The sequence below is a fragment of the Bacillus cereus group sp. MYBK30-2 genome, assembly GCF_051915945.1.
Taxonomy (GTDB): Bacteria; Bacillota; Bacilli; order Bacillales; family Bacillaceae_G; genus Bacillus_A; species Bacillus_A paramycoides.
In genome coordinates, this window is the sequence record NZ_JBQAFR010000002.1 from 346,029 (window position 1) to 403,699 (window position 57,671).

Below are 57,671 nucleotides of genomic sequence, written 5' to 3' on the forward strand. Positions count from 1 at the left end.
TATCAACGAACTCAGCTAATTGCTTCTCTTTCATTTCTGGTAATAAATCTAGCATCCATTGTAAAAATTCTTTTGATTTTCCTTTGTACTCTTTCGGAACTGCATGAGCACCTAAAAATGTTGAAACTAAATCGATTGGATGCTCTTTTTGTAATTGTGCAGTTGCCTCTAATTGTTTCCATTCCGTCTCATCATCTAATCCGTAACCACTTTTCGCTTCTACAGTTGTCACACCGAAAGATAGCATACGGTCTAAATGGAATTTAGCTTTTTGAACAAGTTCTTCTTTCGATGCCTGTTTCGTTGCATTTACAGTCGCAAGAATACCTCCGCCTTGTTCTAAAATTTCTAAGTACGGAACTCCTTGTAATTTCAGCGCAATTTCATTTTCACGAGATCCACCAAATACAAGATGCGTATGCGGATCAACAAGACCAGGAGAAACCATTTTCCCGCCGCAATCAATAACCTCTTTCGCTTGTAATCCTTTTGCTTCTTCCGCTGTTCCAACGAAAGTAATTACGCCGTTTTCAATTCCAACAGCACCGTTTTCAATAACAGGAAGCGTGTTCATCGCTTCCCGTCTTAACAAGCCATCTTCTTGATCCATTGTTAGTAATTGACCGATATTTATTAGTAAAGTGTCCAGCATGTTTCTTCCCCCTTATTTCATCATTGGAATGTTAACGCCTTTTTCTTTCGCTGTTTCAACAGCTAAGTCATATCCTGCATCAACGTGACGAACAACACCCATACCAGGGTCAGAAGTTAATACGCGTTCAATACGTTTTGCTGCTGCTTCAGTTCCATCTGCAACAATAACCATTCCAGCATGAAGTGAATAACCCATACCAACGCCACCACCGTGGTGAACAGATACCCAGCTCGCACCGTTTACACTGTTAATTAATGCATTTAAAATTGGCCAGTCTGCTACTGCATCACTACCGTCTTTCATCGCTTCTGTTTCACGGTTTGGAGATGCTACAGATCCGCAATCTAAATGGTCACGACCGATAACGATCGGTGCCGATAATTCACCATTTGCCACCATTTCATTAATGATGCGGCCAAATTTTGCACGCTCTCCATAACCAAGCCAACAAATACGTGATGGAAGACCTTGGAACTCAACTTGCTGACGAGCCATACGAATCCAATTACATAAATGCTCATTATCCGCGAACTCGCGTAAAATAACTTCGTCTGTTTTATAAATATCTTCTGGGTCACCAGAAAGAGCTACCCAGCGGAATGGTCCTTTTCCTTCACAGAATAACGGACGGATAAATGCTGGAACGAATCCTGGGAAATCGAAAGCATTTTTTAATCCTTCATCGAAAGCAACTTGGCGAATGTTATTTCCATAATCAAATGTAATCGCGCCCTTCTCTTGCATTGCAAGCATTGCTTCCACATGTTTTTTCATACTTTCTTTTGATAATTGTACGTAACGTTCTGGATCTTCTTCACGAAGTTTCGCAGCCTCTTCTAATGTATAACCTACTGGAATATAACCGTTTAATGGATCATGAGCAGATGTTTGATCCGTAACTAAATCTGGCGTAATATTGCGCTTCACTAGTTCTGGTAAAATCTCTGCTGCATTTCCTAATAATCCAATTGAAATTGGTTCTTTCTTCTCTTTATACTCGTTCGCAACAGTTAATGCCTCTTCTAAAGATTCTGTATACATATCACAATATCTCTTTTCGATACGACGATCGATGCTGCGCTTATCAACATCAATAGCAATTACAACACCGCCGTTCATCGTTACAGCAAGAGGTTGTGCACCACCCATACCACCTAAACCAGCAGTAAGTGTTAATGTACCTTTTAATGAACCATCGAAATGTTGACGTGCCGCTTCACCAAATGTTTCATATGTTCCTTGTAAAATCCCTTGTGTTCCAATGTAAATCCAGCTACCCGCTGTCATTTGTCCGTACATCATAAGGCCTTTTTTCTCTAGTTCACGGAAGTGATCCCAGTTCGCCCACTTCGGTACTAAGTTTGAGTTCGCTAAAAGAACGCGAGGTGCATCTTCATGTGATTTAAAAATTGCAACCGGCTTTCCTGATTGAACAAGTAACGTTTCATCACTTTCTAACGTTTTCAATGAATCTACAATTGCATTGTAGCTTTCCCAGTTACGAGCTGCACGGCCAATTCCGCCATATACAACTAATTCTTCTGGTTTTTCAGCTACTTCAGGGTCTAAATTGTTCATTAACATTCGAAGTGCAGCTTCTTGAACCCATCCTTTCGTTTGTAACTCAGTACCTCTTTGCGCACGAATTGTTTGTTTTACTTTTTCCATTTCAATCTCTCCCTTTTCTCGTTTTATATTGCTGCGTTTACATCTAATCTTTCTTTTATTGAATAGTTCGCTTTTAACCAATGCGCGATATTTTCAATATCCGTTGAGAATATGCGGTCATTTGTAATAGAAGGCACTTGCTGACGGCCTTGATGATAGAACGCTTTCGTCACTGTACTCATGTTTTCAATACCACGATACTCTGCTGCTTGCATCGCACAAATCATCTCAATTGAAAGAACACGTCTTACATTTTGAATAATTTGATGCGCATGACGTGAAGCGATTGTTCCCATACTTACGTGATCTTCTTGGTTAGCTGACGATGGAATTGAATCTACACTCGCCGGATGTGCTAACGTTTTATTTTCAGAAACGAGCGAAGCCGCTGCATATTGCATAATCATTGCACCAGATTGAAGTCCTGGTTCTGGACTTAAAAATGGTGGTAAGTCATTTAATTGCGGATTTACTAGGCGCTCAATTCGGCGCTCTGAAATATTTGCAAGTTCCGCCATTCCTACTTTTAAGAAATCCATCGCAAATGCAATCGGTTGTCCGTGGAAGTTACCACCTGAAATTACTTTTTCCCCACCATCAAAAATAAGTGGATTATCTGTCGCTGCATTCATTTCGATTTCTAATTTTTCTTTCACATAATTTAAAACTTGCCAAGAAGCACCGTGCACTTGCGGGATACAGCGAAGTGAATATGCATCTTGTACACGAAGTTCCCCTTGTTTTGTCACAAGTTTACTATCATGAAGAACGTCACGAATTCTACTTGCTACTTCCACTTGCTCTTTATAACCACGTGCTTTATGAACATTTTCATCAAATGCATCAATAATGCCGCGTAATCCCTCAATTGTCATAGAAGCAATTAATTCAGCTTGATAAGCCGTTGCTTCTGCTTCTATATAAGAAAGAACTCCTTGCGCTGTCATCGCTTGCGTACCATTGATTAACGCAAGACCTTCTTTCGCTTCTAATTCAATAGGTTCAAGCCCCTCTTCTGTAAGAGCAATCATCGCATGAACTCGTTTTCCCTTGTAGAACACTTCACCTTCACCTAATAAAACGAGAGCAAGATGAGATAAAGGTGCTAAATCACCGCTCGCTCCTAGTGACCCTTGTTGCGGAACGACTGGATGAATTTTGCGATTTACAAACTCAAGAAGCATATTTACAACAAGTGGTCTAACGCCAGACACTCCTTTTAACATCGTATTAGCTCGTAAAATTAACATACCGCGTGATACTTCTTCTGGGAATGGATCACCTATCCCGCACGCATGTGATTGAATTAAATTGTGCTGAAGTGCCTTTACATCATCTTTTTGAATAAGCACATCACTAAACTTTCCAAATCCAGTTGTAATACCGTAAACAACTTTTCCATCTTCTACAATTTTCTCAACTACTTCGCGGCACTCCGCTACCTTTTGCATACTATTTGGGCAAGCTGTTACACCTTCACCTTCAAGTAACAACCTCTTCATTTCTTCAACTGTCAATGTGTGTCCTGTTAACGTAATCATCATTTTTCCTCCTTAAAAAAAGCAAAAGGGGACCTTACCTTTTTAAGACAGACTTCTGTCCTAAAAAGCAAGGCCCCCTTCTAACTAATAGACTATGGGCAAATCATATGTGATTAATTCCTAAACCAATCGCCTCATGCTCAGATCCTTTTACAGGCGCACCAATCGTTCCATAAAGCGCAACAGCAACCCATTCGCCTTCTTTTTTCCCGTCGTATGGTGTACCGCGCACTATTGCAAAACGAAGTCCCACTGTACGAAGAACGTCTGCTAACTGAATTTGACCTCTCGTCACTCCGTACAAAGCTTCCATTATTGCATGATAAAGTGCATGTGTTTCTCTGTAAACGTCTGTTTCAATAACTTGGTTGCTCTTAGCCGCTGTTTCCATTGCTGCTACAACTTTTTGCGAATTCATCGAACCCACTTTCCCCGTACAATATTTCCAACCTTTTGGAATAGATAATACAGGGCTTTCATTCTCATCCGCAAGTGCCAACAGCATGGCCATCCGACCAATTCGATGTGTTCCTTGAAGAAGCATGTGACTCTCTCATTTCTTTTGAATTATTTGAATATTACTTAATTTAAGAATATATGAAAACGTTTAAATCGTCAATAGTTTAAATGATGATTCAAATAATTTTTTAATTTTCTCCAATTTGTGTACACAAATTATTTACACAAATTTTTCAAGCGTGCTATAGTCGCACTAACAGATGCAAAGGAGCGAGATTTCAGTGGCGAAGCGAAAAGATATTCATTTTCGAATTGAAGAAAAATTACTTGAAAGATTTGAAGCGGCACTCCATTACGAAGGTTTAAATAAAACAGACGTATTAACACATGCGATCCAGCAATTTTGCACGAAGGTGGAATATGAAAAAATGAATGATGTAAAACGCCAATACAACGTAAGCAACCATTTACAAACACGTATCGATACGCATAAACATTTTGAAAAGAAACGAGTGAATATAGATGAAGTCGTCATTGAACATTTACAACTCCAAGGGAAAGAAAAAATATTAGAGGTCGGGTGCGCTAACGGAAAATTTCTTTCCCTTTTGCAAACGAATGGTCATACAGGACATCTAACCGGTTTTGATCAATCGGAAACTATGCTTTCCGAAGCTGCAATAAAGAATAGCATAATTGAATGGAAACTGGGTGATGCTAGTAAACTTCCTTTCGAAGCTAATTGTTATGACTGGATAGTCGCAAGGCATATGTTATATCACATGAAAGATGTCGAAAAAACAATTCAAGGATTCCATAAAGTAATTCGTCCCGGCGGCGCCCTTTTAGCTACAACAAATTCTAAAGTTTCATTACCTCGTATAGATGAAATGTGTAACAAAATGTTAGTTGCATTTGATTTACCAAAAACATCACCATCCGCAGCTCCATTTTGTTTAGAAAATGGTAAAGAGCTATTACAATCTGTTTTTTCAACTGTTGAAGAAACAATTATTCATAATGCACTTATTTTTCATCATGCCACTCCAATCGTAAACTATATTTCTAGCATGTTTCCGTCTCTGAATATACCTGATAATATATACCTTCACGCCGAAATGAAGGACTGGTTGAAAAAAGAAATAGAAAATGAATTAACTCTTCATGACGGTATATGGAACGATCCGAAAACGTTAGCGATTTATCGATGTAAAAAGGAAAAAAGCTAGCATTTGCTAGCTTTTACACATTTTCCGCTAAAAGTTTCTCCATCGTTATATTGCCATTTCCACGATAAAAATTTGTATTATGTTCATTCGCTACCCCAAAATAAGAGGCAATCGCTATTCCAAATGGTACAAATGCATGTCCTTGTGCTGTAATAATATTTGAGTGCTGTACAACTTCTGTATACACAAAATTTCCGACTGGAAAACAATCTAATTTTTGATAATCTATCGTCACTGTATAAGAGATTTCTTTAAATAAACCTGCTTTTGCTAACGCATACGGACCAGCGCAAATTGCTGCCACTAATTTTTCTTGTTCATGAAATTGACGAATAACTGAAAAGAGCAGTTCTGCATCTTTCAAATATACTTCGTCTCCTCCTGGAATAAGAATCCCCTCAAACTCTTCTACACACACTTCATTTAATTCTATATGCGGCTGTACTTGTAAGCCTGTTTCACTTATAATCATTTCTTTCGTTAAACCCGCTGTAATAATCTCATAATTATTTTTCAGTAATGCCGTTGCTACCGTAATTTCAAACTCCGCAAATGTTGGGTATACGAATAAAAGTATTTTTTTCATATTCCTTTCTCCCTTAACCATTCCATAAAATATGCTTCTAATTCGTTCACTGATAATGTATTCGTGTCCACATAAGTTACAGGAAATTTTTTATACCATTCTTTTTCGGTTTCTACTAATTTAAATTGTTCCTCAAATGTCCTTCGATTTCTTGTTATATCATTCTTTTTTCTATCATATACATTCTCTTTTGAAACATCTAAATAAAAAATTGCATCCGAACGACATTCTCTTAATTTATACAATTCATCTTTTAATTCGGTTTCTATATCCCATTCTTCTCCTATAATCGTCGAATAAAATAGTGTATAAAATTCAATGTCTTCCGGCCCACGATCAAAAATCATGACCGAACCTTTCACATTTTGAAATTCCTTTATTTTTGCTTCAATAAACATTTTTTGATTTGTAATAAACCCTTCTTTTGAGTTCATATCTAAATTCAATTCTTTTCGTTTTTCTACAATTGGATATGGATTTTCATATATAACCGAAAGGCCATATTGCTCTAACCTTTTAGCCAATGTTGTTTTTCCACTTGCCATCGGTCCTTGAAGTGAAATTACATAAGTCATACCTCTCATTCCTTTTCCCTCATAGTAAACTAATTTTATAATATATAGAATTTTGAAAACTATCAACAAAATACTTATCATCTTGTTTCCTATTCCCATCTGACTTATAATGAAAAATAGAGATGATTATGAACGCATTTATATGTAAGCTTGGATTTCCAAGCTTACATTATTTTTTGCTTCCACTTTTCTTATAAAAAGAGTATACTAGCATAGAACGTATGTTCTTAATAATTACATACAGTAAGGAGATAGAACAATGGTATACGACACAAAAGCAATTTCTTGGAATGAATCTTTAAAACAACTTCAACGCCAATATACAAACAAACAAGTTGATCGAAAAGAATTTGAAGATGTTGAACTGATGGAATTCTTCCGCGATAACGACTACATTTCTTTACCTACACATATAAGCGGCTTATCAACAACACGTTTTACTTCTTACTCTATTTTCACAACTGAAGATAAGGATCGTAAGGTTGGCACACTTATCATTGAATATGTAGAAGACGACAATGATATTTTACGTGTTGAACAACTATACTTCGTTTAAATCACAACGCTTGGTCAAAATGATCAAGCGTTCTTGCTTTCTATTAATCTGACTGCTTATAATATAAATAAAAACTACTTCTATCGTTAAAGGGGGCATACAATTGCTTGAAGGATGGTTTAGTTGGTTTATAGTCGTTTGGACTGTTGTATTATTAGGACTTATGTCTATTGGTGGATATTTCATGTTCAGAAAATTCCTAAAACGTTTACCGAAAGAAGACGGTATGTCCATTTTAGATTGGGAAGAGCACTATATTAATAAAACTAGACATTTATGGGATGACGAACAAAAACAATTATTAGAAGAACTAGTGAGTCCCGTTCCTGAACTATTTCGTGACGTTGCCAAATCAAAGATTGCTGGTAAAATTGGTGAACTTGCAATACAGGAAAACGCTCCAAAAATTACACAAGATTTAATTATAAAAGGATATATCGTTGCCACACCGAAGCGCGATCATAAATTTTTAATTAAAAAATTACAAGAGAAAAAGATTGATTATTCAAACTACAAATCTTTAATCGCAAAGTAACTTCACATTATTTTCTATAAAAAAGACAGCGCCTTTGACGCTGTCTTTTTTATTTTATACATATACAGTTTTCAAGTTAGCTTCATATCTTTTTCGTTATAAAAACCATCTTCTTTTTCCATTTCCTTCTGTAATTTCGTAAAGGAACGGTACATTGCAATTCTCCATGAAACAATCATTGCGAACGCTAGTAAGAAGAACATGCCGCTAAGTTGTCCTAAATCAAGAGATTGACTTAAATACGTTTTAAATACGATACGCACTACAAGTAATCCAATTAAAATAAATACAAATGCTTTTGAACGTTTCAAATAAATCTCTTGCCCGCGTATTTCAAACTTAGATGTTTTAATAAGAAAAATAGAGAAAAACAAACCGACACCAATTGCTTCTAACATTTCTGCCGGAGTTAATCGAAATTCAGGAAAAACATACATCAATGCTCCCGTGCTCATAAAAAACGGTGGGAGTATAATTTTTTTCAAAGTTGCAGGTTTCTTAGCTGCTTTTAAACGAATAAACATCGCACCAACGGCCATACAAACAGCAACGATACTTGATAAAACGACTATGTTCATATTTTCTCATCCTTTTTTTGTGGCTATACGCAAAATATAATTTCATTATATGCTTTTCCGTTAGTATTTCCAACATTTTCACGGAATAATACTAGAAACCGGTAAAACCACCAAATAAACTTGAGAAATATACGATAATTTTCGTCATCCAGTTAAAGTACAGGAAGACCCCCATGACAATCATAATGTATCCTCCGACTTTCATGAATGTCATGCTATTTCTTTTAATCCAAGACATTTTCGTAATAAAGAATGAAAGCAGGAAAAATGGGATAGCAAATCCAAGTATGTAGGCGATCATGTAAACCATTGCTGATTCTGGATTTGTTGCAGCTAATCCAATTACAGACACTAATATGGGCCCTGTACAAGGTGTCCATCCTGCAGCAAATGCTAATCCAATTAGAACTGAACCAAAATAACCACTCGGACGGTTTTTAAAAGTAAATTTACGGTCTTGCATTAAAAACTTCGGCTTAAACACACCGACAATAATAAGTCCGAACACGATGATAAATATACCACCTAACTGTCTAATTAAATCTTTATAGTCCGTAAAGATTCCTCCGATAAAACTTGTACCAAATCCAATTGCAATAAATATAATTGAAAATCCAAGTAAGAAAAACGCTGTATGTATCATACTTCTTTTGCGAAGCATTGCATTTTCTTCTTTCAATTCAGAAACCGACATACCTGTTATGTATGATAAAAATGCCGGATAAAGCGGTAAGCAACATGGGGAAATAAATGATAAAAACCCTGCGCCAAACGCTAAAAATATACTAATATCTTGCATTATTCCACTCCTCTCCTCCTCAATATTGTAGCAAAAACAAATAAAAATGCTATGGACAATTCATGAACTAACTTTTCCAACATGACAATGAGTAAAACTACACTTTCACACACTTTCTAATAAAACGTTTTCATTTCCTTCTATTATATAGAAAAATCTCAATCGAATTTTGAAACTCTTTCTAATTGTTACTAACATAACAAAGGTTCCATAGTTTCTCAAATCATTAGCACATTGCGATTGATTACACACATATTGACATTAAAAAATATTTTTTAAAAATGCTGTCTTTATACAATACAAAGCTGATTTTACAATACTTCCATTATTATTAATTTCAAGATTATGCATAAATATCATACTTTTATTATTATTCTATAAAATGTCACACTTTTCTTTTATTTGACCCTACATTTTTAATTTTGTATACTTCCCTCTAGTTATATATGTCCGTTACGGAATAGTTTCATATAGATGGGGAGGAATTTTTCATGCTTCGTTATTCTCTTTTAGTTTTATTAGGAGCGTGTAGTTATGGGGTTTTAGCTATTTTTGTTAAACTTGCATATGCAGAAGGATTTTCACTTGGAGAGGTAATTGGTAGCCAGTATTTGTTCGGTTGGATTATTTTACTTGCTATTACACTTCTAATTTCTAGACATCGTGTTCCACTAAAACAAATGTTAATTTTATTCGTCGCAGGAACGTCTGCAAGTTTTACTGGAATTTTTTATTACGCTTCTTTAAAAACTGTACCAGCTTCTATTGCAATTATACTTTTATTCCAGTTCGTTTGGGTTGGGATTATCATTGAGGCAGTCGCAACGAAAACATTGCCTTCAAAAGAAAAAGTAATTTCGGTTATTTTCTTACTTGCAGGTACATTTTTATCAAGCGGGTTATTAGAAAAATCAGCAGGTGATTTCGATACGACTGGAATCATGTTAGGCTTATTATCTGCTATTACATTTGCAACATACATTTTCGTAAGTGGTAAAGTTGCTGTTGAAGTACCTTCATTACCACGTGGTGTTCTTTTAATGGCTGGTGCTTTAACTTTAGTTATGATCGTATTCCCGCCAACATTTCTTTTTAACGGGGCAATTTCTCAAGGCCTTTGGAAATACGGCTTAGGATTAGGAACATTTAGTATCGTTATTCCGTCCATTGCCTTTACAATCGGCATTCCAAAAATCGGCTCTGGTCTAGCGACTATTCTTGGTGCAGCCGAACTACCTGTTACAACAATTATGTCTGTATTCGTTTTAAAAGAAGCTGTGCTTTCTTCACAATGGTTCGGTGTATCACTTATTTTAATCGGTATCGCAATCCCGCAAATTGCATATGCAATGCGTGGACGTTATAGAAAACAGCATACTCATAAAAAAGTTGCCGCATAAACGAGAGAGGATTTTCATTTGAGAATCCTCTCTTTTATTAGAGTATTATATAATGAATACAAATATTTCATTTAAGAAAGAGGGTATAATAAGTGGCATCCATTCCAAATCAATTAACAGAAAAACTTATTTCTATTCGTCGACATTTACACGAATACCCAGAACTATCGTACGAAGAATTTGAAACGACAAAAGCGATAAAAAATTGGTTAGAAGAAGCTAATATTACTATTATTGATTCCAATTTAGAAACAGGAATTATCGCTGAAATTTCTGGTAATAAAAACGGTCCAGTTGTAGCTCTTCGTGCAGATATTGATGCCCTTCCTATCCAGGAAGAAACAGACCTTCCATACACTTCAAAAATACATGGTAAAATGCATGCTTGTGGGCATGATTTTCATACAGCTGCTATGTTGGGAGCAGCTTACTTATTAAAAGAAAAAGAATCTTCCCTTAACGGAACTGTTCGCTTTATATTCCAAGCTGCTGAAGAAAGTGGAAACGGAGCATGTAAAGTTGTTGAAGCTGGACATTTAAAGAATGTACAAGCCATCTTTGGTATGCATAATAAACCTGATTTACCAGTAGGTACAATCGGTATTAAAGAAGGTCCACTGATGGCTGGAGTAGATCGATTTGAAATTGAAATCCACGGTGTTGGAACACATGCTGCTGTACCTGATGCGGGCGTGGATCCTATCGTTGCATCCTCTCAAATCGTTATGGCACTGCAAACAATTGTAAGCCGCAATATTAATTCTTCTCATAACGCCGTCGTAAGTGTAACAAACATTCATTCAGGGAATACGTGGAACGTTATTCCTGAAAAAGCTACGTTAGAAGGAACTGTTCGTACATTCCAAGCTGAAACACGCGAAAAGATTCCGGCATTAATGGAACGTATTATTAAAGGCGTTTCTGATGCACTAGGTGTAAAAACAGAATTCCGGTTTTATCCAGGCCCTCCTGCTGTTCAAAACGATAAAGTACTCACTGCTTTATCTATCCAGATTGCAGATCAAATGAATCTAAACGTTATCTCTCCTAACCCATCCATGGCAGGAGAAGATTTTTCTTTTTACCAACAAGAAACACCAGGTTCATTCGTCTTTATGGGCACAAATGGTACACATGAATGGCATCATCCTGCTTTTACAGTAGATGAAAAAGCATTGCCTATTAGTGCAGAGTATTTCGCCTTATTATCCGAAGAAGCTATTCATCAATTATCACAAACAAAAAGCCGTTAAGTTCTCCTTAACGGCTTTTTCTTATGCTGTTAAATCTCGTTTTAAAAATACAGTATAGGAAATCCCTAAAAATACAAAAAGGTATGGCAATAACATACAAGAAGCAAATGGGAATGTTACCCCATTAATAAGGCTTCCACTCTTCAAAATCCCATATAAATCTGTATTCGCTGGCAATAAATATTTCGCCCATTCATATCTCGCCGCTGGAATTAGTGCTATTCCTCCTGATAAAGCCAGAAATAAAGACATACCGATTGCTCCTCCACTTGATCTCGTTAAAACGGAAAGCATAAAGGCAAATGCCGCATACACAAGAGTTGGTAACCAAGATAAAATGTAATATTTACTTGCTTCCACGAAAATGTTTTGTTTTATAATATTTCCATCTTGAACGATAAATTCAGTCCAGGATGGTTGTTGGAATTTATAAATGAAGAAAAAGCCATGATTTCTCATGCCTTTCTCCTCGTTTCGTGTGACTTTTCACCCTTTAGCCTTTGTGTAAATCTACAACATTGCCACATTGATATTATAATGACGATTATCATAACAACTGCTGTTACCACTATCGCATACATCGTAATCGGAGCATTTGTTACTCCTTGGATTCCTACTGCTTTCATAAAAATAATAGTAAATAATTTCAAAAATAACATGCCATGAATTAATCCAAAAACAAAAGCCCCTCCATAAGTTAATAATTGCTCCTGACATAATAAACAAAACATTTCTTTTCTCGTCATATTCACTACTTCATACGATTTAAACTCCTCTCTTCTTACCTGTAAAAGAGATGCTGTCATTTTATAAGTAATGAAAATACACACAAAAACTACAAATAAAAACATCGCATAAAACCACTTCACAAATATAGGTGTATATCCTGCTTTACTTACTACAGTTTCATTGAATCGGAATGATATCATAAAAAAACAAATCATTGTATTCATAGCAATCCACATAAATTGTTTTAACCTTTTGGTAGCAAATGTTTGTATATTTTTTCTCGCCAACCGAAATAAAGACATAAATTTCTTCCCCTACCTTACTTCATAACATACGTACTCTATACTACTAGTGTATAAAAATATGACATTTTAAACATCGCACTACAATCGGAATCTTTACTAAGCCTTTAGTCCTAGAAAACGGACATGTTTACCTCTTTATAGTTGAACATAAAAAAGAAACAAAAGGTGGAAATGCACTTTAATTGCACTTCCACCTTTTGTTTAACGAGGTGAATCTTTATATAACTTAATTATCATGAATGCCCTATACTCCATCAATTACTCAACTCTCGCATCTTCCACTTCAATCCTTTTTTTCTCTCTTGCAATTTTTAAGAACTCTAACAGCTCTGGATTACTATTCATTTTTTTGTAAGCTACCGACATTTCTGCCACAAAATTAGAGTCGCATAGTTCCTTATATACCACTTCTGTTTTATACAACTTATTTGCTGATACAGGTATTACCGTAATTCCAATACCTGCTGCTACAAGACCCATGACAGTTTGATACTCCGTTGCTTCTTGTACAATTTGTGGACTAAAACCTACATCGCGGCAAAGCGATAAAATTGTATCATATAACGCCGGCCATACCGGTCTCGTAATAAATACGAACGGTTCATCTCTTAAATCTTCGATATGTATTTCATCCTTTTCAGCAAGTGGATGTGCCTTCGGTAAACATAACGTACACGAAAGTTTTTGAATTGGTTCTAACTCAAGTAATTGCGTTGGAATTGGTGGACGTAAAAATCCAATATCAATTCGATTATCATGAAGTGCATGCACCTGATCCGGTGTTGACAATTCATGCAATGCAACAGACACTCTCGGAAATTTCTTTCTATATTCTCGAACGATTGACGGTAAAATATCATATATCGCCGCACCTACAAAACCAATTGAAAGTGATCCCACTTCTCCCCTTTGTGCACTTTGTGCAACTTCTACTGCTTTTTCGATTTGTTCAAACGCTTTTTTCACTTCTTTTAAAAACATTTCTCCCGCTTCTGTTAATTCAACCTTTCTCTTCGTTCTTGAAAATAACATAACTCCCATTTCTTTTTCTAATTGCTGAATTTGTTGACTAAGTGGTGGTTGTGTCATTTGTAAACGAGCAGCTGCTCGTCCAAAGTGTAACTCTTCTGCCACTACAACAAAATATTGCAAATGCCGTAATTCCATTTCGGACACCCTTTTCACTTTCGATTAATACATCTAATATATTAATACCATATAATTTATATATTAGACAAACATTTTGAATGAACGTATAGTAGAAATTGTTAATTCTTTTTTACAATTTTCATGTAAAAAAAGAAAGAGGTGGTTACTGTATGAAATGGTGGAAGTTAAGCGGACAAATATTATTATTATTTTGTTTCGCTTGGACAGGTGAATGGATTGCAAAACAGGCACACCTCCCAGTTCCAGGAAGTATAATCGGTATTTTTTTATTATTAATCTCATTAAAATTTAACATAGTGAAAAAAGAATGGATACAAGACGGTGCAGACTTTTTACTAAAAGAACTTATTTTATTTTTCATCCCTTCTGCAGTCGCTGTCATTCGTTACAAAGATACGTTATCACAATATGGAATCGATCTCATTTTAATTATCGTGATTAGTACACTTTGCGTCACTCTCGTAACAGGACTTTTAACAGAATTGCTATTAAAGCGGAAAGGATCAACGCAATGATCGGCTTTCTTTGTTTACTATTAACACTATTCACATATTGGGTATCTAAAAAAATGTATCAACGCTGGAATTGGAGCTTACTTTCTCCTCTTCTTGTATGCCCAATCATTTTAATTGCCTTATTACTCGGATTAGATACACCTTATGAAACATATGAATCTGGCGGTCAGTGGCTAACTGAATTGTTAAAACCTGCAACGGTTGCTTTCGCATGGCCAATCTATAAATACTTTGATCTATTAAAAAAACATGGAACTGCTATTTTAATTAATGTCATTGTCGGTTCTTTTCTATCAGTTATTACTTCAGCACTACTAGCTAATTTTTTTCAAATTGATTCATCAATAGAACATAGTTTAGCACCACATATTGTAACGACACCTATTGCAATGGCTATTTCAGAAATGATTGGTGGCATGTCACAATTAACAGCAGTTTTTGTCGTATTAACTGCCTTAACTGGGGCATTACTTGGCCCTTCTCTCATACGCATATGCCGCATTAAAACAGCGCTCGCTAAAGGTATAATGCTAGGTACTAGCGCAAATGGAACCGGAACGTCAAAAGCATTTGAAATCGGTCCTGTAGAAGGTACAATTGCAAGTTTATCAATGCTTTTAACAGCCGGCGCTAGCTTAGTTATCGTTCCACTTTTTTTATCTTGGTTACACTAAAAAAGCAAGTGTTTAAACACTTGCTTTTTCATTTATGTATTTATTTAAAAGCTCTTGATCCTCTGGAAAAGATAAAGGTAATTCTTTCACTTCATCTATTCCTTTCCAATCTATTTCATGTATTAACTCATCGGGGTCTTGTATTTTCATGTTACCGCCTATTAACTTTACAATATAGTAATGCACATGAACTGGTACCCCATACGTTACCCCTTTCTTTTCGCATAGTTTTTCTATAATTTCTACTTCATACCCCGTTTCTTCCCATACTTCACGAACACAACACTCTTCAAGTGTTTCTCCCTCTTCTTGTCCCCCGCTTGGCACAGTCCATCGTTTCTCTTCATCTACTTTTCCTTGTAGTACCATTAAAAATTCATTCTTTTCATTCATACATATAGCTGCCGTACCAATCCATCTTTTCATCCCATCTCCCCCCATACTAAATTTCAATCTTTCTTTATATTTATCCTTGAAAAAAAGAGGAAAAAAGTAAAAAGATGACGAAAGATTACATCAACTTCATGAGCAGTCCCTTCTTAGAAATTCAATATGGAAGGATGAAAGTATGATTTCTAAATATGTTGTGGAGTGTGTCTTTTGTGAAGAAAATCGAAAACCTCGGCAAGCCATTGTCACAGTGCCCGCCACTTCTCAGCTACTGGCAATTCAAAAGGTAAGAGCTGAGTGCAAACGCCGCTTTGGAAAAACTTTATTATTACAAACAGAGATTAGAGAAGAATTACTTATTGAACCAAAAGAAAGCTGACCATAAATTGGCCAGCTTTCATCCGATCATATTTTCACATGAAGATTAGGGGCATCCTCTTTAAGGATCGGGATTTTTCCATTATGTGCGTTCCATAATGGTCATCGAACAATATATTTCTATACAATAAACTATTGAATAGAATAGGGCAAAACTTGTTCGCATTTTTAGAAAAGGGATAGGGATATAATTCAAGTAATACTTCGAATACTCGAACTTTACACTCATTATATTAAAGCAAATCCTTTTATATGGGAAATATGAATTACTTACATAATTCATTCGTAAAACATATTAATAGTTTTCTATATATTCTTTTTACTAGACTAACAACATACATCCAGCTAATATCGGTGTCATAATCATCGAAAACCTTAGAAGTATGCGAGGTGCATAATTTGTAAACTTAGCTCCTATATATGCTCCTAACATTGTCCCAATTAAAACTTGTACTAATAATACATAATCTAAATACCCTTCCGAACTATATCCAAATCCCCCTCCAATTGCGATTGGTAATATAACAAGCATTGTCGTCCCTACAGATTGCCGAATCGTTAAACCTAATAGAACCATTAATCCGAGTTGGATAAAGGGTGCTGAACCAATCCCAAATGAACCAGCTAACATTCCAGTAACCAGTCCGAGACATATACATTTAATCAAGTTATCATTCGAAAGTTCTTTATGCCCTTTTAAAGACGACTGCTCCCTGTTTTGAAACATAATCAAACGAATAAACATAAAAATTGCAGATAAAAATAACATCCCCGCTGTAAACCAGTGTAGAAGATTCGCTGGTATTAGCGAACCAAACTTTGAACCAATAAAGGAGCCAATTGCTCCGAATCCCCCAACAATCCCGCCTATTACAAGCACAACATTCCCTTCTCGGTAATGACTTACTACTCCGGATAATGTCGTAAATGCCATAGCAGTTAAAGATGTTGCAAGCGCAACATGAATAGGGATGTGGAATACTAGAGTAAGTATCGCGATGATAAATCCTGCTCCTCCCGCTCCAACAAATCCTAATAAAACACCCATTAATAACATCGTTGTAATAATTGCCACATAATCCCCCTCCAGTACCCCAATTATCTAATATATCCTCTCTTTCATACAAATAAAAAGCATCCTAAACGGATGCTCTTACTACTTTTCTTTATTGATAATATGTACTTAATCTTGATTAATTAAAATAACAGCTGGACCAGAGACAACTACTCCTGCCACTTCTATCTTTTCAAATTCATTCACTGTAATAGATATAACCCCTTCTCTTTCCATCAATTCCTTACTCAGGACATCAGTCGGTATCTTTTTCACCGTCTTACCTCCTTTTCATTTTATACAAAATTACAAAAGACTACTCAATGCATCTAAATATATGCATCACCTCCGCTTTCATTCCTTATTCCAGTCAAAATTCACATCCCCTTTCTATAACATATTGAAAAATAAAAAAGCACTCGCTAAAGCGAATGCCTTTCTATTATTTACTCTCTATTACTTTTAACATTCTATTAATAAATGCTGCTGATTCTCCACGTGTTGCGGAACCTTTCGGCATAAACTCATTGTTCTCATTTCCTTTTACAATTCCAAGCCCATAAACACGTTGAACAGCTTGCTTATCATACGCTAAATTTTGATCCGTGAATGGTAATTGAACTAAATTACCCTTAATATTTTTGTATTGTAACGCTCGATCAATCATAATGACAGCTTCATCACGTTTAATCGTATCATTCGGTGCAAATAGGTCATTTCCTCGTCCACTTATAATCCCAGCACTAGCTGCACGATTAATACCATCTACTAGCGATGGATGCGCTGTGTTTAAATCTTTGAAATTCGATTTCCCCTCTGGTAATTGTAATGATCTTGAAACTAAATTCGCAAATTCCCCGCGTGTTACAAGACGCTCAGGCCAATAAGAACCATTTCCATCTCCAACCATAATACCTCTTTTATTTAATTCACGAATATCCGCTTCATACCAACCGCCTGTAATATCATCTTTATGATTTGCATCATAATAAGCTTTTGTTCCCTGTAAGAATGGTTCCCATGCATTATTCTTTATCATAATAGCCGGACAATTTTTCCCGCTCCAAAATTGATGTTTTTTCACATTTTCTAAAGGAATATTTAATTCCCCCATTAAATAAGCCGCTAGTTTGCGAGCATTTTCCACAGCTTTATTATAATCACCATCTTGGTTGACAGCAATTTCAATAGCAATTGATTCTCTATTACCAGTTCCTTCTGCTCCATCTCCAGCATGCCAGCCATTTTCATTTAATGGTAGATGTTGATAAATTTCTTTATCATCTACTGTAAAATGCCAAGATGCCGAACGATCAGTCGTTCCTGTTGCTTGACTGTATAAATATTGTGCATGGTTTCTAGCATTTGCTCCAACACTATAATTATCTGTCTCATGAATTGTAATGTATTTTGGTTTCATCGCATAGCCTGGACGAATATTTTCATTTCCTGTCGGTACAATCATTTCCTTTAATGGTACACCGTAAATATCCGTTGTTTTCTCTGCTGATGGTGCTGCATACATAACCGCTTCACGTTTCTTACGAGTTGGGGTTGTGCTTTGAATAAGAGATGCTTTGGTACCCTCAAATTTTGCTGAAGGTGAATAAATCCATTTCACCTCATTATCTATTTGGACTTGGAACCACTCTCCAGCTTGTCCAATAGCGATAATTGTTTGCGGCTGTAATACTTTCTCTTCTTTATATGAATTGAATGGTGCGGAATATGTAGCTGTTTCTTCATTAATTACTAACTGTTCGTTTGATAAGTGATAAATTCCCTTAACCTCTACATTTCCTTCACTATTTTGTATCCATCCAGCTCCAGATGATGTTTCAACATAGTAAGCGTTTCCTTTTCGTTTCTCAGCTTTCACTACTTGATTTGAAATCTGAACACCTGTCGCTTTTTGTAAATCAGCAGAATCATATAAAGGTGTTGAACTTATTATATGTACAAGAAAATCTCCTTGCGCTTCATTTGTTATTCCTTTGTCCTCTCCACGCCCATCTTCATCTTTCATATGGGTTTCAATACTTTTTAAAGCTTGCTCGTCAGTTGAAATTGTTACGGTCTTTTCTACTGTGTCGGCATAGGAAGAACTTGGAATCGTTACCAAACTAAATACAATTGATGCAGCTAAAACATTATAAAATCCTTTTTTCATACTAATTATTTAACACGCTTATATCAAAATTCGTGTTAACTTCCCTCCCTAATCTAAAAATTTAATCCTATCTAGTAAACTTCTAAACTAGATAGCCATTTACAATATAACAAACTCTACCTCATTCGTATAGATAGGAATGACTACTATTTGCCTACTTTTTCTATATTGGAATATAGAAAAGAAGCTATAAAAGGTATAGCTTCTTCCTCTCACTATTTCAATCTCGTTGCACCTTATAGTCTATAACCCTACCATCTCTATCAAATTGCAACACAAGACATTCACTATCTATAGAAATGAAACCACGTTCATTCCCAAGATAATACAAAGCAGTAATTCCCTCTTCCAAACTTCTTGTTTCCGTAGGGGCCCCCAACAATTTTATAATTTCATCATTGGATTTCCCTATCAATTTATACTGCTGTAATAGATCATCTACCATATGTACCCGTTTTTCTTCATAATTTAACCACCGATTCTGATTAAAGTTTGAAGTATATTCATTTATACTTAATTGTACAGTGCACACTATTAATGGAATGAGACCCACCATCATTACTGTGAACAGTTGTTTCTTATCTTTATTATGCCTTTCCGAAACAAGTAAGATAAACTTTTGAATAATAACTAATAAAATAAACGGTATTCCTACTACCAAAACACTCATTACGCTCAATGACACATGAACCATATCAATAACGATAATAAACGCAATGTACATTAATATATACAAACAAAAATAAATGTACAATATCCCCCACAATATAGAACTTTTACCTTCCTTCACCCAGCACACCTACTTTATCCCGCTATTTACGCTCAGTATGACTCACACCTCAAAATTCGGCCGTACAGAAAAGAAATTAAGTGGAAATTAGTTTGCCCGTAAAAGCCCAATTGGTATAACTAATTGTCAGCGTAGGATGGATACCCTCACTGACTAAAGTCTCACTTTACTTTTCACTTCGTAACATAATTCATCTGGCCAATTATATCTCTAATCTTTTGTAGTTCTTGTGCTGTATATATTACTTTACCTGTTAAAATTTCATTTCTGAAAAACGTTACAATTTGCTCTTTATCTTTTAATCTCGGCAATTTTTCATTAGAAAGATCGATAACTTCTTTGCCACTCTCATTTTCAAAATATACAACCGGTTTCACTTTTTCCTTTACAATATCTACTTGTATTCCTTCCAAATAATTATATACAGTTTGAGCTAATTTTTTCGCTTTATATGCTGGATTCCCTTCATTTCTTACTTGCAAAGTTAATGAATTTCCATCCGTAATAAATTCAAATGTCTCTTCTTTTTCAATTTCATATTGATACTTGCCGATTTCATCAATCATAAATGAATATATACCCGCATTTTCTCTCGTTAAGCCATGGATTAATTTCCCTGTCCATTCTTTCGTCTCAATTAGATAAATGCCAGTTTTGCATAAGATGAGGTGATGGATTCGATTATCGTTTATTTCACGTTTATTTCTATATTTATTACTTCTCATAAAAACGTTCGGTATAATATGAAACTCATCTTCTAGTATGATTCCTTGTTCAACAAAACCTCGTTTCATATAATGTAATGTTTCATGTGTATTCACTTCAGCACTATTTTTGGCATACTCTCGTAAATCTGCAATTAAATTTTGAAACATATGTAGTTCATTACTATGCCTATCTTGCATTTCACTGCGTTCTTTACTATGTTGAACAGCTAGTTGATTTTTCATCATACGCATATTTTCAAGTTCTCTAGCTGTACTCACTTGTAAATCATTATATTTTTTCTGTTCCATATTCTTTAAAGTACTTTGTTGTTCTTTATGCTCTGTAATCGTAGCTGCAATTTCACTTTCATACGTTTCAATCGCTTGTTTCTTTTCAAATTCTACTTGCTGACTCTCTGATTCCAACTGTTTATTTTTATAAAACAGTACAAACACTGCAGCTAATAATATTAAAATTCCACCTATTAGCACATACTCCATGTTTTTTCTCCTTTATTTCATTTCCGATTATTTTTATAAATATATCGATTATATTATACTATGCTTTTAATATACACTTTATAAAAATTATATTTTTTTATAAAAAGGCACCTCAAGTAAGATACCTTTTTATAGTAAGACTGCTGGTAAAAAACAATTGGTACTGGTCAATTGTCCAATAATCAGTGTGGACAATCCTCATCAATAAAATTTCACTTTATTGCACACCATATTGAATATAACTTGAATCATAGTATACCCATTGATTTGTCCCTAAGCAAAACCATCCACCTTGCTTACTCCATACTCGATATGATTCGCCATGATGTAACTGTCTTATAACATTCCCGTTTAATGATGGAGCGTCTCGCAGATTCACATTATCGCCAGTAATAGTTGCCACATAATGTTTATACTGAATATAACTTGAATCATTATATACCCACTGATTTGTCCCTAAGCCGAGCCATCCATCTTGTTCTCCCCAAACTTCATATGATTCGCCACGATTCAATTGGCGAATTACACTAGACTGTAAAGATGGTCCACTTCGTAAATTTACATTATCTCCATTAATTACAGCAACTCCGTATACTGGAGTCGCATTATTAGGTGGAGAAACATTACCTCCACCACTTGCTCCATTAATGTACTTTTAATACCTCAAAAAAGGCCTTGTAATTACAAGGCCTTTTGTAAACTCCCTTTATTTTGTAGTAAGTACATATTGTAGTAAAGTCCTTGTTTACTAAGTAACTCTTGATGTGTTCCTCTTTCTATGATTTCCCCTTCATGCATAACAAATATTTGATCCGCATCTTGGATTGTAGACAATCTGTGTGCAATCGCTATCGTTGTTCTACCTTTTCGCATTTGCTGTAATGCCGTTTGGATAGCCTCCTCTGTTTCTGTATCAATATTTGCCGTTGCTTCATCTAATACTAATACTTTCGGATTAGTTGCTATCGTTCTAGCAAAAGCAATTAATTGCCTTTGACCACTAGAAAATGCAGCTCCTCTTTCGACTACTTCTGTATCATACTGCTCTGGTAATTTTTCAATAAACGTATTCGCTTGCACAAATCGTGCTGCTTTTTCTATCTCTTCATCCGTAATTTCTTCATTATACATACGAATATTTTGCTTTACATTTCCCGCAAATAAAAATGCATCTTGTAACACAAGACCAATTTTCTTCCGAATTTCTTGTTCTCCAAACTTCTCTAAATCCACTCCATCTATTACAATATTCCCTGATTTAATATTGTAAAACCTCATTAATAAATTCATAATTGTACTCTTACCACTACCAGTGTGTCCAACGAAAGCAACCGTTTGCCCTGGCTTTACGTGAAAAGATACATTTTTTAATACGTCACGCTTCCCATCATATGAAAAGGTAACATCTTTAAATTGAATTTCTCCTTTATCTACTCGTGGATTTTCACTCCCCATTTGAACAGGAGCTAAATCTTTATCATCCATTAAATGAAATACACGCGATGATGAAACGAGCGCTTGCTGGAAGAATGATAATTTCATCATCATCTCATTTACGGGCTGGAAGAAACGGTGAATATAGTTAACGAAAGCATATAAAACTCCTACTTCAACAGGACTCTTTAAAGCGTCGATTCCAAATAACCCAAGAACTAACGCAATTGCTACAATATGAACAAGATCTGTTGCTGGGCGTAAAAGTAATGCATCTAATTTTAATGTACGACGTCCAGCACTATAATGCTTGTTGTTCACTTCTTCAAACTCTTTTCTCATCCGCTTTTCTTGTCGGAATACTTGAACAATATTCATCCCCTGGATGGACTCATTTAACTTCGCGTTTAATATACTTAGTTGATTACGTACCTCTAAATAAAAAGCTGCACTTTTCCGACGATACAGCACCATAATCGCAAACATAATTGGAATTAATATGAGAGAAAATAGCGCTAATTTTACATCTAATAAAAACATCGCTACTAAAATCCCTACTAAAAAGACTACATTTTTCACGAATGTTGATAGTACACTAACATAAAAATCCTTAATCGCTTCCGTATCATTCGTTATGCGAGATACGAGCGTACCAATCGGCGTACGATCAAAGAAACTTAATGACAACTTTTGAACGTGTTCATACACTTCAACTCGCATATCTTGGACAATCTTAAAAGCGATATTTTGAAAGTACAATAGGTCTAAATAAGTAAATAATACTTTTAGTAAGTGAGCAATAATATACACTACAAATAGAGTAACAAGTACCGATTGTTCAAAGTTGCGTGGTACTAAGTGTTCATCAAGAAATTGTTTAATTAAAAAAGGACCCATCATTTCAGTTACAGTTGCACCAACTAGAAATATAAATGCTAGTGACAATAGCCCTTTATATGGCCTCATATAAGAAAGCAATCTCCTTAAATCGCTCCGTTTTTTCTCAGCCATCATACGCCTCCTTTCTCTACTAACGCCTCTAACTGCTGGCTTTCGTACATTTCTCTATACCAACCATTTTCTTTCATTAGTTGCTCATGTGTTCCTCGCTGCACAACCATACCTTCATCAATAACAAGAATAAGATTTGCATGCTGAATCGCACTTAAACGGTGCGCAGTAATAATCGTCGTTTTTTCTGCTCTTTCTCGTTTCAATGCAGTTAAAATCGTTTCTTCTGTTTTTGCATCTACAGCCGATAAACAATCATCTAAAATTAAAATTTCAGCATTCGTTAATAACGCACGCGCAATGGAGATTCGCTGTTTTTGGCCTCCTGATAGCGAAACCCCTCTTTCACCTACTACCGTGTCATATCCCTCTGGAAATTGAATAATATCATTATGAATACAAGCAATCTCAGCAGCACGGGTAATTTCTTTATATGTAGCATCGGCCTTTCCAAACGCAATGTTCTCCCCAATACTCGCTGAAAATAAAAAATGATCTTGCGGCACATATGAAATTGCAGAGCGTACACCGTGAAGTGTTAAATCTCGAATATCCCGCTCACCAACTTTTAATTCACCATTAAAATGGTCATACTCACGAATTAAACATTTTAACAACGTTGTCTTCCCTGCACCAGTACGTCCTACAATTCCTAACGTTTCACCTTTTCTTAAGTTAAAATAAATATCCTTTAAGTTTAATAGTTCATTTTTCTTATAAGAAAACGAATCAACAGCGAATGAAACATCACCACTTGCTATAGTATGTATAGCATTTTCCCTATTCACTACATCTGAAGTTTGTGAAAGTATTTTCTCCACACGATCATACGAAGCGCGTCCACGCTCCATAATATTAAACAACCACCCAAAGGCTAACATTGGCCATACAAGAGTCCCTAAGTATGTTGTAAATGTTACTAGTTCCCCTATAGTTAATTCGTCCCGTACTACTAATAGTGATCCGTAACAAACTGCGATTAAAAACGAAAATCCGACAATAAGTGCAATCGTTGGGTCGAATAACGAGTCAATACGTGCGACTAAGATATTTTTATGTACGACATCTTCCGATTTCTTCCGAAACGCTTGTAAATCCTCTTTCTCTTGTCCGAGCGAGCGAATTACCTTCATCCCACTCATACTCTCTTGTACTTTATCATTGATTTCAGAAAACGATTGCTGCGCTTTATGAAATCTTCTATGCAATAAAGTTCCATAATAATTTGTAGAAATCGCTACAATTGGCATCGGAATTAAACTTAATAACGTCAACTTCCAGCTAATTGTAAACCCCATCGCTACGAGTACACATCCTCCAACTGCCAATGAGTCAACAAGTGTTAAAACACCCGATCCAGCAGTTTGCTGAATCGCCTGAATATCATTCGTCGCATGTGCCATTAAATCGCCCGTACGACGTGATTGATAGAAAGTTGGGCTCATCTTTGTAAAATGTTCATATAAATTTTTTCGTAATTGACGGGCTAGTTTTAACGATGATCCAAATATCATAATTCGCCATAAGTATCGTAATATGTACATCGTAATGCCTACAACTACTAGCAGAATGACCCATTTCAACAATTTTTCAGACGTTAATGTTCCATTATTAATTTCATCTACTACAATCCCTAGTACTTTGGGTGCTACAAGTTCAAGAAGCGCGACGCCAAATAACATAATAATTCCGATTATGTATGCTCGTTTTTCTTGTTTAAAAAACCAAGATAAATTTAAAAACACTTTCATATTTATCCTCCTCCCTTAAAATGAGCGATGTTTTCAGTTTAACAAAAATACAGAATTTTTAAAAGTTTTAAACATTTTTAAAATCCAAAAGGAAAGGGCACTCAGTAAGAGTGCCCTTTAGCGCTTATTTTGTTTGTTGCTTGTTCATCGCGCTCATCATTTGATTGATTTTCTTTTGGGAAGGTTTTTGTCCCATTTGCATCATCATCATTTTTAACATTTGTTCGTTAATTGGTGGATTTTTTTGTAAGTAATTCATCATGTATTTGCGGGCAATGAAAAATCCTAACGCCACGCCTGCTACTAGTGCTACTACGCCCACTAGAACACCTAACCAAATTGACATATATTTTCCTCCTTCATGTTGTCTACCTTACAGTGTACTAAAACCATTTCAATAAGACAAGATACTATTCGACATTTTTTACACATATGTCCGTACTTGTTTGAGAGGATTTAACCAACCATACTTTTTATTCTCATAATCCATCGCTAAAAATGTTAACTCACACTTTCTAAGCACCTCAAAGAAAGTTGTTTCCATGGATACATTTCCAGAAGTATTCATTCGAATATATTGTGATTTCACCATTATTTCGCCATATTCCGCTCCCGTATAAAGCGTATGCGTATGTTGTGTTCTATCATATTTACCAAGAACCCTCAAAGCTTGTTCTAATTTATGATGAATTTTCATTACTTGTAACGGCATTGTTATATACATCATTTGCTTATATAACACCTTTTTCTCCGAAAGGGAACCAGATTCTGAAAATCGAGCAAATAAATCAAAAAACAAATATTCACGACCAAAGTAAGCTTTCGCAATATCCTCTTGAATTAAATACAATTCATACGTTTTCATTTTTTCCCTCCCGATCTGGACAACCTTTTCCCTACATTATATAAAAGAAAATTTGCAATGATTGTCTGACTATGGAGAGAGAAAAAACTTTTTCTGTCGAAAAAACTCAATTACATAGAAAAATCTCTCCATGCTGGAGAGATTTTTCTAAAATCATTAAAGCATTTCTTTTACTTTACGAACAACGTTCTCTACAGTAAATCCATACTCTTCCATAATCTTCTCACCAGGAGCAGAAGCACCGAATGTATCGATACCTAGTACATCTCCATCAAGACCTACGTAACGGTGCCATCCGATTGTAGCACCCATTTCAATTGCGAAACGTTTCGTTACTGCTTTTGGTAATACAGATTCTTTGTACTCAGCAGTTTGAGCTTCAAAGCGATCCATAGATGGCATACTAACAACAGCTGCATCAACGCCGTCTGCTGCTAGAGCTTTTTGCGCTTCGATTGCTAAGCTTACTTCAGATCCAGTTGCAATTAAGATTACATCAGCAGTTTCTTTCTTACTTGCAGAAACTACATATGCACCTTTTGCCACTTTTTCATAAGTATCGTCTTTTGCGCCTTCTAATGTTGGAAGATCTTGACGAGTTAACACTAATGCAGTTGGTGTTTTTGTAGATTCTAGAGCTAATCTCCAAGCTGCAACAGATTCGTTACCGTCAGCTGGACGAATAACAGAAACATTTGGCATTGCACGAAGTGCTGCTAATTGTTCGATTGGTTCATGTGTTGGACCATCTTCACCAACAGCAATACTGTCATGTGTGAATACATACGTTACAGGCAATTGCATTAATGCTGCAAGGCGAATTGCTGGACGTAAGTAGTCAGAGAATACGAAGAACGTACCACCGTAAGTTTTTAAACCGCCATGTAGTGCAATACCGTTCATTGCTGCACCCATCGCAAACTCACGAACACCATACCAAATGTTTTTACCGCTGTAATCAGCTCTTGTGAAGTCTTTTTCGTTATTCATGTATGTTTTGTTAGAACCAGCAAGGTCAGCAGATCCACCGAAGAATGATGGTACAGACTCTGCAATAGCATTAATTACAGCACCTGAAGAATTACGTGTTGCTGCTTTTGATCCTAATTCATAAGTTGGTAAGTTTTGCTCCCAACCTTCTGGAAGAAGACCATTCATTGCTGCTTGGAACTCGTTTGCTAATTCTGGATATGCTTGTGCATATTCCCCTAACATTGTGTTCCACTCAGCTTGTGCAGTTTCACCAACATCTTGTACTGTTTTACGGAAGTTGTCATATACTTCTTCTGATACATGGAAATCTTGTTCAGCAGTCCAAGCATATGCTTCTTTCGTTAATTTTGTTTCGTCTACACCAAGTGGAGAACCGTGTGAAGCTGATTTTCCTGATTTGTTTGGAGAACCGAAACCAATTGTCGTTCTTACTTCAATTAGCGTTGGGCGTTTTTCGTCAGCTTTCGCTTCTTCAATTGCTTTTGCGATTGCTTCAATATCGTTTCCATCCTCAACACGGATTACTTGCCAACCGTATGCTTTGTAACGATCTTCTACACTTTCAGAGAATGAACGATTTAAATCGCCATCTAAAGAAATGTCATTAGAATCGTATAACACTACAAGACGACCTAATCCTAAGTGTGCAGCTAATGAAGATGCTTCAGCAGAAACGCCTTCCATTAAATCGCCGTCACCGCAAATAGCGTACGTAAAATGATCAACTACATTGTACGCATCACGGTTATATTTTGCTGCTAAATGTCTTTCAGCCATCGCCATACCAACAGCAGTTGCAATACCTTGTCCAAGTGGACCAGTTGTTGCGTCTACACCTGCTGTGTGACCATACTCAGGATGTCCTGGAGTTTTGCTTCCCCATTGACGGAAGTTCTTTAAATCATCCATCGTTACATCGTAACCAGATAGGTGAAGTAGGCTGTATAATAACATTGAACCATGACCTGCAGATAATACGAAACGATCACGGTTAAACCACGTTGGGTTATTTGGATTGTGTTTCATAAATTGAGTCCATAATGTATAAGCCATTGGTGCTGCACCCATTGGCATTCCTGGGTGACCAGAGTTTGCTTTTTCAATCGCATCAATGGATAATGTGCGAATCGTGTTGATAGAAAGTTGTTCGATTGAATGTGACATGCTATTCTTCCCTTCGCTTATATTAGTAAACGTTTTATACATTTATATGATAGCTTCCCACGCAAGATTATACAACATGTATCGACAAATATGTTGATGTTTTTTTGATTTTTTATAAAAAAATCAATGATTCCGGCAATGTATGGGCATTCAATATGACATACTTTTTCATTATTTTTATTTTAGAAAGAAAGGGAATTATCTGTATTTTTATACAAAACACTAAATTCACAAATGTGAAATATACCCGTGTTATTAAATACTATCCAAATTACTTTTCTTATTATACAAAAAAGCACCTTGTGTGGGTGCTTCAAAAAACACTTATACGATTCTCTTTCGGATCGAACTCGAAATAAAATCAATAATAATTACCATCAAAATAATACCTAGTAAAATAATACCTACACGTGACCAATTTCGTGAGCTTAGTGCAAAAATTAAGGGTGTACCAATTCCGCCTGCTCCAATAACTCCTAAAATTGAAGCGGAGCGTACATTAATTTCAAACCTATATAACGTATATGACAAGAAATCCGGTAATACTTGTGGCAATACTGCATGCCAAAGTATTTGAAAACGATTCGCTCCTGTTGCAATCAACGCTTCCGTCGGCCCTTTATCTATATTTTCGATCCCTTCCGAATACAGTTTCCCTAACATTCCAATAGAATGCAGTCCTAAAGCTAATACACCCGCAAAAGAGCCTGGACCAACAGCCTTTATAAATAATAGTGCCATTACTAACTCCGGAAATGTACGAATAAAACTTAGTACAAATTTCCCTGTTCCAGAAGTCACTTTTCCCGTACTCATATTTGTTGCTGCCCAAAATGCAAATGGGACAGATAAAAATGCTGATATAAATGTACCTAATATTGCGATTGCTAACGTATCAATTAAACCATGCAATAAGTCTTCGCCATCCGGTAATGACACGTACGACCAATCTGGATGTAACACCCCTGTCATGATCGCTTTTGTAATTTCGCCAGCTGTATCCTTTATTCCTTCTAGCGGTACTCCGGAAAATGCCCATATATAGAGAACTGCAAGTGCAATAAAAATAATCCAACGATATAAACGCGGTTTCCTTGGTTTCGGTACCACCATCTTCGGTTCACTCATCATAATTTCTCCCGTAACAATGTACTTATATAATCAATTCCCAATACAACAACGAGTGTATAAATAATAATAGAAGCAGTTTGTTGATATTGTAAAAACCCAAGCGTTCGATCATAATATAATCCAATTCCGCCTGCTCCAACTAACCCTAAAACAGCGGCTGCACGTACATTCACCTCAAATGTATACAGAACATAAGAAACGAAGTGTGCCTTCACCTGTGGGATTACTGCATATACAATCCACTGCACCTTATTTGCTCCTACAGCAGTCATTGCTTCTAATGGACCTGGATCAATCGATTCGATTGATTCATATAATAACTTCGCTACAAGCCCAATAGAGAAAAAAGTAAGCGCCAAAATACCTGGAAGTGGTCCAATTCCAAAAATCGCTACAAAAATAGCTGCTAATAATAAATCTGGTATCGTTCGAATTAAATTTAAAACGAATCGAGCTGGACCATATAAAGCCATATTTGAAAACACATTACTCGCCGCGAATAATGCAAGTGGAATAGCTAAAATGGCACCTAAAGTCGTTCCAATAATAGCCATACGAATTGTGTCTAATATCGCCGTTGTAATTACCTGAAAATAGCCCCAATCTGGAGGTACCATCTCCTTCAGTAAATCCATCATATTCGGAAAGCCCGTTACAAGTTTCGAAAATGATGCATCTACCTGTACACTGCTACTCCACAATAATAAAATGATAATAGCAGCAGTTAACATATGCTTCAGTTTACTAGGGGGTTTCGGTATCGTTTTCGAATATATAGTCACATCATTCATTTGACTGCCACCTCTAACAATTCACTGTTCTGAATGGAGTTCCCATAAATCTCAGCAAATTTTTCATCCGTTGCCTCTACTACAGGTCCATTAAATACAATTTCACCTGCATGTAACCCGATAATGCGCGTCGCATACTCTCTAGCCAAATCAATAGAATGTAAGTTTACAATCATTGTAATTCCAAAATCTTGATTAATTTTCTTTAAATCATCCATTACCTGCTTCGTAGTAAGCGGATCTAAAGAAGCAACTGGCTCATCAGCTAAAATAATTTTCGCCTCTTGCGCAAGTGCCCTTGCAATTGATACACGTTGCTGTTGTCCTCCTGATAACTCATCAGCCCGCGCATATGCTTTCTCTAAGATATTCACTCGTCCTAAAGCTTGAAAAGCAAGCTCTACATCTTCTTTAGGAAACAGCCCGAGCGTTGTACGTAATGTAGAATGATAACCAACACGTCCAGCTAATACATTTTTTAAAACAGTAGATCTCTTCACAAGGTTGAAACTTTGAAAAATCATACCAATGTCTCGTCGCATACGTCGTAACTCTTTTCCTTTCGCAACAGTAATAGATTCTCCATCAATAATAATTTCTCCACCTGTAATTTCATGAAGTCGATTAATCGATCTGAGAAGTGTTGATTTTCCAGCCCCAGATAACCCTACCATAACGACAAACTCGCCTTTTTGAATTTCCATATTAATATTATTCAATCCTTTTGTACCGTTCGGATAAACTTTGGAAACATTTCGAAACTCAATCACGCCTTTTACCTACTTTCTACTTAATAATAAAAATCGAAAAACGGCCCACTAACTGAAAACACACACAATTCCAGTTAGTCGCCATTTTCACTGAACCTGTAAAATATCCGTATGTATTATTGCGTTTTTACTTTCTTTCCATAATCACGAACGATATCAAATTTACTATCATCAGATCTAATATATCCTTCATGCGAATATACTTCTTTAATAATTTTTTGTCCCTCTTCACTCTTTCCAATTTCGATAAATGCGTCTTGTAATTTTTTACTCCATCCAGCATCTAAGTCGGAGCGTACAGAAATGGTATCGTTAGGAATCTTTTCTGTGAAGTTCACAATTTTTGTTTGATCAAACACATTAGGATAGTCTTTTTTTACAATATTACGAGCATCTTGGAATACAACCGCAGCATCTACATCCCCATTCAATAGAGCGATAATAGATTGATCATGACCTTTTAATGTAACAGGTTTCACATCTTTTAATGGATCTATCCCTTCTTTCAGCAATACAGCTGCAGGCCACACATATCCTGCTGAAGATGTTACATCTTGATACCCGATTTTTTTACCTTTTAAATCTTTCACACTATTAATGTTAGAATCTTTCTTTACAACAAACTCAGACTTATAATAATCTACCAAGTCTTTTGTTGGAGCTCCTGTTGCATCATCTACTCCAAATCGTTGTGCTTGTAAAATTACATTTGCGGCCTTTTTTTCATGCGCTAATACATATGCCGTTGGAGGCAAGAAACCTACATCTACTTGTTTTGATGCCATCGCTTCTACAATCGTATTGTAATTCGTTGAAATACTAACTTTTACAGGGATATTCAGCTTATCACTTAACAGTTTTTCTAGTGGTTTTGCTTTTGCTTCTAACGTATCAGCATTTTGCGATGGAACAAATTGAACATTTAAAGTCTTTGGTACATAGCCTTTTTTCGTATCTTTACTTTTATTTGCACTTGATTCCTTCGCCCCACAACCACTTAATAATCCCGCCGCTAATACAACCGATGTACCCATTGCAAAAACTTTTTTCAACATGTTAAAGCCTCCATTTTCCTTGTTATAAATTCACTTTTTGTAAACACGTAGAAATATATCACATATTTTCCCATACAATTATTTATTTACAGAATCTTTACACATTCTAAACATTCCAATCAAACTTCATTTCACATATCTGATATGATTAATCGTAAGATAACAATAGAAAAGGTGGATTATGTTGGATCAAAATCGATTTGTAACTATTAACATCTTATTAACGAGCGATATACACGGTAATGTTTATCCAATTCACTATCAAAATAACTTACCAGCAGACGTGGGACTATCCAAAATTTCCACACTCATTAAAAAAGAGCGTTCTACAAATGAACATGTGATTTTAATTGATAACGGTGATTTCATCCAAGGAACTCCTTTTACTTATCATTATGCTACTTATGAAAAAGATAAAGAGAACCCAATGGCCTTATTAGCCAATTATCTAGATTATGATGCTGCAATTATCGGAAATCATGAATTTAATTACGGGATGGACATATTAAACAATGCTATTTCAACTGCCAATATCCCCTATTTATCAGCCAATATTTTAGATAAAAACAGAAAGAAACCGTATTTTGGAAAACCATATATCATAAAGCAAATTGAGCCGAATATAAAAATTGCTATTTTAGGGGCAACAACGCATTACATCCCAAATTGGGAGCAACCTCATCATATTGAAGATTTATTATTTGAAGATGCACTAGAAACAACAAAAAAGTGGGTTTCTTACATCCGTGAAAACGAAAAACCCGACTTACTCGTCGTTGCCTACCATGGAGGATTTGAACGCGATTTACAAACTGGAGAACCTACTGAAGCTTTAACAGGTGAAAATCAAGGCTATGCAATGTGTCATGAAATTGACGATATAGATATTTTACTAACAGGTCATCAACACCGAACGATTACAAACACAAAAGTGAATGGTGTTACAATTTTACAAGTCGGCTGTAATGGGCACTCATTAGGAAAAGTGAAAGTGACATTTGAAAGAAATAATAATGAATGGATTACGACAGAATGTCATTCAGAAATATTGTCTGTACAAGGGATTCAGGAAGATAAAGCTATCCTTTCTGTTGTATGTGATTACGAGGATAAAACACAAAAGTGGCTTGATCAGCCCATTGGGGTTATCAATGGAGATATGCAAATTTCTGATGCTCTGCAAACACGTCTACAAGACCACCCCTTTATTGAATTTATTAATAAAATACAGATGGATGTAGCAGAAGTTGCTATTTCTTGCACAAGTTTGTTTCACAATGAATCTCCGGGTTTTCCAAAACATGTCACAATGCGTGACATCGTTTCAAATTATATTTATCCAAATACATTAAAAGTTATTCGAGTGACTGGAGCAGATATAAAAGAAGCTCTCGAACTCTCTGCTGCCTATTTCACATTACAAGGGGGCGGAAACATCATTGTAAATCCTACATACATAGAACCGAAACCGCAGCACTATAATTACGATATGTGGGAAGGAATTTCATACGTATTAAACATTTCAAAACCAATTGGCGAAAGAGTTACTTTTTTAGAATATGATGGACTTCCAATCAACATGAAGCAAGAATACGATGTCGTTATGAATAATTATCGTGCAAGTGGGGGCGGAAACTTCCTTATGTATCAAAATAAGCCCATTATAAAAGACATACCAATAGATATGTCTGAACTTATTGCTAACTATATATTGAAGTATAAAACGATAGAAGCAACAACAAATTATAACTGGAAAGTTATTAAATAGCGAATCTGTCTATTAATATCAAAAAAAGATGGGCTACGCCCATCTTTTAATTTAATTTTGCATTATCTTGCTTTTTTAAAGCTTTTAATTTCGTCGGTGTAACATCAGTGCCTTCTTCGTTAACGACTTTGATTCCTTTTAATTCGTTTAACATATTTTGACGAAATCCTTTTAAATATTGTTCACGTAGCGATTGGCGCTCACGTTGTTCTTCTTCAGTTAAGCCTTCAGCTTTCGCTTTTTTCGCTAAGAAGTTAATGCGTTCAATGAGTTCGTGACTTAGCATCTCGAATCCCCCTTCTACTCAAAACTGATTATTATCATACAATAGTTAGTCTTCTTTATCAAGCAATTGCTTTGTATATTCTACATATCTTCGATGTACAGTTGCTTTTGAAACATCATGACCAAAACCACGAAGTGTTGCTGCAATCTCTTCGAAAGTTAATTCACTCCTACGCAAACGTACAATTTCTTCAATAGGCACTTCTTTTTTCTCACGTCCTACGCTTAAATGACGATTTTTCAAATTATTCTCTGGACGAAATCCTTTCTCCACTGCTCTTTGCATACCACGTTTAATTTTCAAATTATGGATCTTTCTTTGGTACTCTTCAACAATCCCAATTATATCTAACACCATCGAGTCAGAATCCGAAAGCTGTAATTCACCACTATGCGTGTGCGTATAAACTTTTATTTCCTCTTTATGTAAACAATGCATTAACGCAATCTTCGCATTCCCCCTACCAAGACGCGTTTCATCTTGTATAAGAAGCACATCAACTTGTGCATCTCGAATTGTATCTAGCACTTCTAATATGCCATCACGTTCAATTGTATAACCGCTAGCCTGCTCTTCAATTACCTTTATAACATTCATTTGATAGCGCTCAGCTAAATGCAATAATTCATCTTTTTGACGCATTAATGATGTTTCCTGCGCTTCTTTTGTTGTGCTCACACGTGCATAAATAATTGCATTCATTTCGAACCCCTCTTTCTCACTATATTTTCCCTCTAGTGTATCATAAATCCGCCTTTCGTTCGAACTTATGTTTGTAGAATGTTTTTTCACATGTTATACTTATTAATAAGAAAAATGAAAGAAAACGAGGTGTTAGAAAACATGGAAAAGTTAACGAAACGCCAGCAAGACATTCTCGACTTTATTAAGCTAAAAGTACAAGAAAAAGGATATCCACCTTCCGTACGTGAAATCGGTCAAGCAGTCGGCCTCGCTTCTAGTTCTACAGTGCACGGACATTTATCACGACTAGAAGAAAAAGGATATATTCGACGCGACCCAACAAAACCACGAGCAATTGAAATTTTAGGTGACAACCGAATGGAAACAGAAACACAATCTGTTATTCAAGTTCCAATCGTCGGAAAAGTTACTGCTGGTTTACCGATTACAGCAGTCGAAAGTGTAGAAGAGCACTTCCCACTTCCAGCTAGCATTGTTGCCGGAGCAGATCAAGTGTTTATGTTACGAATTTCTGGAGATAGTATGATTGAAGCTGGTATCTTTGATGGTGATTTAGTCGTTGTTCGCCAACAACAGTCTGCATACAATGGTGAAATTGTAGTTGCCTTAACCGAAGACAATGAAGCAACTGTTAAACGTTTCTATAAAGAAAAAGATCATTTCCGTCTACAACCGGAAAACTCTTCATTAGAACCTATCATTTTAAAACAAGTGTCAGTTATTGGAAAAGTAATTGGCGTATATCGCGATTTACACTAAAAATAATAAAAAGAAGATAATTACCTTATTTATATAAGTGATTATCTTCTTTTTGTATTTTGATAGATTTCCGTTCATTCTATTCCTTATTTACGAGCTTCAATTGTAACATCTCCAGCAGAAGTTTTCCCACTAATCTTTGTACTTCCATTACCAATTGTTATATTTTTATTTTCCTCATTAAAAATTGTCACGTCACCAGCAGTGCTTCGCCCGGTTATAACTGCGTCTTTCGGTTTTTCCAATAAAGTAATATCTACATCACCAGCAGTTGAGCTTGCCTCTAGATCATATTTAGAATCATGATCAATAACATCCACATCACCACTAGCCGTTTTTGCTGTTACTTTCCCTATTACTTTTTTAATATTCACGCTACCAGCTTTTGAAGATGCATCCACATTCTTAGCTGTTATATGTTTCAAATCCACTTCTCCAGCGAGTGTTCCAACACTTACGCGGTCACTTTTCACATCACTTATTTCTATTTGTCCAGCGGCTGAATTTACTTTTATCTCTTGATAAGAACGTTCAGGTATAAATATAGTCAATGTAGGCGTTTGAAAATTGAAAGTAAAAAATGAGAAATCAAATGAAACACCTTTCTCTATTTCTCCTTGAATCTTTAATGTATCACCATCCTCAGCTATACGAATCTTCTGTTTACGTAAATCTCCTGATTGCTTTACATAAAAAGAGGAATCAGGGGATTTTTGGACAACAATATCTCCTGCATCTAACTTAACTTCTACATTTTTTAGCGTTTCATTTTTAATTACGTCTTCTTTATTTCCTTTTTCTGCAGTTTGTACTGCTTTTTCATATGTTTGTGAAATCCCTATTACTCCAATAATGATACAAGCGATAGCTACTAATAATAGTTTTTTCATCATTTACTCCCCTTTTATCATTTTGAAGTTCCATATTACATATCGTACGCATAATCTTTTAAACCACTTCGTACTATAAAAAGCTACAATACATAACAACAAACCAACTCCAACAAACGTGATACTAACGAATAAATCAATCCATAAAAAAGTGCCCATAAACACTTTTAGAATAACGAAAAATAGTGTCACTACACTAGAAATCCCCGCAACCCAAAGAGAAAATATAGTAGCAATAATTGCAATTAATGGGCCTAACACAATAATAAAGTTAAACAAACTAAGTCCAATCGCCGCCATGACAGCTCTTGTCACATTTGAAGTCGATGGATCTTTTTTCATTTCATCAAAGCGATACATCGCAAGTAATTCCTTTGCAATCACTTTCGGAGAACCAAGTCCTTTTATTATTTCCGATTCAGTTTTCCCCTCTTCTACCCCAAACTGAAAGTGCTCTTCATAATCAAATAAAATGTCTTTCCTCTCTTCTTCCGGTAACTTTCTAAGCTGATTCGATAATTCCCGAAGGAACTGTTCTTTATTCATCCCAATTCACCCCTTCAATAATTTCTCGTACACCTTTCGCAAAATCACGCCACTCTGTTACTAATAAATGAAGTTGCGTTTCACCTTGCTCAGTTAGTTGATAATATTTACGAGGCGGCCCTTCCGTAGACTCTTTTAAATATGTTTGAAAATATCCCTCTTTCGTTAAACGACGCAATAACGGATATACTGATCCTTCTGATATTAAAAACTTATTAGAGATTTGTTGAACTAGTTCATAGCCATAACAATCTTTACGTTTTACAAGTGCCAATACACACAGTTCTAACACACCTTTTTTAAACTGAACGTTCAAGGACAATCCTCCTTTCTTATTTTAGTACTGTTTAATACACGGTACCCACTTTATCCATAATATACCACTTAGTACTGTTCATTGCAAGGTACTTAATTATATTTATTCCCTAAATATAAAAAACACACAAATGAAAGCCCTAATAAGATCCTGTTGTAACTGACCATTATTCGGGCTTTCATTCAATTCTAATTACATTAATACAAGACCTCATTCACTTTTTCTCCTCTAAGAACCAACTTCCATTTGTGAGCCCAATAAATTCCGAAACTCACCTTTTGGGGCAATTTCACCTTTTCCTAAAACAATAACAATAATAGTCATCGTTCCTTTCAATCTTTCTAATGCTGATTGGATTTTCACTTCATTTTCAGTATCTAACGCACTCGTAGCTTCATCTAATACTAAAATGGACGGTTGCCTTAAAATCGCTCGAGCTAGTACAAGTCGTTGGCGTTCACCACCTGAAAGCCTCACTCCACGATCTCCAATAAGAGTATCAAGCCCTTTTGGAAGCATTCGCTACAATTTACTGTAGATAAATGACGAAAAAGCCCTGATACCGTAGTATCAAGGCTTCTCTTTCTCTTAGTATAGAGACATGTATTGATCGCGTTCCCATTGGTGAACTTGCGTGCGGAAAATATCCCACTCAATTTCTTTCGCTTCGATGAAGTGCTCAAGTAAGTGATCTCCTAGTGCACCACATACTACTTCATTAGATTGTAATGTAACTAATGCTTGCGCTAATGTTGCTGGTAAATCAGCGATACCTGCTTCTTCGCGCTCTTCTTTTGTCATTACGTAGATGTTACGGTCTACTGCAGCTGGTGGAGTTAATTTATTTTTAATTCCGTCAAGACCTGCAGCTAATAATGTTGCCATTACTAAATATGGGTTTGCAGCTGGGTCAACACTACGTACTTCTACGCGTGTACTAATACCACGAGATGCAGGAATACGTACTAATGGACTACGGTTTTGTGCAGACCATGCTACGTAACATGGAGCTTCATATCCAGGTACTAAACGTTTGTAAGAGTTTACAGTTGGGTTTGCTACCGCTGTAAATGCTGGTGCATGTTTTAAAATACCTGCGATGAAGTGACGAGCATCATCACTTAATTGTAATTCACCATTTTGATCGAAGAATACGTTCTCACCATTTTTAAATAATGATAAGTTACAGTGCATACCTGAACCGTTTACACCGTATAATGGTTTCGGCATAAATGTTGCATGTAAACCATGCTTACGAGCAATTGTTTTTACAACAAGTTTGAATGTTTGAATGTCATCACATGAGCGAATTGCATTTGCATATTTAAAGTCAATTTCATGTTGCCCTGGAGCAACCTCATGGTGAGACGCTTCAATTTCAAATCCCATCTCTTCAAGTTCAAGAACGATATCACGACGACAGTTTTCCCCTAGATCCATCGGCGCAAGGTCGAAGTATCCACCGTTATCGTTTAATTCTAATGTTGGATTTCCTTTTTCATCTACTTTAAATAGGAAGAATTCTGGCTCTGGTCCAAGATTGAAATCTGAGAATCCTAAAGCTTCCATTTCTTTTAATACACGTTTTAAATTGTTACGCGGATCTCCTTCAAATGGAGTACCATCTGCATTGTAAATATCACAGATTAATCGAGCTACTTTACCTTTTTCAGCTGTCCAAGGGAAAATTACCCAAGTATCTAAGTCCGGATATAAATACATATCAGATTCTTCAATACGTACGAAACCTTCAATAGAAGATCCATCAAACATCATTTTGTTATCAAGAGCTTTTGTTAATTGGCTCACTGGAATTTCTACGTTTTTAATTACTCCTAAAAGGTCTGTAAATTGTAAGCGGATATACTTTACATTCTCTTCTTTCGCCAAACGGAAAATATCTTCTTTTGTGTACCTAGCCATTATAAATTCCTCCTTAGTCCCTCTAAACACCTTCAGAATCAGTTATCTTTAGTGAAAAAACCTTGAAATATCACCTTGTCGCAACGAAGTCCGATTAAATCTACCTGTATGTTGTAGTTCATCTCGAAGTATTTTGCGAAGCTCAGTTTTTGAAATTTCTTTCGTTTCTTCTTTTACTTTCACTGCTTCTGTTTGATTTTCTTTCATTAGTAACACTTGCTTAATACCAGCCATATTTAAGCCTTGATCTAATAAATCTTTAATCTCTAACAACTTATCTACATCGTTAAATGAAAATAATCTACGATTCCCCTTTGTACGGGTTGGAGAAACAAGATTATGCTCTTCATAGTAGCGAATTTGACGTGCAGACAATTGTGTTAAATCCATTACTATACCAATAGGAAACAGCGGGGCAGAACGTCTATCTTCTTTCATCGTTTCAGTTCCTCCTTCGCCTTAACTGCTTCTCATTTTATATCATGTTATGTTTAGTGTCAATAGATGTAAGCTTTTCTTACATGATTTTTTTATAATTTTTTTCATTCTTTTTTCTAATGGCACAAATCATTACTTTCATATGAAAAAAAGCTGTCGAAATCGACAGCTTCCCTTTAAGAAATTGTTAATAGATTCTTTTCAATTAACGCATCAATCGCAGAACAAATCGCAATCTTTACATGCGAATAAGTTAATCCACCTTGTACGTAAGCAACATAAGGCGGACGAATCGGGCCATCAGCCGACAATTCGATACTTGCACCTTGAATAAACGTCCCAGCAGCCATAATTACATCATCTTCATAACCTGGCATATAGTTTGCATATGGCGTAAAATGAGAATTAATTGGAGATGCATATTGAATCGCTTGACAGAACGCAATCATACGATCTTTATCATCAAATTGAACAGATTGAATTAAATCCGTTCTTGATGCATTCCACGCTGGTGATGTATTCATTCCTAACTTTTCTAAAAATGCAGCTGTAAAAATCGCACCTTTCAGTGCTTGACCAGCAACATGCGGCGCTAAGAAGAAACCTTGATACATTTCTTGCAGACTGTATAAAGATGCCCCTGCTTCCGCACCGATCCCCGGAGATGTTAGACGATATGCACATGCTTCAACATACTGTTCTTTACCAACAATATAACCACCAGTTTTAACAATTCCTCCACCCGGGTTTTTAATAAGAGAACCCGCCATTAAATCTGCACCAACATGACACGGCTCTTGCTCTTCAATAAACTCGCCATAACAGTTATCTACAAATACAACAACATCAGGTTTAATCTCTTTAACAAACGCAATCATCTCTTTAATTTGAGAAACGGTAAACGACGGACGAGTAGCATACCCTTTTGAACGCTGAATGCCAATCATCTTCGTATTACTATGGATTGCAGCTGCAACAGCTTCAAAGTCCACAAAGCCCTCTTCAGTTAGCGGAACTGCGTTATACCCAATATTATATTCCTTAAAAGAACCTACACCTTTTCCACGCACACCAACGATTTCTTCTAGCGTATCATATGGTTTTCCCGTTATGTATAACAACTCATCTCCCGGACGTAAAATACCAAATAAAGCTGTTGAAATTGCGTGAGTACCCGATATTATTTGTGGACGAACAAGACCAGCTTCTGCTCCAAATACATCAGCATACACTTTCTCTAACGTGTCACGACCAATATCATCATAGCCATAACCTGTCGTCGGAATAAAATGCGAATCGCTAATTTTATGTCCACGAAAACTTTCTAATACACGAAATTGGTTACTTTCAATTACTTCATCCACACGTTTATGCACTTCTGTAACTTGACTTTCTACTTCTTTTACGATTGGAGCAATTATTTCTCCATTTTTCAAACGATCAAACATTATTATTTTCTCCTTCTTCCACTAAAAATCTCTTTAATTGCCCATTAAGCGATGAATGAGCAAAGATATACCCTGTACAATCGTACACAAATTCTTCTTCTAAAAACTCCATTTTTGTTAGCAACGTTTCCGTTTTTAAAAGTGTTAACAACCTACCTTCACTAGGCGGGAGTTTCACTTGATAAACAACCATTTCTTCCTTCATTTTCGTTTCTATCGCTTCTTTAATACGTAATAAATCATTTTCTTCAAAAACACTAGTCATTAAGAAATCACTTTTTGGAAATGGAATAAAATTTTGATGCAATTTATCTTTTTTATTATATAACGTAATAATAGGAATATGATTAATTTCAAGATCTGACAAAAGTTGTTTTACCGTTTGCTCATGCCCTACATAATTAGGGTCTGCCGAATCAACAACATGTAAAATAACATCCGCTTCACCAGCTTCTTCTAACGTAGATCGAAAAGCAGCAATTAACGACGTAGGTAAATCTTGTATAAAGCCAACCGTATCAGTCAATAACACTGTATAACCAGAAGGTAACGGCATCTTCCTTGTTGTCGGATCTAACGTTGCAAACAATAAGTTTTCTTCAAACGTATCCGCTTCCGTTAATCTATTAAACAACGTAGATTTCCCTGCATTTGTATATCCAATTAATGAAACTTGAAATACTTTATTATCTTTTCTTCTCTCACGATATCTTTTTCGGTGCTCCACAACAACCGCAAGTTGTTTCTTTATTTCATCAATACGTGATCGAATATGACGACGGTCCGTTTCAAGCTTTGTCTCTCCCGGTCCCCTTGTACCAATTCCACCACCAAGACGTGATAAAGATAGACCTTGCCCCATAAGGCGCGGCATTGTATATTGCAACTGAGCTAATTCTACTTGAAGCTTACCCTCTCTCGATTTCGCACGTTGCGCAAAAATGTCTAGTATTAACTGCGTTCGGTCAATCACTCTTGCATCTAATACTGAAGATAAATTCCGAATTTGGCTCGGCGTTAACTCGTTATTAAATATAATAACAGCTGGCTCTAATTCTTCAGTTAACATCGTAAGCTCTTCTAGTTTACCTTTTCCTATATAAGTCGCCGGATGAAACTTCGGGCGTTTTTGCGTCGTGGACACTAACACTTCTGCTCGCGCAGTCTTCGCTAACGATGCAAGCTCTTTCATGGAATGCATGAATTTTTCATCATCATCTTGCGACAATTGACAGCCAACTAATATGACTTTTTCTTTTTCTTCCATCAAATATGTTCACTCATCCTTTTCGAAATTTAAACCTTCTAATATAATAGCAGAGGAAGCACATTTCATCTAGTTAGCGGGGGAGAAAATTCATGGCATGGGAGATTTTTAGCATCATAGGCACAATCGCCTTCGCACTAAGCGGAGCCATTGTTGCAATGGAAGAAGATTATGATATTTTCGGGGTGTATATTTTAGGAATGGCAACCGCATTTGGGGGAGGTGCCCTTCGTAATTTATTAATCGGTTATCCAATCGTCGCGTTTTGGCAACAAGACATGTTATTCCAAATCGCACTATTATCAATGACGATTATTTTTCTTTTTCCAAATAAATTGATTAGACATTGGAAAAAGTGGGAAAACATCACGGATGCCATCGGCTTATCAGCATTTGCCGTACAAGGAGCACTATATGCACAAAAACTAAATTTACCAATTAGCGCTACAATCGTAGCCGCTGTTTTAACCGGCATTGGCGGCGGTATTATTCGTGACCTTTTAGCCCGCAGAAAACCTCTCGTCCTTCGAGCTGAAGTATATGCATTTTGGACGATTTTAGCAGGTTTTTTAATTGGAGCTCAAATTATCGTTAGCGATTGGGCTCTATACACCTTATTCATTTTAATTGTTTGCTTCCGCATGGTTTCTATTCATTACAAATGGCATTTACCGCATAGACGCATCGATACAAACGAACGTTCAATGCATAAATAGCAATCTAACCTCTTTACATATCGTAAAGAGGTTTTTCTTTTCTAACGAGTTTTTCTTTGCATAATGTTTATACTAATTTTTAAAGCGAGGTGAATACAAATGACAAACCATGTTAATAAAGGAGCTCAAAAAAGCTCCGTAAACCAATTTGGACACGATCCAAATTCAGCACATGAAAAGAGCGATAAAATGGAACGCTTTCATAAAGCTTACCAAGAAAAAGCAAAAAAAGAGTAAACGAAGTTATGTACAAAAAAACAGACGCACAGCTTACGTACTGTGCGTCTCCTCTTCAAGCATCAAATCAATACTTGATATCCCAATTAAATCATATTTATCATACGTATCTTCTTGTAACAATCGCATAGCTTGTGTTCGAATTGATTTTTCAACAATATTCCGTACGTATCGTCCATTACTAAACGATGTAATTTGCGACGAATACTTTACTGCATGTAAATGATCTCGAAATTTCCACTCCGCCTCTTTAGATAACTGATATTCACGCTCTTCATACATTCTCTTCCCAATTTCCAACAACTGATTTACTGAGTAATCTGCGAATTCAATAATAAATGGAAAGCGAGATTGTAACCCTGGATTCAACGAAAGAAAATGATTCATCTCTCTTGAATACCCAGCCAAAATTAATACAAAACCGTGTTGCTTATCTTCCATATGCTTCACAAGTGTATCAATGGCTTCCTTTCCAAAATCTTTCTCTCCCCCACGCGCTAAAGAATACGCCTCATCAATAAACAAAATACCTCCCATAGCCTTTTTTATTAAATCTCTTGTCTTTTGCGCTGTATGACCGATATACTCCCCTACGAGGTCAGCACGTTCAGCTTCAACTAAATGCCCTTTTGATAAAATATTCATCTCAAACAACAATTTCCCTATCATTCTAGCGACAGTTGTCTTCCCAGTACCCGGATTCCCTTTAAACAACATATGAAGCACTTGCTTCTCAGATTTCAACCCCATCTCTTGTCTTTTTTTATTTACATAAATCCAAGCATAAATTTCTTTAATTATCTTTTTTATGTCATCCATCCCAACAAGCTTTCCCATCTCTTCTTCAATTCTCTGCAACATCTCATGTTTAGTAGTGGTTTCACTTGAAATTACAGTTTTATCTTCCGATGCCGGTAACGAAATTTTCTTCCGATGGTTTAACACGATATTAATTTGATTGTTATTTTTCTTACGCATTGATTGTTCCATACAATCACCTCATTTTATCCACTCATCAAATATTATTTTATTCCCGTCCCCCTTACAAATGCCTATTTTCAGAAAAGTTTGCTATAATATAAGAAATAATTAAGGTGGTGGGACTATGGAAACAACGGAATTCCATGATACAATACAAGCCTTTTCTATTTTTTTATTGAATAAAGGCCGAAAGTCTTCAACTATTAAACGCTATGTCTATGACATCGAAGATTTCGGACATTGGTTAGAAAAAAACAAAAAGCTCCCTTCCAGTAATATATGGGCTACACTTTGTACAAAAGACTATGAAGATTACTTTTCCGACTTAAAAAAGAATCGACACTACTCAGAGAAAACAATGCATCGTGTATTTATTGTATTAAATAGAATGTATCATTTTCTAAACATTCCTAATCCATTGAAGAATATGGAAATCGTTATTCAACCAAACCGTGCATTACGTAATGAAGATTTCATTTCATCCGATGAAGAAAAAAGATTAAAACATATAGTCACTTCATTAGAAGGCCTTTCAGAAAAGCAACGTCCTGTTCGCCCTTTATTAATGGATCGTAATATCGCTATTTTAAACCTACTAATCGACTACGGACTATCCTTACAAGAACTTACAGCATTAACTATGCATCAAGTTCACTTTGAAACCAATACATTGTCTATTCCAGCAACCGCAGGAGTAGCAAGAGCAATCACATTAACAAATGAAGACAAAAAACAATTGTACACATATTATAAAAGTATCCCAGAACCCGTTCGCCCCAAATACCATAGCAATGATCCATTATTTGTGGCATTCGATTTTAATCGCGGAACATATAGATGGGTATATGAAAATGACGCACCAAAGGCCTTAACAGAAATTGCCATCCAAAAAATGATTCGACTTGAAGTAGCAAGAGCAAATTTACGTAAAGGCATTTCCGGACAACATTTTCGGAACACCTTTATTCTACGCCTAATAAAAAAACAAATCCCAGAACCTGAAATCATAAAATTAGTTGGCTTCAAATCAAAAATTTCATTAAAACGATATTATCAATACGCAGAAAATAGAAAAAACGCCTTATAATAAGGCGTTTTTTTCTATTTTTTCTTGAAACAATTAATTTTACTATGACCATTTACCTATTCTCTGCATCTACTTTGATGAGTTTCGCTCACAGTCTAATTAGAAAGGAGAGATTTAATGTCTCGTTTTAACGACAATCAAAATAAATTCTCCAAACCATGCTTTCCAAATAGTGCTGGACCTCAGGGTAACACAGGTGCTACTGGACCTCAAGGCAACACGGGCGCTACTGGACCGACTGGACCAACCTTCCCAGTAGCGACAATTGTTGTACAAAATAATATTCAACAAACTGTACTCCAATTTAATAACTTCATTTTCAGCACTGCAATTAATGTAAACAATATTATTTTTAAAGGCACAGACACAGTTACCGTCGTCAATGCTGGTATTTATATAATTAGCGTCTCACTCTCTACAACTGCACCAGGATGCGCCCCATTTGGTGTTGGAATTTCAATAAATGGTACAGTCGCAACAGATAATTTCTCCTCTAATTTAATAGGTGACTCGCTTTCCTTTACAACAATTGAAACTTTAGCAGCTGGCGCAAATATTTCTCTCCAATCTACTCTTAACGAGATTACGCTCCCTTCAACCGGAGACACTAACGTTCGACTTACTGTATTTAGAATCGCTTAAATTTCACTATTTATTGTTTATGACAAATAAAAAAAAGAGCGAGAAACTCGCTCTTTTTTTGTTATGTACAATTCATTACTACTCTAATTCAATTGAAACATTTTTTTGAGGTACAAATGTAGAAATTGCATGTTTATAAATAAGCTGTTGCTTACCTTCTGTTTCCAGTAGGACTGTAAAGTTATCAAACCCTTTAATTAATCCACGAAGCTGAAAACCATTTAATAAGTACAGCGTAACGAACGTATTCTCTTTACGGAGTTGATTTAAAAACTGATCTTGAATATTGATTGATTGCTTCATGTCGAATCCTCCTCTTTTTCTCTACTTACTATTATTCGACTTTAGTTGTAGCTTTCCTTCTATGTATCGTAAAATTTCTGACGTTTTTTCACCATCAGTAACATCAAACCACGCGACATCCATTTTATTACGGAACCACGTTAATTGACGTTTTGCATAACGGCGTGAATTCGTCTTTAATTGTGATACCGCTTCTTCTAAAGAGACACGATTCTCAAAATAATCATATATCTCTTTATAACCAATCGCTTGAATAGATTGACACTCTCGCACTCCTCTTTCATGCAGACCTTTTACTTCCTCTAATAAACCTTGTTCAACCATTAGGTCAACACGTAAGTTAATGCGATCGTATAGCATTTCTCGATCCATTGTCAAGCCAATTAATGAAACATCGTACAGTAACTCATTTTCTTGTTTTTCGAGCTGGTTACTCATTTTTTCACCCGTCGTGTGAAAAATTTCTAACGCCCGAATAACACGCCTTACATTATTTGCATGAATACGCTCCGCACTTTCTGGATCTACTTCTTGCAATTTTTTATGTACATATTCCACACCGCGTTCTAACGCTAACTTTTCCATCTGCTCTCGGTATATAGCATCCCCAGCCTCATCAGTAAACTGGTAATCGAATAAAACAGATTGTATATAAAGGCCAGTTCCACCAACAATAATCGGTAATTTCCCACGCTCTGTAATCTCTCGAATGTACTTACGAACACGTTCTTGAAATTCCGCCACAGAAAATGAATCTTCCGGATTTTTTATATCAATCATATAATGCGGAATTCCGTCCATCTCATCCGTCGTTACCTTTGCAGTCCCAATATCCATCGTACGATAAATTTGCATGGAATCACCACTAATAATCTCACCATTCAATGCTTTTGCAAGATCGATACTTAATTTCGTCTTTCCGACAGCAGTTGGCCCAATGATGACAGCAACTTTTTCACGTTGCACTTCTCCCATATAACTCAACTCTCTTTATGTAATATACTCCATCTAATCATTATACCCAATCTTACCAATTTTAATGGTGTGATTGCAAGTTCTTTGAATCCAGTACATGAAATTATACATAAAAAAAGAACATAGTTTGTCCAATTTTGCATATACATGATTAAAAATAGCTCGGAGAGGGTGCAATGACTATGAAACAAACCACTATCGATTTTTCATCATTAACAAAAGACCTCATTTTAGCTACTGCTACAAAAGAACAAAATTGTTCACAAGAAGAATTATACTTCGCCTTAAATTGTTTACTACGTTCCTTTCATTCTACCCTTCAAGAAACGATGTTACATCCAGAAAATAAAAATACAGAGTACATGCAAACTCAATTTTGCAGCGCGTATAAAATCATTACAGGTAAAACGGTTTATCCCTTTCAGTGAATCTCATATAAAAAAAGCGGCTACTAAGACATTTTCAAGCAGCCGTTTTTTATTTTAATACAGATAAATTATTGTATAACTTTCACTTTAACGGATTTACGACCCCAACTATCCGCATTACTATCTGAACCAACTAGAACATCAATACGGTTTCCTTTAATCGCGCCACCAGTATCTCCAGCAATTGCTTCTCCATACCCTTCTACCCACACTTTTGATCCAAGTGGGATTACTTTCGGATCAACAGCAATAACTTTCATGTTTGGATTCGCTGTTAAATCATGACCCATCGCAGTTAACACTCGACCACCATATGTGCCATTTTCACTTGGATTAGCTGTGTACGCTGTCGCTTCTACTGTTATTTCACGACCACCAGCTGGTGCATTTGTTTCAGTAGATTTCGCCACTGATTTAGCTGTCGGCTTCGCTTGCGCTTCTGGTTTACTTGTTTCTTCACTCTTAGCAGGCGCTTTTCTGTTAACTGCCGTATCATTTTTAACCGCCGTTTTCACCTTAGTTGGCGCTTCAGCTTGAGCTGGAATTTCTTTTCTTTCAATAACAGGTGCTGTACCTGTTAAAAATGGTACGTGAACATATGCCGCTTTCCCACCATATTCGAATTGTAACCATTCGTTTTGCACTTGATTTGTCGTTTCAATCACGTCATCTTTTTTTAGCGTGCCAAGAATTTCTGAGTCAGTATTCGCTCCAGCACGAACGTTTAATACGTTTGCTGTTACATAATAAGTACTTTTCGTAAACTCAGCACTTACAAACGCTTCTTCACCGTCTAATTTAATTTTTGACCATCCGTTTTCTGTATTTATAACATCTAATTTATTTCCACTTAACATTTTACCTACAAGTTTTGATTCTACAGTTGGGTTTTCCCTAACGTTTAATACATCTGTCGTTACAATCGTTTCTGCTTTTGCAGAACCTGCAAAAATCCCAAGACCAAAAACTGCTGCCGTTGCTATACCTAATAATTTTTTCATGAATAGCCTCCATTCGCTTTGTTTTCGTGTTCTCATTATAGCAACAGTTTTTTACGAATTTCGAAAATCACAAAATTACAAAGCATTCGTAACAAACGATTAATGATTTGTAACATAAATTTCCATATTAAAGAATTGTATTTCTACCAAAATTATCAATAGTTTTCATATATTTCCCACATATTAGTATGAGAGTTTTTTTCCAGAAAAAATTACAATATTACTGTTTTGTTACAAAAAAATCGTTTTTCATTACATCTTTTACCAAAATCCATCATAATTCAATTATTAAACCACTTTTTTGTAATAAAAAAGGAACAGCTCCCGCTAGCTGTCCCTTTTTACCTTTTAATTAACTTTTTTCTTCCAAATCCCCATCATAAGAGCCGAAATAACTGCCCCTATTAATATAGAGAAAATATATAGCCAAGGTTTATTTACTAATGCGATGACAAAAAGTCCACCATGCGGTGCTGGCAATGTAATTTGAAATAACATAGATAAGGCACCTGCAATACTTGAACCAACAACACAACTTACAATTACTCGAACCGGATCTGCAGCTGCAAATGGAATCGCACCTTCTGTAATAAATGACGCTCCCATGATATAATTTGTTAAGCCAGATTTACGTTCTGCTTCTGTAAACTTCGTTTTGAAGATTGTAGTTGCTAGTGCGATTGCAAGTGGAGGTACCATACCGCCAGCCATAACTGCTGAATGTACACCAAAGTTTCCTGCCGCAATTGCAGCGATACCGAATGTAAACGCCGCTTTATTAATTGGTCCCCCCATATCAATTGCCATCATACCACCTAAAATTAAACCTAATAGTATAGCATTTGTACCACCTAAACTATTTAACCAACTCGTTAACATTTCATTTAACGCAACTACAGGTGGGTTGACTACTTTTAACATGATAACACCTGTAATTAATAACCCAAATACCGGATATAGCAAGACCGGTTTAATCCCTTCTAACTGCGCTGGCAAACCAGAAAATAGCTTTTTCAAACCGACAACAACATATCCTGCTAAGAAACCAGCAATTAATCCACCTAAAAATCCAGCATTCGCTTGTGCTGCTAAAAAGCCACCAACAACACCAGGCATAAAACCAGGACGATCAGCAATAGAGCTTGCAATAAATCCAGCTAAAATTGGAACAAGGAATAAGAAAGCTCCTTTTTCTCCACCACCAATAGCCATTAATATTTCAGCAATGGGACCTTTTGCCTTAATTCCACCGAACATAAATGCTAATGCGATTAAAATCCCGCCACCAACAACGAATGGAAGCATATTACTTACACCGCTCATTAAATGCTTATAGATTCCTAACCCTTTTCCTTTCTCAACACTTTCTGCCTTCCCATTCTCTTTAACACCTTTAAAGATTGGCGCATCCTGTTTTACAGCTCTATTAAGAAGGATTTCATTTTTTCTAATACCATCAGCTACCGGCACTTGAATGACATGCTTCCCAGCGAAACGGTTCATTTCTACTTGTTTATCTGCAGCGACAATAATTGCTGTTGCACGATCGATATCCTCTTTCGTTAAACCGTTCTTTACACCTGTTGATCCATTCGTTTCAACTTTAATCGCAATCCCTAACTCTGCCGCTTTTGCTTTCAAACTATCAGCAGCCATATATGTGTGAGCGATACCAGTCGGACAAGCTGTAACAGCTAATACATATGGTTCATTCCCTTCTGGCTTTGCTACTTCAACTTCTTCTTCTTTTTCATTCTCTTTTTCATCAAATAGACGGAGAAGTTCATCTTCATCCTTTGCTTCTACTAATTGCTTGCGAAACCCTTCATCCATCAATAACGTAGAGAGACGAGATAACGTTTCTAAATGAGTATTATTCGCCCCTTCACTTGCAGCAATCATAAAAAACAAATGTGCGGGCTGTCCATCAAGCGATTCATAGTTGATACCGCTTACACTTCTGCCAAAACAAATCGCTGGTTGCTTAACTGCCTTCGTCTTCGCATGAGGTATTGCAATACCTTCACCAATTCCGGTTGTACTTTGTGACTCACGCTTTAAAATAGCTTCTTTAAATTCAGCCTTACTATTTAAACGATTTGCTCCGTTTAATTTCTCAACTAATTCATCTATGACAGCTTCTTTATTTGAAGCTGTCAAATTCATAATGACTGTATCCCTTTTTAATAGTTCTGTAATTTTCATATGTTGTTTCCCCCTATCGCTTTGTGACAATTACTTGCGACAATAATTCTTCTACTTTTTCCTTTGTACATAAATCTGCTGAAAATGCTGTTGCACTCCCTGTTGCAACACCATTTTGAAATGCCTTTTCAATATCTTTTGTCTGTTCATATTCCCCTACAAACCCTGCAACAAGAGAATCTCCTGCTCCAACAGAGTTAATAACAATACCTTTCGGAACAGTCGCCTCATATATACCTTCTGCCGTAAATAATAAAGCTCCCTCTCCTGCCATTGATACTATAACGTGCTCTACACCTTGTTCGATTAATTTTCTTCCATACGGTAAAATGTCTTCTACTGTTGAAAGCTCCACTCCGAACAACTCACCAAGTTCATGATGATTTGGCTTTATTAAAAATGGGTTATTTTTAATTACATGCTGTAACGCACTTCCACTTGCATCTACTACTACGCGAATGCCTTTTTCTGCTCCAAACGCTGCGATTGACTCATAAAAGGTAGTTGGAATAGAAGTTGGTACACTTCCGGCTAGTACAACACAATCTCCAGGTTGCATACTTTCAATTTTTTTCATTAACTGACCAAATTGCTCATTTGTCACAATAGGACCTTGTCCATTTAACTCTGTTTCTTCTTGCCCTTTTATTTTCACATTAATTCGTGAATCTCCGTCTACTTGTACGAAGTTTGTTGTTACACCTTCATCATGTAATACATCTTTAATAAATTGTCCGGTAAATCCACCGGTAAATCCAAGCGCTACATTTTCAACACCTAAACGATGAAGAACGCGAGAAACATTAATCCCTTTTCCTCCAGGAAACTTCATATCTTTCTCTGCTCGGTTTACTGTTCCTAAATCGAAAGAATTAACTTGTACTACGTAATCAATAGATGGATTTAAAGTAACTGTATAGATCATTGTTTATCAGCCTCAATTACATTTGTTTGTCTTTTATATTTTTCTAAATCAATTTCTAAATGGTTTGTAACAATGCTTGCCTCTTCAACATTTGCAATTTTCGCAAACGCAACTTCTGAAAATTTACTTTCATCAATTAAGAAATACCCTTCGTTTGCTAATGTTAATGCCATTTGTTTCAAGAGTGCTTCTTCTGGATCTGGTGTTGTATACCCTAACTGTTCATGTACACCATTAGCTCCTAAAAAGCATTTATCAAAACGATATTTTTGCATACTTTCCTGTGCCATGGCACCAATTAAAGCTTTCGTCCTACTCTTCATCATTCCGCCTAGTAAATACGCCCGAATGTTATTTTCAACTAAAGCTTCAATATGCATAAGACCATTTGTAACGACAGTAACATCTTTATTTATTAAAAACGGAATCATTTCAAAAGTCGTACTTCCTGCATCTAAATAAATGCAATCACCCTGTTCAACAAAGGTTGCCGCAAACTTTGCAATTTGTTGCTTTATATGAATGTTTTTGGATGATTTTTCAACCATCGTTGGCTCTTGCCCTTTTCCAGTTAATATGGAGGCACCGCCATGAACTCTTTTTAATAACCTTTGTTTTTCCAATTGCGCTAAATCACGACGAATTGTCGATTCAGAGCTTTCCGTTCTTTCAACTAATTGCTGCAATTTAACAACTTTCTGTTCCTTTACAAGCTGCAGTATCATTTGATGACGTTCAGGAGTTAACATTTTATTCACCTCTCCTTTGATTACAGTATAATGAAAACGATCACAAAAATCAATCAAAATCACTCAAAAATAATCATTAACATTCAATTCCGTTAATAAACAATCAAAAAAGACCTTATTTGATACTCCGATCAAATAAGGTCTCATTTTCAAATTACTTATAAAGAAGCTTTATAAATTTCAAGAACATCATCTTTATTTAATTTTTTAAAGTTACCGAATTCACCATAAGCCATCGCTTTATCCGCCATTAAGTCAATTTCATTTTCCCCAATGCCGTAATCCGCTAATGTTACTGGCGCTTCAATTGACGTCCAAAACTGGCGTAATGCTTCAATCCCCGCTATCGCAATTTCTTTATCCGTTTTCCCATCTGATTCTATATTGAACACACGAATAGCGAACTGTTTAAAACGATTCACATTCTCATCCACAACATGCTTCATCCAGTTCGGGAATAAAATCGCGAGGCCACCTCCATGTGGTATATCATGAACTGCAGAAACTGCATGCTCAATATTATGAGTTGCCCAATCTCCTCTTACTCCCATCGCCAAAATACCGTTTAACGCCATCGTTCCACAATATAGAATTGTTTCTCTGTGCTCATAACTTTCTAGATCATTTAAAAGCTTAGGAGCTGTTTCTATTACTGTTTTTAAAATCGATTCACAATACCGATCTTGTAGTTCTGTATTTGTTCCATGGTGGAAATATTGTTCTAATACGTGCGACATAATATCGACCATACCATAAATTGTTTGATTTCTCGGCACAGACTCAGTATGAACTGGATCTAAAATTGAAAACTGAGGGAATGTGACTGGACTGCCCCAGCCATACTTTTCATTTGTTTCCCAGTTTGTAATTACAGAGCCTGCATTCATTTCAGAACCTGTTGCTGCAAGAGTTAGAACAGTACCGAATGGCAACGCTTCGCTAGCAAATGCTTTTTTCGTTACAATATCCCATACATCTCCATCATATTTACTACCAGCAGCAATCGCTTTCGTACAGTCAATTACACTTCCTCCACCAACTGCTAAAATAAATTCAACTCCATTGTCTTTACAAATTTGAATCCCTTTCTTTACAGTTGATAAACGAGGATTCGGTTCAACACCTGTCAACTCAAACACTTCCGCATTTATATCTTTTAAAATAGAAATTACATTATCATAAATACCGGTTCTTTTAATACTTCCTCCTCCATATACGAGAAGAACTTTTTTACCGAACTGTGGAATTTCAGTTTTTAACTGCTCTAATTGTCCTTTACCAAAAATAAGTTTTGTTGGATTACGAAATACAAAATTTTGCATATTCTTATTTACCACCCTTCTATATTAAAAGCAACTATACTTTTGTATACCATATTTTTAAAATTTCACAAACAAATTTGCTTAACAAAAAAATCCCAGCCTCTAGGCTGAGATTTTTTATTGATAATAAGGTGAGATCATTAAGTAAACAATAACACCAGATAAGCTTACATATAACCAAATTGGCATCGTCCAACGTACAATTTTACGGTGACGTGTTAATTGATTCGTAAAACCAAATACAAGTGCGAACAATGCAAGTGGTACGATAATCGCTGCAAGGATAATATGTGTAATTAAAATGAAGAAATACACATATTTAATGAAACCTTCTCCTCCAAAATGCGTTGCTGGTGCCAAGTAATGATACGATAAATATGACACACAAAATAATAAAGTCGTTGTAAATGCTGCAAGAATAAAACCACGGTGCATTTTTACATTCTTTTTAATAATAGAGAATAAAGCTGCTAATAAAAATACAAACGTAAAACTATTAAAAATTGCATTTAACATTGGTAAGATAGTTACATCAAAATGTAATTCTCCTTCATATCCAACAGGTCCAAAGAACAAAAATAAAATAATCGCGTTTACAATTACAGAAAGCGTTATCACAATAGGAGCATAGCTTTTCTGATTTGTTGATTGATCCACCAAATTGGTCACTCCTCTTCTTTCAAATATGTATAATTAACCTCACTATTTTAACATATTATTCACGGTGTAAATGTGACAATAGTTTGACATAGTAAGACTAAACAAAGAAAAAATCCTTCTTAACAATACTTCTTAAGAAGGATTTTATCGCTTTATTATTCAAATAGCAATGCGATTAGTTTTTGTTAAAAAACGTACTGCTATACGCTTGAAATATTTCAGACACCTGATATCCCATTAATGAAATTGCTGTTAATGAAAAGAAACCAATCATAAGAAATCGAAACCACATATAAATCTCCTCCTTGTATTTAGCTTAAAAAGCGTTGGCTATATAACAAGTTGGATGGCATTCTTCTTCGTCACTTTCCTTCTTCTTCACAATCGCCGTTATAAAACGAATCATAAAGAATATAACAAAAGGAATTTGTTCGTATTTTACATTAGCATAGTTTAGCAACGGCTCACGTTGCAAATCGAACGGGGATGAGAAGGAATAGAACATACCTTGCTCTTCCATATATACAATTACAATTTTCATGCAAAATAATATCCCAAGAAACGAAACAATATCTTGCCACTCTGTCGTATATAGCAGATTATACAGGTCTAATACGTACTCTTCCATCATCATCCCCCCTTCCTTTTTTACCATTTTGCTCTCCTTCATATAAAAAGTCAAGAAAAAAGTTCATTTCCACTATGCTAATAGTAATTACTTGTTTCTTGACTTATATATGAATCTTTTCTAGAAATGATTGGATATAACTTTCTTTGAAAACAAGAAATTAGAATCGAACAGATTCTTCATTCCTATTTTTAGGACTCAAAGCTGAACTAGTTTTATTTCTATTAAAAATAAAATAAGAAACTATAATAAGAACTGTAACAATCATCGTTAAAATCGCTTGTGAACGTAAGGATTCAATTGCAAACATTGCAACTAAAACTGCTATAATAGCGGCAATTGTAACATACGTTAAATACGGGAAAAGCCACATTTTCACTTTCAAATCTTCTTGTTCTACTTTCCCCATTTTTTTACGCATCTTTAAATGCGAAACTGCAATAACGAGATAAACTAGTAACGCAATCCCACCAGATGCATTCACCAAAAATAAAAAAACTTTATCTGGAGATATGTAGCTAAATACAACACCGATATAGGCGAAGAAAGTTCCAAATAAAACTGCCCGAACAGGAACACCACTACTGCTCAATTTTAAAAATGCCTTTGGAGCATCTCCTCTTTCTGCCATAGAAAAAAGCATTCTTGAGTTCGTATATAAACCTGAATTCAAACATGAAAGTACAGCTGTTAAAACGATAAAATTCATAATCTGTGCTGCCGCTGGTATACCTATATGTTCAAGTACCGCTACAAACGGACTTTTTAGTATGTTTGCTGAATTCCATGGAAGAAGCGTAACAACTACCGCTATAGATCCAATAAAAAATACAAGAATACGCCAAATCACGCTATTTGTTGCTGTTTTTACTGCTTTTACAGGTTCAGCAGACTCACCAGCCGCTACTGCTACGATTTCTGATCCCATAAATGAAAATATAACAACTGTAATACCAAGCAACACCGAACTTATACCATTTGGCATAAATCCACCTTGTCCAATTAAATTTGAAGTACCAGGTGCTTCCGTTCCTGGGACAAGTCCTAAAATAACAGCAAGTCCAAGAGAAAGGAACAAAACAATACTTATTACTTTAATAAAAGAAAACCAATATTCAAACTCTCCAAATGATTTCACCGAAAAAACATTCGTTAACGTTAATAATATTGTTAATATTAAGCTCAATAACCAAAGCGGGATTTGCGGAATCCAATATTGAATAATACCAGCACCTGCTGTCGCTTCTATCGCAATTACAATTACCCAGAAAAACCAATATAGCCATCCAATTGTATAACCCGCCCATGGACCAATTGCCTCTCGTGCATATGTTGCAAATGAACCACTTGTCGGGTTAATAGCTGCCATTTCCCCCAACATTCTCATGACGAAAACGACTAGAAGTCCCGCTAATGCATATGAAACGATAGAACCTGGTCCTGCAGAATGCACAACTGCACCACTTCCAACAAACAAACCAGCACCTATTACGCCGCCAATTGAAATCATTGTAATGTGGCGTATTTTAAGGTCTTTCTTAAGATTTTTATCCAACTCTTGTACATCCCCTTCCAAACTTGTTTTTGAAATTTATGTAAGAGTATTATGCAAAAAAATCTTGTCTTACACTTTTAAATATATCAAAATATTCTGAATTCAACAATTGTAATTCAACTTCCTACAGAAATTATTACATTAAGTTTAATAATTTTCTATACACAGCGGTTTAATGTCTTGGTCCATTAATTTTGATGCTATTCCCTCTCAAAAATAACAAAAGCAACAATAGGTTACTTTACATAACCTATTGTTGCTTTTTATTTATACAAATTACTTTGTCACATTCACATCTAAAGTTTTAAGAGATTCTTTTCCATCTCTTAAATAACTTTTTACAAGAGTTAAAAGTAATTTCCCGCCAACCAACATCGCACGTTCATCAAAATCAAATTGAGGATGATGATGTGGATATGTTGCACCTATTTCTTCATTACCTGCACCTGTAAAGAAAAATGCTCCTGGAACATTTTCTAAGTAGTATGCAAAATCTTCACCACCCATAATCGGTGGCACTTCGATGACTCTGTCTCTTCCAAGATCACGTTCCGCTATCGCCATAAAATAATTCGTTTCTTCTAAATGATTTATTAATATTGGATAACCCCGTTTATATTGAATATTAACTTCAGCATGAAGAGACTGGCAAATCCCCTCAACAACTCGTTTAAATTCCTTCTCCATAAATTCTCTCACTTCAGGATCTAACGTCCGAATTGTTCCTGT

General features: G+C 35.8%; 60 protein-coding genes and 4 pseudogenes (2 of these 64 cut by a window edge). 15 read left to right on the forward strand and 49 right to left on the reverse strand.

Annotated features, from left to right (window positions below; translation table 11 throughout):
* From hutI to hutP, 4 genes are all read right to left on the reverse strand, one after another.
* Positions 1 to 652 carry the 5' portion of an imidazolonepropionase gene (gene hutI, locus ACTFQM_RS13330; RefSeq protein WP_002172924.1) on the reverse strand. 620 nt of this gene lie to the left of the window's left edge, so 652 of the gene's 1,272 nt are visible here — the first part of the coding sequence; its start codon is at positions 650 to 652; its stop codon lies off the left edge, out of view.
* A gap of 12 nt (positions 653 to 664) precedes the next feature.
* Positions 665 to 2,323, reverse strand: coding sequence for a urocanate hydratase (gene hutU, locus ACTFQM_RS13335; protein ID WP_178939158.1), 1,659 nt, complete (start codon positions 2,321 to 2,323; stop codon positions 665 to 667).
* Between the two features lie 23 nt (positions 2,324 to 2,346).
* Complete coding sequence (hutH, locus tag ACTFQM_RS13340; protein WP_071718110.1) at positions 2,347 to 3,864, reverse strand: histidine ammonia-lyase; 1,518 nt, start codon at positions 3,862 to 3,864, stop codon at positions 2,347 to 2,349.
* 103 nt (positions 3,865 to 3,967) lie between these two features.
* Entirely contained in the window at positions 3,968 to 4,408 is a 441-nt protein-coding gene (hutP, locus tag ACTFQM_RS13345; protein WP_000926516.1) for a hut operon transcriptional regulator HutP, read from the reverse strand.
* Between the two features lie 196 nt (positions 4,409 to 4,604).
* Between hutP and ACTFQM_RS13350 the strand changes: the two genes are divergently transcribed.
* Complete coding sequence (locus tag ACTFQM_RS13350) at positions 4,605 to 5,552, forward strand: methyltransferase domain-containing protein (protein ID WP_440034774.1); 948 nt, start codon at positions 4,605 to 4,607, stop codon at positions 5,550 to 5,552.
* Between the two features lie 13 nt (positions 5,553 to 5,565).
* Here the strand turns inward: ACTFQM_RS13350 and ACTFQM_RS13355 are convergent, their stop codons facing one another.
* A complete protein-coding gene (locus ACTFQM_RS13355) occupies positions 5,566 to 6,138 on the reverse strand; it encodes a DJ-1/PfpI family protein (protein WP_440034776.1) in 573 nt (190 codons plus the stop codon).
* Positions 6,135 to 6,722, reverse strand: a complete 588-nt coding sequence (locus tag ACTFQM_RS13360) for an AAA family ATPase (RefSeq protein ID WP_440034777.1) — start codon at positions 6,720 to 6,722, stop codon at positions 6,135 to 6,137. The genes ACTFQM_RS13355 and ACTFQM_RS13360 overlap by 4 nt, the downstream gene beginning before the upstream one ends.
* Positions 6,723 to 6,972: 250 nt before the next feature.
* Here ACTFQM_RS13360 and ACTFQM_RS13365 point away from each other — a divergent pair, with 250 nt between their 5' ends.
* Both ACTFQM_RS13365 and ACTFQM_RS13370 read left to right on the forward strand, forming a co-directional pair.
* Complete coding sequence (locus tag ACTFQM_RS13365) at positions 6,973 to 7,269, forward strand: hypothetical protein (RefSeq protein WP_098475166.1); 297 nt, start codon at positions 6,973 to 6,975, stop codon at positions 7,267 to 7,269.
* Positions 7,270 to 7,372: 103 nt separating this feature from the next.
* Entirely contained in the window at positions 7,373 to 7,804 is a 432-nt protein-coding gene (locus ACTFQM_RS13370; RefSeq protein ID WP_071718113.1) for a DUF2621 domain-containing protein, read from the forward strand.
* A 71-nt stretch (positions 7,805 to 7,875) separates the two neighbouring features.
* Here the strand turns inward: ACTFQM_RS13370 and ACTFQM_RS13375 are convergent, their stop codons facing one another.
* Positions 7,876 to 8,382, reverse strand: coding sequence for a CcdC family protein (locus tag ACTFQM_RS13375; protein WP_001028639.1), 507 nt, complete (start codon positions 8,380 to 8,382; stop codon positions 7,876 to 7,878).
* Positions 8,383 to 8,473: 91 nt separating this feature from the next.
* Positions 8,474 to 9,181 carry a cytochrome c-type biogenesis protein CcdA gene (gene ccdA, locus ACTFQM_RS13380; protein WP_002172933.1) on the reverse strand — a complete coding sequence of 236 codons (708 nt, stop codon included), beginning with the start codon at positions 9,179 to 9,181 and terminating at the stop codon, positions 8,474 to 8,476.
* Positions 9,182 to 9,672: 491 nt separating this feature from the next.
* On the opposite strand from ccdA, the gene ACTFQM_RS13385 reads away from it, so the two are divergent.
* Both ACTFQM_RS13385 and ACTFQM_RS13390 read left to right on the forward strand, forming a co-directional pair.
* Positions 9,673 to 10,581 carry an EamA family transporter gene (locus ACTFQM_RS13385; protein WP_440034780.1) on the forward strand — a complete coding sequence of 303 codons (909 nt, stop codon included), beginning with the start codon at positions 9,673 to 9,675 and terminating at the stop codon, positions 10,579 to 10,581.
* A 92-nt stretch (positions 10,582 to 10,673) separates the two neighbouring features.
* Positions 10,674 to 11,834: a M20 peptidase aminoacylase family protein gene (locus tag ACTFQM_RS13390; RefSeq protein WP_440034782.1), complete on the forward strand. Its 1,161-nt coding sequence runs from the start codon at positions 10,674 to 10,676 to the stop codon at positions 11,832 to 11,834.
* Between the two features lie 21 nt (positions 11,835 to 11,855).
* On the opposite strand, the pseudogene ACTFQM_RS13395 reads toward ACTFQM_RS13390, so the two are convergent.
* The 3 genes and pseudogenes from ACTFQM_RS13395 to alsR all read right to left on the reverse strand — a co-directional run.
* Positions 11,856 to 12,269: pseudogene (locus ACTFQM_RS13395) on the reverse strand (ABC transporter permease); the annotation flags it as partial.
* Between the two features lie 20 nt (positions 12,270 to 12,289).
* The gene (locus ACTFQM_RS13400; RefSeq protein WP_440034783.1) at positions 12,290 to 12,865 is read right to left on the reverse strand and encodes an FtsX-like permease family protein; all 576 of its coding nucleotides are present in this window, start codon (positions 12,863 to 12,865) and stop codon (positions 12,290 to 12,292) included.
* Positions 12,866 to 13,126: 261 nt separating this feature from the next.
* Entirely contained in the window at positions 13,127 to 14,035 is a 909-nt protein-coding gene (gene alsR, locus ACTFQM_RS13405; RefSeq protein WP_440034785.1) for an acetoin biosynthesis transcriptional regulator AlsR, read from the reverse strand.
* A gap of 152 nt (positions 14,036 to 14,187) precedes the next feature.
* On the opposite strand from alsR, the gene ACTFQM_RS13410 reads away from it, so the two are divergent.
* Complete coding sequence (locus tag ACTFQM_RS13410) at positions 14,188 to 14,553, forward strand: CidA/LrgA family holin-like protein (RefSeq protein ID WP_000872360.1); 366 nt, start codon at positions 14,188 to 14,190, stop codon at positions 14,551 to 14,553.
* Complete coding sequence (locus tag ACTFQM_RS13415) at positions 14,550 to 15,227, forward strand: LrgB family protein (protein WP_002172940.1); 678 nt, start codon at positions 14,550 to 14,552, stop codon at positions 15,225 to 15,227. Before ACTFQM_RS13410 ends, ACTFQM_RS13415 begins: the two co-directional genes overlap by 4 nt.
* A 12-nt stretch (positions 15,228 to 15,239) precedes the next feature.
* Here the strand turns inward: ACTFQM_RS13415 and ACTFQM_RS13420 are convergent, their stop codons facing one another.
* Entirely contained in the window at positions 15,240 to 15,653 is a 414-nt protein-coding gene (locus ACTFQM_RS13420) for an NUDIX hydrolase (RefSeq protein ID WP_048371463.1), read from the reverse strand.
* Between the two features lie 142 nt (positions 15,654 to 15,795).
* On the opposite strand from ACTFQM_RS13420, the gene ACTFQM_RS13425 reads away from it, so the two are divergent.
* Positions 15,796 to 15,996, forward strand: coding sequence for a DUF3903 domain-containing protein (locus tag ACTFQM_RS13425; protein ID WP_071718118.1), 201 nt, complete (start codon positions 15,796 to 15,798; stop codon positions 15,994 to 15,996).
* Between the two features lie 321 nt (positions 15,997 to 16,317).
* Here ACTFQM_RS13425 and ACTFQM_RS13430 read toward each other — a convergent pair whose 3' ends face one another.
* The 15 genes and pseudogenes from ACTFQM_RS13430 to ACTFQM_RS13500 all read right to left on the reverse strand — a co-directional run bounded on the left by ACTFQM_RS13430 (position 16,318) and on the right by ACTFQM_RS13500 (position 32,182).
* Positions 16,318 to 17,070 carry a sulfite exporter TauE/SafE family protein gene (locus ACTFQM_RS13430; RefSeq protein WP_002172943.1) on the reverse strand — a complete coding sequence of 251 codons (753 nt, stop codon included), beginning with the start codon at positions 17,068 to 17,070 and terminating at the stop codon, positions 16,318 to 16,320.
* A gap of 108 nt (positions 17,071 to 17,178) precedes the next feature.
* On the reverse strand, positions 17,179 to 17,325 hold the full coding sequence (locus tag ACTFQM_RS13435) for a BC1881 family protein (RefSeq protein ID WP_002172944.1): 147 nt from the start codon (positions 17,323 to 17,325) through the stop codon (positions 17,179 to 17,181).
* A gap of 166 nt (positions 17,326 to 17,491) precedes the next feature.
* On the reverse strand, positions 17,492 to 19,219 hold the full coding sequence (locus tag ACTFQM_RS13440; RefSeq protein WP_071718119.1) for an S-layer homology domain-containing protein: 1,728 nt from the start codon (positions 19,217 to 19,219) through the stop codon (positions 17,492 to 17,494).
* 220 nt (positions 19,220 to 19,439) lie between these two features.
* On the reverse strand, positions 19,440 to 20,009 hold the full coding sequence (locus tag ACTFQM_RS13445; protein WP_440034788.1) for a hypothetical protein: 570 nt from the start codon (positions 20,007 to 20,009) through the stop codon (positions 19,440 to 19,442).
* A 173-nt stretch (positions 20,010 to 20,182) separates the two neighbouring features.
* Complete coding sequence (locus ACTFQM_RS13450) at positions 20,183 to 21,217, reverse strand: nuclease-related domain-containing protein (protein WP_440034790.1); 1,035 nt, start codon at positions 21,215 to 21,217, stop codon at positions 20,183 to 20,185.
* Between the two features lie 217 nt (positions 21,218 to 21,434).
* Positions 21,435 to 21,863, reverse strand: a pseudogene (locus ACTFQM_RS13455) (SH3 domain-containing protein); the annotation flags it as partial.
* Positions 21,864 to 21,898: 35 nt separating this feature from the next.
* Positions 21,899 to 23,662 carry an ABC transporter ATP-binding protein gene (locus tag ACTFQM_RS13460; protein WP_440034792.1) on the reverse strand — a complete coding sequence of 588 codons (1,764 nt, stop codon included), beginning with the start codon at positions 23,660 to 23,662 and terminating at the stop codon, positions 21,899 to 21,901.
* Positions 23,662 to 25,413, reverse strand: a complete 1,752-nt coding sequence (locus tag ACTFQM_RS13465; protein ID WP_440034794.1) for an ABC transporter transmembrane domain-containing protein — start codon at positions 25,411 to 25,413, stop codon at positions 23,662 to 23,664. Before ACTFQM_RS13465 ends, ACTFQM_RS13460 begins: the two co-directional genes overlap by 1 nt.
* Before the next feature lie 124 nt (positions 25,414 to 25,537).
* Positions 25,538 to 25,759 (reverse strand): YneF family protein, encoded by a 222-nt coding sequence (locus tag ACTFQM_RS13470; protein ID WP_002172951.1) that lies wholly within the window; start codon positions 25,757 to 25,759, stop codon positions 25,538 to 25,540.
* Positions 25,760 to 25,837: 78 nt separating this feature from the next.
* Positions 25,838 to 26,278, reverse strand: a complete 441-nt coding sequence (gene sirA / locus ACTFQM_RS13475; RefSeq protein WP_025148020.1) for a sporulation inhibitor of replication protein SirA — start codon at positions 26,276 to 26,278, stop codon at positions 25,838 to 25,840.
* A 156-nt stretch (positions 26,279 to 26,434) separates the two neighbouring features.
* The gene (tkt, locus tag ACTFQM_RS13480; protein WP_440034796.1) at positions 26,435 to 28,435 is read right to left on the reverse strand and encodes a transketolase; all 2,001 of its coding nucleotides are present in this window, start codon (positions 28,433 to 28,435) and stop codon (positions 26,435 to 26,437) included.
* 324 nt (positions 28,436 to 28,759) lie between these two features.
* Positions 28,760 to 29,563 carry a phosphonate ABC transporter, permease protein PhnE gene (phnE, locus tag ACTFQM_RS13485; protein WP_440034798.1) on the reverse strand — a complete coding sequence of 268 codons (804 nt, stop codon included), beginning with the start codon at positions 29,561 to 29,563 and terminating at the stop codon, positions 28,760 to 28,762.
* The gene (phnE, locus tag ACTFQM_RS13490) at positions 29,563 to 30,357 is read right to left on the reverse strand and encodes a phosphonate ABC transporter, permease protein PhnE (RefSeq protein WP_440034800.1); all 795 of its coding nucleotides are present in this window, start codon (positions 30,355 to 30,357) and stop codon (positions 29,563 to 29,565) included. The genes phnE (ACTFQM_RS13485) and phnE (ACTFQM_RS13490) overlap by 1 nt, the downstream gene beginning before the upstream one ends.
* Positions 30,354 to 31,127 carry a phosphonate ABC transporter ATP-binding protein gene (phnC, locus tag ACTFQM_RS13495; protein ID WP_427310073.1) on the reverse strand — a complete coding sequence of 258 codons (774 nt, stop codon included), beginning with the start codon at positions 31,125 to 31,127 and terminating at the stop codon, positions 30,354 to 30,356. The genes phnE (ACTFQM_RS13490) and phnC overlap by 4 nt, the downstream gene beginning before the upstream one ends.
* 116 nt (positions 31,128 to 31,243) lie before the next feature.
* Complete coding sequence (locus ACTFQM_RS13500) at positions 31,244 to 32,182, reverse strand: phosphate/phosphite/phosphonate ABC transporter substrate-binding protein (protein ID WP_440034802.1); 939 nt, start codon at positions 32,180 to 32,182, stop codon at positions 31,244 to 31,246.
* A 184-nt stretch (positions 32,183 to 32,366) separates the two neighbouring features.
* Here ACTFQM_RS13500 and ACTFQM_RS13505 point away from each other — a divergent pair, with 184 nt between their 5' ends.
* A complete protein-coding gene (locus ACTFQM_RS13505) occupies positions 32,367 to 33,950 on the forward strand; it encodes a bifunctional metallophosphatase/5'-nucleotidase (RefSeq protein ID WP_440034805.1) in 1,584 nt (527 codons plus the stop codon).
* A gap of 46 nt (positions 33,951 to 33,996) precedes the next feature.
* On the opposite strand, the gene ACTFQM_RS13510 is transcribed toward ACTFQM_RS13505, so the two are convergent.
* Together ACTFQM_RS13510 and ACTFQM_RS13515 are read right to left on the reverse strand one after the other, a co-directional pair.
* On the reverse strand, positions 33,997 to 34,236 hold the full coding sequence (locus ACTFQM_RS13510; RefSeq protein ID WP_002172959.1) for a DUF896 domain-containing protein: 240 nt from the start codon (positions 34,234 to 34,236) through the stop codon (positions 33,997 to 33,999).
* A gap of 45 nt (positions 34,237 to 34,281) precedes the next feature.
* Positions 34,282 to 34,938 (reverse strand): YneB family resolvase-like protein, encoded by a 657-nt coding sequence (locus ACTFQM_RS13515; RefSeq protein ID WP_440034807.1) that lies wholly within the window; start codon positions 34,936 to 34,938, stop codon positions 34,282 to 34,284.
* 141 nt (positions 34,939 to 35,079) lie between these two features.
* Between ACTFQM_RS13515 and lexA the strand changes: the two genes are divergently transcribed.
* Positions 35,080 to 35,700: a transcriptional repressor LexA gene (lexA, locus tag ACTFQM_RS13520; RefSeq protein ID WP_048371643.1), complete on the forward strand. Its 621-nt coding sequence runs from the start codon at positions 35,080 to 35,082 to the stop codon at positions 35,698 to 35,700.
* A gap of 86 nt (positions 35,701 to 35,786) precedes the next feature.
* Here lexA and ACTFQM_RS13525 read toward each other — a convergent pair whose 3' ends face one another.
* The 8 genes and pseudogenes from ACTFQM_RS13525 to hflX form a co-directional block, all read right to left on the reverse strand.
* Positions 35,787 to 36,593: a DUF4097 family beta strand repeat-containing protein gene (locus tag ACTFQM_RS13525; protein WP_440034809.1), complete on the reverse strand. Its 807-nt coding sequence runs from the start codon at positions 36,591 to 36,593 to the stop codon at positions 35,787 to 35,789.
* Positions 36,594 to 37,136: a DUF1700 domain-containing protein gene (locus ACTFQM_RS13530; protein WP_440034810.1), complete on the reverse strand. Its 543-nt coding sequence runs from the start codon at positions 37,134 to 37,136 to the stop codon at positions 36,594 to 36,596.
* A complete protein-coding gene (locus tag ACTFQM_RS13535) occupies positions 37,129 to 37,452 on the reverse strand; it encodes a PadR family transcriptional regulator (RefSeq protein ID WP_440034812.1) in 324 nt (107 codons plus the stop codon). The genes ACTFQM_RS13530 and ACTFQM_RS13535 overlap by 8 nt, the downstream gene beginning before the upstream one ends.
* Before the next feature lie 228 nt (positions 37,453 to 37,680).
* Positions 37,681 to 37,974 (reverse strand): annotated as a pseudogene (locus ACTFQM_RS13540) (ATP-binding cassette domain-containing protein); the annotation flags it as partial.
* A 66-nt stretch (positions 37,975 to 38,040) separates the two neighbouring features.
* Complete coding sequence (gene glnA, locus ACTFQM_RS13545; RefSeq protein WP_002172992.1) at positions 38,041 to 39,375, reverse strand: type I glutamate--ammonia ligase; 1,335 nt, start codon at positions 39,373 to 39,375, stop codon at positions 38,041 to 38,043.
* Positions 39,376 to 39,423: 48 nt separating this feature from the next.
* Positions 39,424 to 39,813: a transcriptional repressor GlnR gene (gene glnR, locus ACTFQM_RS13550; protein ID WP_000656783.1), complete on the reverse strand. Its 390-nt coding sequence runs from the start codon at positions 39,811 to 39,813 to the stop codon at positions 39,424 to 39,426.
* A gap of 176 nt (positions 39,814 to 39,989) precedes the next feature.
* The gene (locus ACTFQM_RS13555) at positions 39,990 to 41,261 is read right to left on the reverse strand and encodes an aminotransferase class I/II-fold pyridoxal phosphate-dependent enzyme (protein WP_440034815.1); all 1,272 of its coding nucleotides are present in this window, start codon (positions 41,259 to 41,261) and stop codon (positions 39,990 to 39,992) included.
* Entirely contained in the window at positions 41,254 to 42,528 is a 1,275-nt protein-coding gene (gene hflX, locus ACTFQM_RS13560) for a GTPase HflX (protein ID WP_440035776.1), read from the reverse strand. The genes ACTFQM_RS13555 and hflX overlap by 8 nt, the downstream gene beginning before the upstream one ends.
* A 92-nt stretch (positions 42,529 to 42,620) precedes the next feature.
* Between hflX and ACTFQM_RS13565 the strand changes: the two genes are divergently transcribed.
* Together ACTFQM_RS13565 and ACTFQM_RS13570 are read left to right on the forward strand one after the other, a co-directional pair.
* On the forward strand, positions 42,621 to 43,244 hold the full coding sequence (locus ACTFQM_RS13565; RefSeq protein ID WP_000312272.1) for a trimeric intracellular cation channel family protein: 624 nt from the start codon (positions 42,621 to 42,623) through the stop codon (positions 43,242 to 43,244).
* A gap of 99 nt (positions 43,245 to 43,343) precedes the next feature.
* Positions 43,344 to 43,481: a hypothetical protein gene (locus ACTFQM_RS13570; RefSeq protein WP_440034817.1), complete on the forward strand. Its 138-nt coding sequence runs from the start codon at positions 43,344 to 43,346 to the stop codon at positions 43,479 to 43,481.
* Between the two features lie 33 nt (positions 43,482 to 43,514).
* On the opposite strand, the gene spoVK is transcribed toward ACTFQM_RS13570, so the two are convergent.
* Positions 43,515 to 44,471, reverse strand: coding sequence for a stage V sporulation protein K (spoVK, locus tag ACTFQM_RS13575; protein WP_002172996.1), 957 nt, complete (start codon positions 44,469 to 44,471; stop codon positions 43,515 to 43,517).
* Positions 44,472 to 44,586: 115 nt separating this feature from the next.
* On the opposite strand from spoVK, the gene ACTFQM_RS13580 reads away from it, so the two are divergent.
* Both ACTFQM_RS13580 and ACTFQM_RS13585 read left to right on the forward strand, forming a co-directional pair.
* Positions 44,587 to 45,549 carry a tyrosine-type recombinase/integrase gene (locus ACTFQM_RS13580; RefSeq protein WP_002172997.1) on the forward strand — a complete coding sequence of 321 codons (963 nt, stop codon included), beginning with the start codon at positions 44,587 to 44,589 and terminating at the stop codon, positions 45,547 to 45,549.
* Between the two features lie 177 nt (positions 45,550 to 45,726).
* A pseudogene (locus tag ACTFQM_RS13585) lies at positions 45,727 to 46,191 on the forward strand (Gly-Xaa-Xaa repeat protein); the annotation flags it as partial.
* Between the two features lie 78 nt (positions 46,192 to 46,269).
* Here the strand turns inward: ACTFQM_RS13585 and hfq are convergent.
* Entirely contained in the window at positions 46,270 to 46,494 is a 225-nt protein-coding gene (gene hfq, locus ACTFQM_RS13590) for an RNA chaperone Hfq (protein WP_000813896.1), read from the reverse strand.
* Positions 46,495 to 46,515: 21 nt separating this feature from the next.
* Complete coding sequence (gene miaA / locus ACTFQM_RS13595) at positions 46,516 to 47,469, reverse strand: tRNA (adenosine(37)-N6)-dimethylallyltransferase MiaA (protein ID WP_098304057.1); 954 nt, start codon at positions 47,467 to 47,469, stop codon at positions 46,516 to 46,518.
* Between the two features lie 182 nt (positions 47,470 to 47,651).
* Here miaA and ACTFQM_RS13600 point away from each other — a divergent pair, with 182 nt between their 5' ends.
* Positions 47,652 to 47,897, forward strand: a complete 246-nt coding sequence (locus tag ACTFQM_RS13600; RefSeq protein ID WP_440035778.1) for a hypothetical protein — start codon at positions 47,652 to 47,654, stop codon at positions 47,895 to 47,897.
* Positions 47,898 to 47,965: 68 nt separating this feature from the next.
* On the opposite strand, the gene entD is transcribed toward ACTFQM_RS13600, so the two are convergent.
* From entD to ACTFQM_RS13645, 9 genes are all read right to left on the reverse strand, one after another.
* Positions 47,966 to 48,898: a cell wall-binding protein EntD gene (gene entD / locus ACTFQM_RS13605; protein ID WP_440034819.1), complete on the reverse strand. Its 933-nt coding sequence runs from the start codon at positions 48,896 to 48,898 to the stop codon at positions 47,966 to 47,968.
* A gap of 348 nt (positions 48,899 to 49,246) precedes the next feature.
* Positions 49,247 to 51,103 carry a PTS fructose transporter subunit IIABC gene (locus tag ACTFQM_RS13610; protein WP_440034820.1) on the reverse strand — a complete coding sequence of 619 codons (1,857 nt, stop codon included), beginning with the start codon at positions 51,101 to 51,103 and terminating at the stop codon, positions 49,247 to 49,249.
* A 13-nt stretch (positions 51,104 to 51,116) separates the two neighbouring features.
* Entirely contained in the window at positions 51,117 to 52,028 is a 912-nt protein-coding gene (pfkB, locus tag ACTFQM_RS13615) for a 1-phosphofructokinase (RefSeq protein ID WP_440034823.1), read from the reverse strand.
* Positions 52,025 to 52,777, reverse strand: coding sequence for a DeoR/GlpR family DNA-binding transcription regulator (locus ACTFQM_RS13620; protein ID WP_098304053.1), 753 nt, complete (start codon positions 52,775 to 52,777; stop codon positions 52,025 to 52,027). Before ACTFQM_RS13620 ends, pfkB begins: the two co-directional genes overlap by 4 nt.
* 158 nt (positions 52,778 to 52,935) lie before the next feature.
* Positions 52,936 to 54,099, reverse strand: coding sequence for an iron-containing alcohol dehydrogenase (locus tag ACTFQM_RS13625; RefSeq protein WP_440034825.1), 1,164 nt, complete (start codon positions 54,097 to 54,099; stop codon positions 52,936 to 52,938).
* Between the two features lie 117 nt (positions 54,100 to 54,216).
* Complete coding sequence (locus ACTFQM_RS13630; protein ID WP_002173006.1) at positions 54,217 to 54,759, reverse strand: DUF420 domain-containing protein; 543 nt, start codon at positions 54,757 to 54,759, stop codon at positions 54,217 to 54,219.
* A 316-nt stretch (positions 54,760 to 55,075) separates the two neighbouring features.
* On the reverse strand, positions 55,076 to 55,414 hold the full coding sequence (locus tag ACTFQM_RS13635) for a hypothetical protein (protein ID WP_178939137.1): 339 nt from the start codon (positions 55,412 to 55,414) through the stop codon (positions 55,076 to 55,078).
* Between the two features lie 133 nt (positions 55,415 to 55,547).
* Positions 55,548 to 56,942, reverse strand: a complete 1,395-nt coding sequence (gene gabP / locus ACTFQM_RS13640; RefSeq protein ID WP_265621605.1) for a GABA permease — start codon at positions 56,940 to 56,942, stop codon at positions 55,548 to 55,550.
* Between the two features lie 276 nt (positions 56,943 to 57,218).
* Positions 57,219 to 57,671, reverse strand: partial view of an amidohydrolase gene (locus ACTFQM_RS13645; protein WP_440034827.1) — the final stretch only. Its footprint extends 765 nt past the window's final position; only the last 453 of its 1,218 coding nucleotides appear in the window; the start codon falls outside the window, past its right edge; the stop codon is at positions 57,219 to 57,221.

What these genes read in the sequence shown, in the direction of transcription:
- pfkB (WP_440034823.1), bottom strand. Translation starts at nt 52,028, where the DNA reads ATGATCTATACAGTTACTTTAAATCCATCTATTGATTACGTAGTACAA.
- glnR (WP_000656783.1), bottom strand. Translation starts at nt 39,813, where the DNA reads ATGAAAGAAGATAGACGTTCTGCCCCGCTGTTTCCTATTGGTATAGTA.
- ACTFQM_RS13385 (WP_440034780.1), top strand. Translation starts at nt 9,673, where the DNA reads ATGCTTCGTTATTCTCTTTTAGTTTTATTAGGAGCGTGTAGTTATGGG.
- ACTFQM_RS13440 (WP_071718119.1), bottom strand. Translation starts at nt 19,219, where the DNA reads ATGAAAAAAGGATTTTATAATGTTTTAGCTGCATCAATTGTATTTAGT.
- glnA (WP_002172992.1), bottom strand. Translation starts at nt 39,375, where the DNA reads ATGGCTAGGTACACAAAAGAAGATATTTTCCGTTTGGCGAAAGAAGAG.
- phnE (WP_440034800.1), bottom strand. Translation starts at nt 30,357, where the DNA reads ATGAATGATGTGACTATATATTCGAAAACGATACCGAAACCCCCTAGT.
- ACTFQM_RS13625 (WP_440034825.1), bottom strand. Translation starts at nt 54,099, where the DNA reads ATGCAAAATTTTGTATTTCGTAATCCAACAAAACTTATTTTTGGTAAA.
- entD (WP_440034819.1), bottom strand. Translation starts at nt 48,898, where the DNA reads ATGAAAAAATTATTAGGTATAGCAACGGCAGCAGTTTTTGGTCTTGGG.
- hfq (WP_000813896.1), bottom strand. Translation starts at nt 46,494, where the DNA reads ATGAAGCAATCAATCAATATTCAAGATCAGTTTTTAAATCAACTCCGT.
- ACTFQM_RS13600 (WP_440035778.1), top strand. Translation starts at nt 47,652, where the DNA reads ATGAAACAAACCACTATCGATTTTTCATCATTAACAAAAGACCTCATT.
- lexA (WP_048371643.1), top strand. Translation starts at nt 35,080, where the DNA reads ATGGAAAAGTTAACGAAACGCCAGCAAGACATTCTCGACTTTATTAAG.
- ACTFQM_RS13530 (WP_440034810.1), bottom strand. Translation starts at nt 37,136, where the DNA reads ATGAATAAAGAACAGTTCCTTCGGGAATTATCGAATCAGCTTAGAAAG.
- ACTFQM_RS13470 (WP_002172951.1), bottom strand. Translation starts at nt 25,759, where the DNA reads ATGTCAATTTGGTTAGGTGTTCTAGTGGGCGTAGTAGCACTAGTAGCA.
- ACTFQM_RS13570 (WP_440034817.1), top strand. Translation starts at nt 43,344, where the DNA reads ATGACAAACCATGTTAATAAAGGAGCTCAAAAAAGCTCCGTAAACCAA.
- hutP (WP_000926516.1), bottom strand. Translation starts at nt 4,408, where the DNA reads ATGCTTCTTCAAGGAACACATCGAATTGGTCGGATGGCCATGCTGTTG.
- ACTFQM_RS13420 (WP_048371463.1), bottom strand. Translation starts at nt 15,653, where the DNA reads ATGAAAAGATGGATTGGTACGGCAGCTATATGTATGAATGAAAAGAAT.
- ACTFQM_RS13620 (WP_098304053.1), bottom strand. Translation starts at nt 52,777, where the DNA reads ATGTTAACTCCTGAACGTCATCAAATGATACTGCAGCTTGTAAAGGAA.
- ACTFQM_RS13400 (WP_440034783.1), bottom strand. Translation starts at nt 12,865, where the DNA reads ATGTCTTTATTTCGGTTGGCGAGAAAAAATATACAAACATTTGCTACC.
- ACTFQM_RS13510 (WP_002172959.1), bottom strand. Translation starts at nt 34,236, where the DNA reads ATGCTAAGTCACGAACTCATTGAACGCATTAACTTCTTAGCGAAAAAA.
- hutU (WP_178939158.1), bottom strand. Translation starts at nt 2,323, where the DNA reads ATGGAAAAAGTAAAACAAACAATTCGTGCGCAAAGAGGTACTGAGTTA.
- ACTFQM_RS13565 (WP_000312272.1), top strand. Translation starts at nt 42,621, where the DNA reads ATGGCATGGGAGATTTTTAGCATCATAGGCACAATCGCCTTCGCACTA.
- ACTFQM_RS13465 (WP_440034794.1), bottom strand. Translation starts at nt 25,413, where the DNA reads ATGAAAGTGTTTTTAAATTTATCTTGGTTTTTTAAACAAGAAAAACGA.
- phnE (WP_440034798.1), bottom strand. Translation starts at nt 29,563, where the DNA reads ATGAGTGAACCGAAGATGGTGGTACCGAAACCAAGGAAACCGCGTTTA.
- ACTFQM_RS13580 (WP_002172997.1), top strand. Translation starts at nt 44,587, where the DNA reads ATGGAAACAACGGAATTCCATGATACAATACAAGCCTTTTCTATTTTT.
- alsR (WP_440034785.1), bottom strand. Translation starts at nt 14,035, where the DNA reads ATGGAATTACGGCATTTGCAATATTTTGTTGTAGTGGCAGAAGAGTTA.
- ACTFQM_RS13500 (WP_440034802.1), bottom strand. Translation starts at nt 32,182, where the DNA reads ATGTTGAAAAAAGTTTTTGCAATGGGTACATCGGTTGTATTAGCGGCG.
- ACTFQM_RS13425 (WP_071718118.1), top strand. Translation starts at nt 15,796, where the DNA reads ATGATTTCTAAATATGTTGTGGAGTGTGTCTTTTGTGAAGAAAATCGA.
- ACTFQM_RS13555 (WP_440034815.1), bottom strand. Translation starts at nt 41,261, where the DNA reads ATGTTTGATCGTTTGAAAAATGGAGAAATAATTGCTCCAATCGTAAAA.
- hflX (WP_440035776.1), bottom strand. Translation starts at nt 42,528, where the DNA reads ATGGAAGAAAAAGAAAAAGTCATATTAGTTGGCTGTCAATTGTCGCAA.
- hutH (WP_071718110.1), bottom strand. Translation starts at nt 3,864, where the DNA reads ATGATTACGTTAACAGGACACACATTGACAGTTGAAGAAATGAAGAGG.
- ACTFQM_RS13365 (WP_098475166.1), top strand. Translation starts at nt 6,973, where the DNA reads ATGGTATACGACACAAAAGCAATTTCTTGGAATGAATCTTTAAAACAA.
- ccdA (WP_002172933.1), bottom strand. Translation starts at nt 9,181, where the DNA reads ATGCAAGATATTAGTATATTTTTAGCGTTTGGCGCAGGGTTTTTATCA.
- spoVK (WP_002172996.1), bottom strand. Translation starts at nt 44,471, where the DNA reads ATGGAACAATCAATGCGTAAGAAAAATAACAATCAAATTAATATCGTG.
- ACTFQM_RS13415 (WP_002172940.1), top strand. Translation starts at nt 14,550, where the DNA reads ATGATCGGCTTTCTTTGTTTACTATTAACACTATTCACATATTGGGTA.
- ACTFQM_RS13375 (WP_001028639.1), bottom strand. Translation starts at nt 8,382, where the DNA reads ATGAACATAGTCGTTTTATCAAGTATCGTTGCTGTTTGTATGGCCGTT.
- ACTFQM_RS13410 (WP_000872360.1), top strand. Translation starts at nt 14,188, where the DNA reads ATGAAATGGTGGAAGTTAAGCGGACAAATATTATTATTATTTTGTTTC.
- ACTFQM_RS13360 (WP_440034777.1), bottom strand. Translation starts at nt 6,722, where the DNA reads ATGAGAGGTATGACTTATGTAATTTCACTTCAAGGACCGATGGCAAGT.
- ACTFQM_RS13515 (WP_440034807.1), bottom strand. Translation starts at nt 34,938, where the DNA reads ATGAATGCAATTATTTATGCACGTGTGAGCACAACAAAAGAAGCGCAG.
- tkt (WP_440034796.1), bottom strand. Translation starts at nt 28,435, where the DNA reads ATGTCACATTCAATCGAACAACTTTCTATCAACACGATTCGCACATTA.
- ACTFQM_RS13355 (WP_440034776.1), bottom strand. Translation starts at nt 6,138, where the DNA reads ATGAAAAAAATACTTTTATTCGTATACCCAACATTTGCGGAGTTTGAA.
- ACTFQM_RS13525 (WP_440034809.1), bottom strand. Translation starts at nt 36,593, where the DNA reads ATGATGAAAAAACTATTATTAGTAGCTATCGCTTGTATCATTATTGGA.
- ACTFQM_RS13450 (WP_440034790.1), bottom strand. Translation starts at nt 21,217, where the DNA reads ATGGAGTATGTGCTAATAGGTGGAATTTTAATATTATTAGCTGCAGTG.
- ACTFQM_RS13635 (WP_178939137.1), bottom strand. Translation starts at nt 55,414, where the DNA reads ATGGTAAAAAAGGAAGGGGGGATGATGATGGAAGAGTACGTATTAGAC.
- ACTFQM_RS13460 (WP_440034792.1), bottom strand. Translation starts at nt 23,662, where the DNA reads ATGGCTGAGAAAAAACGGAGCGATTTAAGGAGATTGCTTTCTTATATG.
- sirA (WP_025148020.1), bottom strand. Translation starts at nt 26,278, where the DNA reads ATGAAAACGTATGAATTGTATTTAATTCAAGAGGATATTGCGAAAGCT.
- ACTFQM_RS13610 (WP_440034820.1), bottom strand. Translation starts at nt 51,103, where the DNA reads ATGAAAATTACAGAACTATTAAAAAGGGATACAGTCATTATGAATTTG.
- miaA (WP_098304057.1), bottom strand. Translation starts at nt 47,469, where the DNA reads ATGGGAGAAGTGCAACGTGAAAAAGTTGCTGTCATCATTGGGCCAACT.